Source organism: Frigoribacterium sp. CFBP 13707 (genome assembly GCF_014842245.1).
In the GTDB taxonomy this organism is placed as follows: Bacteria; Actinomycetota; Actinomycetes; order Actinomycetales; family Microbacteriaceae; genus Frigoribacterium; species Frigoribacterium endophyticum.
Map to the genome: position 1 here is coordinate 178,757 of NZ_JACYVL010000001.1, position 57,233 is coordinate 235,989.

At 71.4% G+C, this 57,233-nt stretch carries 53 protein-coding genes, 1 pseudogene and 1 riboswitch (2 of these 55 running past the window's edge); of the genes and pseudogenes, 21 read left to right on the forward strand and 33 right to left on the reverse strand.

Annotated elements, in window-relative coordinates; genetic code table 11:
- Positions 1-957, reverse strand: partial view of a UrvD/REP family ATP-dependent DNA helicase gene (locus IFT45_RS00825; protein WP_192126214.1) — the beginning only. Its footprint begins 2,208 nt before the window's first position; only the first 957 of its 3,165 coding nucleotides appear in the window; its start codon is at positions 955-957; its stop codon lies beyond the left edge, outside the window.
- Between the two features lie 105 nt (positions 958-1,062).
- On the opposite strand from IFT45_RS00825, the gene IFT45_RS00830 reads away from it, so the two are divergent.
- Both IFT45_RS00830 and IFT45_RS00835 read left to right on the forward strand, forming a co-directional pair.
- A complete protein-coding gene (locus IFT45_RS00830) occupies positions 1,063-1,287 on the forward strand; it encodes a DUF3107 domain-containing protein (RefSeq protein ID WP_056056541.1) in 225 nt (74 codons plus the stop codon).
- 4 nt (positions 1,288-1,291) lie between these two features.
- Positions 1,292-1,585: a hypothetical protein gene (locus IFT45_RS00835; protein WP_185233289.1), complete on the forward strand. Its 294-nt coding sequence runs from the start codon at positions 1,292-1,294 to the stop codon at positions 1,583-1,585.
- A 58-nt stretch (positions 1,586-1,643) separates the two neighbouring features.
- On the opposite strand, the gene IFT45_RS00840 is transcribed toward IFT45_RS00835, so the two are convergent.
- Positions 1,644-2,363 (reverse strand): ferritin-like fold-containing protein, encoded by a 720-nt coding sequence (locus IFT45_RS00840; RefSeq protein ID WP_082514527.1) that lies wholly within the window; start codon positions 2,361-2,363, stop codon positions 1,644-1,646.
- A gap of 84 nt (positions 2,364-2,447) precedes the next feature.
- Between IFT45_RS00840 and IFT45_RS00845 the strand changes: the two genes are divergently transcribed.
- Entirely contained in the window at positions 2,448-3,941 is a 1,494-nt protein-coding gene (locus IFT45_RS00845) for a DEAD/DEAH box helicase (RefSeq protein WP_185233291.1), read from the forward strand.
- A gap of 85 nt (positions 3,942-4,026) precedes the next feature.
- Here IFT45_RS00845 and IFT45_RS00850 read toward each other — a convergent pair whose 3' ends face one another.
- Positions 4,027-4,881: a PHP domain-containing protein gene (locus IFT45_RS00850; RefSeq protein WP_056058858.1), complete on the reverse strand. Its 855-nt coding sequence runs from the start codon at positions 4,879-4,881 to the stop codon at positions 4,027-4,029.
- Positions 4,882-4,949: 68 nt separating this feature from the next.
- Here IFT45_RS00850 and IFT45_RS00855 point away from each other — a divergent pair, with 68 nt between their 5' ends.
- Complete coding sequence (locus tag IFT45_RS00855; protein ID WP_244634312.1) at positions 4,950-5,978, forward strand: endonuclease/exonuclease/phosphatase family protein; 1,029 nt, start codon at positions 4,950-4,952, stop codon at positions 5,976-5,978.
- Positions 5,979-6,019: 41 nt separating this feature from the next.
- Positions 6,020-7,507 (forward strand): aminopeptidase P family protein, encoded by a 1,488-nt coding sequence (locus IFT45_RS00860; protein WP_192126216.1) that lies wholly within the window; start codon positions 6,020-6,022, stop codon positions 7,505-7,507.
- A gap of 97 nt (positions 7,508-7,604) precedes the next feature.
- Here the strand turns inward: IFT45_RS00860 and IFT45_RS00865 are convergent, their stop codons facing one another.
- The 4 genes from IFT45_RS00865 to IFT45_RS00875 form a co-directional block, all read right to left on the reverse strand.
- Positions 7,605-8,402: a copper resistance CopC family protein gene (locus tag IFT45_RS00865; protein ID WP_192126218.1), complete on the reverse strand. Its 798-nt coding sequence runs from the start codon at positions 8,400-8,402 to the stop codon at positions 7,605-7,607.
- The gene (locus IFT45_RS16840; protein WP_370543617.1) at positions 8,399-9,211 is read right to left on the reverse strand and encodes a YcnI family protein; all 813 of its coding nucleotides are present in this window, start codon (positions 9,209-9,211) and stop codon (positions 8,399-8,401) included. Before IFT45_RS16840 ends, IFT45_RS00865 begins: the two co-directional genes overlap by 4 nt.
- 116 nt (positions 9,212-9,327) lie before the next feature.
- Complete coding sequence (locus tag IFT45_RS16845; protein ID WP_056056547.1) at positions 9,328-9,957, reverse strand: hypothetical protein; 630 nt, start codon at positions 9,955-9,957, stop codon at positions 9,328-9,330.
- Between the two features lie 161 nt (positions 9,958-10,118).
- Positions 10,119-10,616, reverse strand: a complete 498-nt coding sequence (locus IFT45_RS00875) for a general stress protein (RefSeq protein ID WP_056056548.1) — start codon at positions 10,614-10,616, stop codon at positions 10,119-10,121.
- 48 nt (positions 10,617-10,664) lie between these two features.
- Between IFT45_RS00875 and IFT45_RS00880 the strand changes: the two genes are divergently transcribed.
- The 3 genes from IFT45_RS00880 to IFT45_RS00890 are packed head-to-tail and all read left to right on the forward strand — an operon-like array spanning position 10,665 to position 13,666.
- Positions 10,665-11,984, forward strand: a complete 1,320-nt coding sequence (locus tag IFT45_RS00880) for a magnesium transporter MgtE N-terminal domain-containing protein (RefSeq protein ID WP_056056549.1) — start codon at positions 10,665-10,667, stop codon at positions 11,982-11,984.
- On the forward strand, positions 11,971-12,522 hold the full coding sequence (locus IFT45_RS00885; RefSeq protein WP_056056550.1) for a DUF1003 domain-containing protein: 552 nt from the start codon (positions 11,971-11,973) through the stop codon (positions 12,520-12,522). Before IFT45_RS00880 ends, IFT45_RS00885 begins: the two co-directional genes overlap by 14 nt.
- Positions 12,515-13,666, forward strand: coding sequence for an Mrp/NBP35 family ATP-binding protein (locus tag IFT45_RS00890; RefSeq protein WP_056058867.1), 1,152 nt, complete (start codon positions 12,515-12,517; stop codon positions 13,664-13,666). The genes IFT45_RS00885 and IFT45_RS00890 overlap by 8 nt, the downstream gene beginning before the upstream one ends.
- Before the next feature lie 154 nt (positions 13,667-13,820).
- Here IFT45_RS00890 and IFT45_RS17395 read toward each other — a convergent pair whose 3' ends face one another.
- Positions 13,821-13,943 carry a hypothetical protein gene (locus tag IFT45_RS17395; RefSeq protein ID WP_255354162.1) on the reverse strand — a complete coding sequence of 41 codons (123 nt, stop codon included), beginning with the start codon at positions 13,941-13,943 and terminating at the stop codon, positions 13,821-13,823.
- A gap of 280 nt (positions 13,944-14,223) precedes the next feature.
- Here IFT45_RS17395 and IFT45_RS00895 point away from each other — a divergent pair, with 280 nt between their 5' ends.
- Complete coding sequence (locus tag IFT45_RS00895) at positions 14,224-15,138, forward strand: LysR family transcriptional regulator (RefSeq protein WP_056056551.1); 915 nt, start codon at positions 14,224-14,226, stop codon at positions 15,136-15,138.
- Positions 15,139-15,151: 13 nt separating this feature from the next.
- Here IFT45_RS00895 and IFT45_RS00900 read toward each other — a convergent pair whose 3' ends face one another.
- On the reverse strand, positions 15,152-15,556 hold the full coding sequence (locus tag IFT45_RS00900) for a hypothetical protein (protein WP_056056552.1): 405 nt from the start codon (positions 15,554-15,556) through the stop codon (positions 15,152-15,154).
- 70 nt (positions 15,557-15,626) lie between these two features.
- Here IFT45_RS00900 and IFT45_RS00905 point away from each other — a divergent pair, with 70 nt between their 5' ends.
- Positions 15,627-16,253: an O-methyltransferase gene (locus tag IFT45_RS00905; protein ID WP_056056553.1), complete on the forward strand. Its 627-nt coding sequence runs from the start codon at positions 15,627-15,629 to the stop codon at positions 16,251-16,253.
- 206 nt (positions 16,254-16,459) lie between these two features.
- Here IFT45_RS00905 and IFT45_RS00910 read toward each other — a convergent pair whose 3' ends face one another.
- The 3 genes from IFT45_RS00910 to dapE form a co-directional block, all read right to left on the reverse strand.
- Positions 16,460-16,630, reverse strand: coding sequence for a DUF3117 domain-containing protein (locus tag IFT45_RS00910; RefSeq protein WP_082514530.1), 171 nt, complete (start codon positions 16,628-16,630; stop codon positions 16,460-16,462).
- Between the two features lie 85 nt (positions 16,631-16,715).
- Positions 16,716-17,996: a hypothetical protein gene (locus IFT45_RS00915; RefSeq protein WP_371810816.1), complete on the reverse strand. Its 1,281-nt coding sequence runs from the start codon at positions 17,994-17,996 to the stop codon at positions 16,716-16,718.
- Positions 17,981-19,057 (reverse strand): succinyl-diaminopimelate desuccinylase, encoded by a 1,077-nt coding sequence (gene dapE, locus IFT45_RS00920; RefSeq protein WP_056056554.1) that lies wholly within the window; start codon positions 19,055-19,057, stop codon positions 17,981-17,983. The genes IFT45_RS00915 and dapE overlap by 16 nt, the downstream gene beginning before the upstream one ends.
- 49 nt (positions 19,058-19,106) lie before the next feature.
- On the opposite strand from dapE, the gene dapD reads away from it, so the two are divergent.
- The 3 genes and pseudogenes from dapD to IFT45_RS00935 all read left to right on the forward strand — a co-directional run bounded on the left by dapD (position 19,107) and on the right by IFT45_RS00935 (position 21,133).
- Positions 19,107-20,075: a 2,3,4,5-tetrahydropyridine-2,6-dicarboxylate N-succinyltransferase gene (dapD, locus tag IFT45_RS00925; RefSeq protein WP_192126222.1), complete on the forward strand. Its 969-nt coding sequence runs from the start codon at positions 19,107-19,109 to the stop codon at positions 20,073-20,075.
- Between the two features lie 38 nt (positions 20,076-20,113).
- A pseudogene (locus IFT45_RS17650) lies at positions 20,114-20,632 on the forward strand (SCO6880 family protein); the annotation flags it as partial.
- A gap of 54 nt (positions 20,633-20,686) precedes the next feature.
- Positions 20,687-21,133: a DUF4913 domain-containing protein gene (locus tag IFT45_RS00935; RefSeq protein WP_192046093.1), complete on the forward strand. Its 447-nt coding sequence runs from the start codon at positions 20,687-20,689 to the stop codon at positions 21,131-21,133.
- 180 nt (positions 21,134-21,313) lie between these two features.
- On the opposite strand, the gene IFT45_RS00940 is transcribed toward IFT45_RS00935, so the two are convergent.
- The 4 genes from IFT45_RS00940 to IFT45_RS00955 form a co-directional block, all read right to left on the reverse strand.
- Positions 21,314-24,238, reverse strand: a complete 2,925-nt coding sequence (locus tag IFT45_RS00940; protein ID WP_192126224.1) for a cutinase family protein — start codon at positions 24,236-24,238, stop codon at positions 21,314-21,316.
- A gap of 489 nt (positions 24,239-24,727) precedes the next feature.
- Entirely contained in the window at positions 24,728-24,958 is a 231-nt protein-coding gene (locus tag IFT45_RS00945) for a hypothetical protein (RefSeq protein ID WP_192126226.1), read from the reverse strand.
- A 152-nt stretch (positions 24,959-25,110) separates the two neighbouring features.
- Positions 25,111-27,267, reverse strand: a complete 2,157-nt coding sequence (locus IFT45_RS00950) for an NACHT domain-containing protein (protein ID WP_192126228.1) — start codon at positions 27,265-27,267, stop codon at positions 25,111-25,113.
- A 308-nt stretch (positions 27,268-27,575) separates the two neighbouring features.
- Positions 27,576-27,980 carry a hypothetical protein gene (locus tag IFT45_RS00955; RefSeq protein ID WP_192046097.1) on the reverse strand — a complete coding sequence of 135 codons (405 nt, stop codon included), beginning with the start codon at positions 27,978-27,980 and terminating at the stop codon, positions 27,576-27,578.
- A 469-nt stretch (positions 27,981-28,449) separates the two neighbouring features.
- On the opposite strand from IFT45_RS00955, the gene IFT45_RS00960 reads away from it, so the two are divergent.
- Positions 28,450-28,776 (forward strand): hypothetical protein, encoded by a 327-nt coding sequence (locus IFT45_RS00960; RefSeq protein ID WP_192126230.1) that lies wholly within the window; start codon positions 28,450-28,452, stop codon positions 28,774-28,776.
- 392 nt (positions 28,777-29,168) lie between these two features.
- Here IFT45_RS00960 and IFT45_RS00965 read toward each other — a convergent pair whose 3' ends face one another.
- From IFT45_RS00965 to IFT45_RS00980, 4 genes are all read right to left on the reverse strand, one after another.
- Positions 29,169-30,461 (reverse strand): citrate synthase, encoded by a 1,293-nt coding sequence (locus IFT45_RS00965; protein ID WP_192046098.1) that lies wholly within the window; start codon positions 30,459-30,461, stop codon positions 29,169-29,171.
- Between the two features lie 73 nt (positions 30,462-30,534).
- Positions 30,535-31,635 (reverse strand): succinyldiaminopimelate transaminase, encoded by a 1,101-nt coding sequence (gene dapC, locus IFT45_RS00970; protein ID WP_192046099.1) that lies wholly within the window; start codon positions 31,633-31,635, stop codon positions 30,535-30,537.
- A gap of 10 nt (positions 31,636-31,645) precedes the next feature.
- On the reverse strand, positions 31,646-31,972 hold the full coding sequence (gene fdxA, locus IFT45_RS00975; protein ID WP_056056561.1) for a ferredoxin: 327 nt from the start codon (positions 31,970-31,972) through the stop codon (positions 31,646-31,648).
- On the reverse strand, positions 31,969-33,342 hold the full coding sequence (locus tag IFT45_RS00980; RefSeq protein WP_244637610.1) for a PIG-L family deacetylase: 1,374 nt from the start codon (positions 33,340-33,342) through the stop codon (positions 31,969-31,971). Before IFT45_RS00980 ends, fdxA begins: the two co-directional genes overlap by 4 nt.
- A 166-nt stretch (positions 33,343-33,508) precedes the next feature.
- Here IFT45_RS00980 and efeU point away from each other — a divergent pair, with 166 nt between their 5' ends.
- From efeU to efeB, 3 genes are read left to right on the forward strand one after another with little or no spacing between them, the layout of a single operon-like run.
- A complete protein-coding gene (gene efeU, locus IFT45_RS00985) occupies positions 33,509-34,414 on the forward strand; it encodes an iron uptake transporter permease EfeU (RefSeq protein WP_192046101.1) in 906 nt (301 codons plus the stop codon).
- Entirely contained in the window at positions 34,411-35,604 is a 1,194-nt protein-coding gene (gene efeO / locus IFT45_RS00990; RefSeq protein ID WP_192126234.1) for an iron uptake system protein EfeO, read from the forward strand. Before efeU ends, efeO begins: the two co-directional genes overlap by 4 nt.
- Positions 35,605-35,617: 13 nt before the next feature.
- Positions 35,618-36,964 (forward strand): iron uptake transporter deferrochelatase/peroxidase subunit, encoded by a 1,347-nt coding sequence (gene efeB / locus IFT45_RS00995; RefSeq protein WP_192046103.1) that lies wholly within the window; start codon positions 35,618-35,620, stop codon positions 36,962-36,964.
- A 68-nt stretch (positions 36,965-37,032) separates the two neighbouring features.
- On the opposite strand, the gene IFT45_RS01000 is transcribed toward efeB, so the two are convergent.
- From IFT45_RS01000 to IFT45_RS01025, 6 genes are all read right to left on the reverse strand, one after another.
- Positions 37,033-37,557, reverse strand: coding sequence for a hypothetical protein (locus IFT45_RS01000; RefSeq protein WP_056056570.1), 525 nt, complete (start codon positions 37,555-37,557; stop codon positions 37,033-37,035).
- 131 nt (positions 37,558-37,688) lie between these two features.
- Positions 37,689-39,599 (reverse strand): translational GTPase TypA, encoded by a 1,911-nt coding sequence (gene typA, locus IFT45_RS01005; protein ID WP_056056572.1) that lies wholly within the window; start codon positions 39,597-39,599, stop codon positions 37,689-37,691.
- Positions 39,600-39,745: 146 nt separating this feature from the next.
- On the reverse strand, positions 39,746-41,506 hold the full coding sequence (locus IFT45_RS01010) for an ABC transporter ATP-binding protein (RefSeq protein WP_192126236.1): 1,761 nt from the start codon (positions 41,504-41,506) through the stop codon (positions 39,746-39,748).
- Positions 41,503-42,459: an ABC transporter permease gene (locus IFT45_RS01015; protein ID WP_056056576.1), complete on the reverse strand. Its 957-nt coding sequence runs from the start codon at positions 42,457-42,459 to the stop codon at positions 41,503-41,505. Before IFT45_RS01015 ends, IFT45_RS01010 begins: the two co-directional genes overlap by 4 nt.
- Entirely contained in the window at positions 42,449-43,378 is a 930-nt protein-coding gene (locus IFT45_RS01020) for an ABC transporter permease (protein ID WP_056056578.1), read from the reverse strand. The genes IFT45_RS01015 and IFT45_RS01020 overlap by 11 nt, the downstream gene beginning before the upstream one ends.
- Before the next feature lie 133 nt (positions 43,379-43,511).
- The gene (locus IFT45_RS01025; RefSeq protein WP_056056580.1) at positions 43,512-45,137 is read right to left on the reverse strand and encodes an ABC transporter substrate-binding protein; all 1,626 of its coding nucleotides are present in this window, start codon (positions 45,135-45,137) and stop codon (positions 43,512-43,514) included.
- Positions 45,138-45,419: 282 nt separating this feature from the next.
- Between IFT45_RS01025 and IFT45_RS01030 the strand changes: the two genes are divergently transcribed.
- Positions 45,420-46,214 carry a CPBP family intramembrane glutamic endopeptidase gene (locus IFT45_RS01030; protein ID WP_235491319.1) on the forward strand — a complete coding sequence of 265 codons (795 nt, stop codon included), beginning with the start codon at positions 45,420-45,422 and terminating at the stop codon, positions 46,212-46,214.
- Positions 46,215-46,282: 68 nt separating this feature from the next.
- On the opposite strand, the gene gcvP is transcribed toward IFT45_RS01030, so the two are convergent.
- The 7 genes from gcvP to IFT45_RS01065 form a co-directional block, all read right to left on the reverse strand.
- Complete coding sequence (gcvP, locus tag IFT45_RS01035; RefSeq protein WP_244637612.1) at positions 46,283-49,111, reverse strand: aminomethyl-transferring glycine dehydrogenase; 2,829 nt, start codon at positions 49,109-49,111, stop codon at positions 46,283-46,285.
- Between the two features lie 101 nt (positions 49,112-49,212).
- Positions 49,213-49,590 (reverse strand): glycine cleavage system protein GcvH, encoded by a 378-nt coding sequence (gene gcvH, locus IFT45_RS01040; protein WP_167259769.1) that lies wholly within the window; start codon positions 49,588-49,590, stop codon positions 49,213-49,215.
- A gap of 134 nt (positions 49,591-49,724) precedes the next feature.
- Positions 49,725-51,044: a glycine cleavage system aminomethyltransferase GcvT gene (gene gcvT / locus IFT45_RS01045; protein WP_192126242.1), complete on the reverse strand. Its 1,320-nt coding sequence runs from the start codon at positions 51,042-51,044 to the stop codon at positions 49,725-49,727.
- Between the two features lie 221 nt (positions 51,045-51,265).
- Positions 51,266-51,369, reverse strand: a riboswitch (glycine riboswitch).
- Between the two features lie 74 nt (positions 51,370-51,443).
- Entirely contained in the window at positions 51,444-52,835 is a 1,392-nt protein-coding gene (locus IFT45_RS01050) for an HD domain-containing protein (protein ID WP_192126244.1), read from the reverse strand.
- Positions 52,832-53,323 carry a hypothetical protein gene (locus IFT45_RS01055; protein WP_192126246.1) on the reverse strand — a complete coding sequence of 164 codons (492 nt, stop codon included), beginning with the start codon at positions 53,321-53,323 and terminating at the stop codon, positions 52,832-52,834. Before IFT45_RS01055 ends, IFT45_RS01050 begins: the two co-directional genes overlap by 4 nt.
- Positions 53,324-53,400: 77 nt before the next feature.
- Positions 53,401-53,859 (reverse strand): SseB family protein, encoded by a 459-nt coding sequence (locus IFT45_RS01060; protein ID WP_082514536.1) that lies wholly within the window; start codon positions 53,857-53,859, stop codon positions 53,401-53,403.
- 51 nt (positions 53,860-53,910) lie between these two features.
- Entirely contained in the window at positions 53,911-54,759 is an 849-nt protein-coding gene (locus IFT45_RS01065) for a putative protein N(5)-glutamine methyltransferase (protein ID WP_192126249.1), read from the reverse strand.
- Positions 54,760-55,182: 423 nt separating this feature from the next.
- Between IFT45_RS01065 and IFT45_RS01070 the strand changes: the two genes are divergently transcribed.
- The 3 genes from IFT45_RS01070 to IFT45_RS01080 form a co-directional block, all read left to right on the forward strand.
- Entirely contained in the window at positions 55,183-55,665 is a 483-nt protein-coding gene (locus tag IFT45_RS01070; RefSeq protein WP_056056592.1) for an FBP domain-containing protein, read from the forward strand.
- A gap of 71 nt (positions 55,666-55,736) precedes the next feature.
- The gene (locus IFT45_RS01075) at positions 55,737-56,051 is read left to right on the forward strand and encodes an antibiotic biosynthesis monooxygenase (RefSeq protein WP_192126251.1); all 315 of its coding nucleotides are present in this window, start codon (positions 55,737-55,739) and stop codon (positions 56,049-56,051) included.
- Positions 56,052-56,284: 233 nt separating this feature from the next.
- On the forward strand, positions 56,285-57,233 hold the 5' portion of the coding sequence (locus tag IFT45_RS01080) for a DUF2092 domain-containing protein (protein ID WP_192126253.1). 167 nt of this gene lie beyond the right edge of the window; only the first 949 of its 1,116 coding nucleotides appear in the window; the start codon lies at positions 56,285-56,287; the stop codon falls past the right edge of the window.

Sequence of the window (57,233 nt, forward strand, 5' to 3'; positions counted from 1 at the left end):
GTCGTCGTGCCGGTGCACCCGGGCCAGCCAGAGGGTCTCGACCCGGTCGAGGCCGAGCCGCGGCGCGAGACGGCCGAGCACGTCGGGGCTGCCGCCGCGGAACGCCGTCGTGGCGAGGTCGGGGTCGCCGAGGGCGACGACCGCGACGCCGCGCCGCACCAGGGCGCGGAGGAGGACGACGGTCGACCGGGTGGCCTCCTGGGCGTCGTCGACGAGCACGACGCGGAGGCCGTCGACGGCGGGGGCCGTCTCGCCGCGGTCGAGGGCCGCCACGGCGAAGTCGACGAGCTCGGCCGAGTCGAGGCGGCGGCCGGCCAGGCCGTCGACGACCGCGTGGTACTCGTCGGCGAAGTCGGCGACGGCCCGCCAGGCGGGCCGGTCGAGCCGGTCGCCCAGCAGGCGGAGGTCGTCGCCCGACAGTCCCTGCTCGGTGGTGCGCATCAGGACCTCGCGCAGCTCGGTGCGGAAGCCGCGGAGCGCTCGCACGCGCGGGCCGAGCTCGTCGGGCCAGGCCGGCCCGCCGCCGTCGGCGAGGTGCCCCTCCAGCACGGCACGGACGATGCTGTCCTGGTCGCCGCCGGTGAGCAGCGTCGGCGGCACCTGCCCCGCGAGGCGCGCGGAGTGGCCGACGACGTCGAAGGCGAGGGAGGCGACGGTGCGCGCCAGGGGGCCCGGCGTCGGCACCTCGACGCGCGCGGCCAGGACGTCGCGGAGGCGCGTGGCCGTCGTGCGGGTCGGCGACAGCGCCAGCACGGAGCCGGGGGCCCAGCCCCGCCGCTGCAGGCGATCGACGACGAACTCGACGAGCGTGGTCGTCTTGCCGCTGCCCGGGGCGCCGATGACCGCGGCGGACGCCCCGTCGGCTAGCTCGAGCACGGCGCGCTGGGACGCGTCGAGCTCGACGACGCGCGCTGCGCGCTCGTCGTCGGTCACCGGTCGGAACGCCGTCGCCACCATGGGGTCGACGCTACCGGCCGCCACCGACGGAGCGCGCCGGCCGGGCTGCTTGCGCCCTCAGTGAACGGGCACGCCCGACCCGGCGCCGTCGGATATCGTGACGTCGTGGACATCAGAATCGGCATCGCCAACAGCCCCCGTGAGATCAGCTTCGAGACGTCGCAGAGCGCCTCCGACGTCGAGGCCGTGGTCGCCCAGGCCCTCGACGGCGGCAAGTCGTACGTCACCCTCTCCGACTCGAAGGGCAAGACCTACCTCGTCCCGACCGCGTCGCTCGCGTACGTCGAGGTCGGCTCGGAGGAGAGCCGTCGGGTCGGCTTCGTCGGCTGACCCCGTGGAGCTCCTCTTCGTCTGCCTCGGCGGCGCCCTGATCGGCTTCGTGCTGCACGCCGCCCTGCCCGCGCGCGACACGCGCGGCGTGCTGCTCGTGCCCGGCGTCGCGACGGTGGTCGCCGCCGTGGCGTGGGAGCTCCTCCTGCAGCTGGGCTGGCGGGCCGACGGCGGCTGGATCTGGGTCGTCTCGCTCGCCCTCCCGGCGGTGGCCGGCGCCCTCGTCGCCCGGGGCCTCGTCGCCCGGCGGCGCCGGGCCGATGCCGAGCTCTACCAGCGGGTGGTCGCGGGCGCCTGACCGGTGTGCGCCGGTCGCGGCCGTCCGCAGCCCACGGGCTCCGCTCGGCGGGAGACGGTCAGGCCGTGAGGCCGAGCGCGTCCATCCGGCGCGTGTGCGCGGCGATGAGCTCGGTGAAGACCGGCTCGAGGCGCTCGTCGTCGGCCGAGACGTGCGCGGCGTCGATCGCGGCGCGGGCCACGAGCAGGGTGTCGCCGACCAACCGTCGGCCCCAGAGCGCCAGCCGCGAGGCCAGGGCAGGGTCGTCGCCGATCGCCCGGGAGAGCTCCTCGACGATGACGGCCTGGTCGTCGCCGGCCTCCAGCACGCGGACGATGCGGTCGCGGGGGTCGCCGTCGAGCCCTGCCGCGAGCCGGACGAAGACGTCGTTGAGCAGGCCGGCTCCGACGTACGCGCCGAGCACGGCCTCCGACCAGTCGGTGCCCTCGATGCGTCGGCCGAAGTCGTCGACGGCCGCGACGTGCGGCTCCATCAGCTCGGTCGGGTCGTCGCCGCGACGACGGATCTCGGCCACGAGCCCGCGGTGACGGTCGAGGGTGCTGCCGGCGACGTGGCCCGTGACCTCCCGGGCGCGGACGCTCGGGGCGACGGCGGAGGCCCGGGCCAGCGACTCGAAGAGCGCCAGCTGGAGGTACGCGGCCTGCCCCAGGTAGACGGCGAGGTCGGGCGTGAAGTCGCCGAGCTCGACCCGGTTGACGGCGACCGGACGCGACGCGGGTCGCGGCCACTGGAGGGTCGGGACGCCGCGCTGTGACCTACGGCCCATCCATGACACCACGCCGTCATCCTACGGGGTCCGGAGGGGCGCTCGCCCCGACCGGCTAAACTCCTCGCATCCCCCTATATGAGACAGGGCAACACTTTGACATTCACAGACCTCGCGATCGACCCCGACATGGTCGACGCTCTGGCGTCGAAGGGGATCCTCGAACCTTTCCCCATCCAGACCCAGACGATCCCCCTCGCCCTCAGCGGCCAGGACATCATCGGCCAGGCCAAGACCGGCACCGGCAAGACCTTCGGCTTCGGCCTCCCCATCATCCAGCGCATCGGGCTCGACCCGGCCCCCGGCGTGAAGGTCCTCGTGGTCGTCCCGACCCGTGAGCTGTGCGTCCAGGTGGCCGACGACCTCGAGGTCGCCACCGCCAACCGCGCCACCAAGGTCGTGAGCATCTACGGCGGCAAGGCCTATGAGGGCCAGGTCGAGCAGCTCAAGGCCGGCGCGCAGATCGTGGTGGGCACCCCCGGGCGCCTCCTCGACCTGGCTGGCCAGCGCCTCCTCGACCTGAAGAACGTGCAGGAGGTCGTCCTCGACGAGGCCGACAAGATGCTCGACCTCGGGTTCCTCAGCGACATCGAGAAGATCTTCCAGCAGGTCCCGGCGACGCGCCACACGATGCTGTTCTCGGCGACGATGCCCGGGCCGATCGTGGCGCTCGCCCGTCGCTTCATGACGAAGCCGATCCACATCCGGGCGACCGACCCCGACGAGGGGCTGACGCAGGCGAACATCAAGCACGTCGTCTACCGGGCGCACTCGCTCGACAAGGACGAGGTCATCGCCCGCATCCTCCAGGCCGAGGGCCGCGGCAAGACCGTCGTCTTCACCCGCACGAAGCGCGCCGCCGCCAAGCTCGTCGAGGAGCTCACCGACCGCGGCTTCAACGCCGCCGCCGTGCACGGCGACCTCAACCAGGAGCAGCGCGAGCGCGCCATGGCCGCGTTCAAGGCCGGCAAGAAGGACATCCTGATCGCCACCGACGTCGCCGCCCGCGGCATCGACGTCAACGACGTCACGCACGTCATCAACCACACCGTGCCCGACGACCACGACACCTACCTGCACCGCGCCGGCCGCACCGGCCGCGCGGGCAAGACCGGCATCGCGGTGACCTTCGTCGACTGGGCCGACATGCACAAGTGGGCGCTCATCAACCGCGCGCTCGACATGGGCCAGCCCGAGCCGGTCGAGACGTACTCGTCGAGCCCGCACCTGTTCACCGACCTCGACATCCCGGCCGGCACCAAGGGTCGGCTCGCGTCCGCCCCGAAGGCGGCCGTCGACGGGGGCTCCACCGCTCCCCGCGAGCGTGCCGCCGGGGCGTCGCGCTCCCGCGGTCGCGGCGGCGACTCGGCCCGTGCCTCCGACGGCCAGGGCCGTGACGGCCAGGGGCGCTCCGGCGGCCGGGGCGGCCAGGCCCGTGACGGCCAGGCCCGCACCGAGGCCCCCCGCGAACAGGCTCCCGTCGACGGCGGCTCGGCCTCCACGACGGCCGAGGGCGACGCCCCTCGTCGTCGCAGCCGCGCTCGTCGTCGTCGCCCCGCGGGCGACGGCTCGGCGCCCGCCGCGCAGTAACGCTCCGCACATCGCCGAGAGCCCCCGTCGAGTTCGACGGGGGCTCTCGGTGCACCGGGGGGGAGTGCGGGAGTCGCGGGCCGGGTCAGCCCCGGACGGGCGCCCAGCCGGTGGCCGCCTCGACGATCCGCTCCAGCTGCTCGGGCGCCGTGCTGTTCTCGCCGAGCCGGTTGGGCTTCCCCTCGCCGTGGTAGTCGCTGGAGCCGGTGACGATGAGGTCGTGCCGGCGGGCCAGGGCGCGGAGGCGCTCTGCCCCCGCGTCGGTGTTCTCGCGGTGCGCGATCTCGACGCCCATCAGCCCGGCCTCGACGAGCTCGTCGAACGCCCGCTCGGGGATGTTCGTGCCGCGGCCGCGGGTCGCGGGGTGCGCGATGACGGGCACTCCCCCGGCCTCGCGGACGAGGCGCACGCCGAGCAGGGGGCTCGGCGCCTCGTGCGGCTCGTAGTAGCCCGAGCGCCAGTGCAGGATCCCGGCGAAGGCCGCGCTGCGGTCGGGGGCGAACCCCTTCGCCACGAGGGCGTCCGCGATGTGGGGCCGGCCGAGCGTCGCGCCGCTCGTCGACTGGGCGAGCACGTCGCCCCACGAGATGTCGTAGTCGGCGGCGATGCGCTCGACGATGCGCTCGGCCCGGTGGAGGCGGCTGTCGCGGAGCCTCGCCGTCTCGGCCACCAGGGCCGGGTCGGTCGGGTCGAAGAGGTAGGCGAGCATGTGCACGCTGTCGAGCCCCAGGCGGGTGCTGAGCTCCATGCCGGGGACGAGCGTGAGGCCGGTGCCCGCGACGGCCCGGGTCGCCTCCGACCAGCCGGCCGTGGAGTCGTGGTCGGTGAGGGCCACGGTGCCGAGCCCGGCCCGCACGGCGGCCGCGACGAGCTCGGCGGGGGTCTCGGTGCCGTCGGAGACGCTGCTGTGGGTGTGCAGGTCGATCGGACGGGAGGGCATCCTCCCATCGTAGGCGTCGCCCCCGGGCGTCGCCGTGGAGGGCCCCGTCACCTATGCTCGGCAGGGCCATGATCCGTCGTCTCGTCGCCCTCCTCCTCGTCCTCGCGGTCGCCGCCGCGCTGCTCCTCGCGCTCTGGCCCCAGGTGCTCGACCTGCAGCGCACCTGGCCGACCGCGCAGCTCGTGTCCTTCCGCGGCGCCGCCGCGGTCGTGGCCGCCGGCGCCGCCGTCGTGCTCTTCGTCGTGGCCCTGGTGGCCCGCCCGGTGCGCTCGCTCGCCTCGTCCGTCGCGGTGCTGCTGCTGGTCTTCGGGGCCGTCTCCGCCGGCTTCGTCGGTGCCCGGGGCCTCGGCCGTGACGACTTCGTCGAGGCGCAGCCGACCGACGTCACCGTGCTCGCCTGGAACACCCTGGGCGGGGCCCCGGGCGCCGACCGGATCGCCGCCCTGGCGGTCGAGGAGGGCGCCGAGGTCGTCAGCCTGCCCGAGACCGACGCCGAGACCGCGGCCGCCGTGGCGGCGGCCATGGAGGCGGCGGGCCTGCCCATGAGCGTGCTGACCGTCGCCTACGACGACGTGGCGAGCTCGAAGCCCACGTCGCTGCTCATCTCGACCGCCCTCGGGCAGTACGCGGTCGCCGTCGACGAGGCGGGCGTCGCCGTCGAGACGACTCCCCTGATGCCGTCCGTCGTCGCGACCCCCGTGTCGGGCACCGGCCCGACGATCGTGGCCGCGCACCCGCAGGCACCGACGCGCGACGACGTGCCGGCCTGGCGCGACGGCCTCACCGCCCTCGCCGACGCCTGCCGCACCGGCGACGTCATCATGGCGGGCGACTTCAACGCGACGGTCGACCACATGGCGGGCCTCGGCCGGGCCGGCGGCGCCCTGGGGCGGTGCCGCGACGCCGCGGTCTCGACCGCGAACGGCGGCCTGGGCACCTGGCCCGCCGACGTGGCTCCCCTGCTGGGCACCCCGATCGACCACGTCATGGCCACGCGCCAGTGGTACACCACCGGCTTCAAGGTCGTCACCGACCTCGACGACGCCGGCAGCGACCACCGCCCGGTCGTCGCACAGCTGAGCTCGACGGGCGCCTGAGGGGCTGACGGCGCCGGGCCCGATCGGGGAGAATGGCGGGCATGGCTGACGACACGGCGCCCCGCGCGACCACCAACCGATCCACCACCCCCGGGTCGGACCTCTTCCGCGACTACATCTCGTCGCAGTGGGCCGAGCACCCCGAGGTCCTCCCCGAGCCCCGCGAGGAGGCGCCGTGGGCCGCCGCCCGCCGGGCCCGGCTCTCCGCCCTGCACCCCGGGCAGCGGCTCGTCGTGCCGGCCGGGCAGGCGAAGGTCCGGTCGAACGACTGCGACTACCCCTTCCGCGCCCACTCGGGGTTCTCGCACCTGACCGGCTGGGGCGCCGACACCGTCCCCGGCTCGGTGCTCGTGCTCGAGCCCGTCGGCGACGGCCACGACGCGACCCTGTACTTCCGGGCCAGCGCCGGTCGCGACTCCGACGAGTTCTACGCGAACCCGGAGATCGGCGAGTTCTGGATCGGCCCGCGCCCGACCCTCGCCCAGGTCGGGGCCGACCTCGGCCTCGCCACCCGCGACCTGGCCGACTTCGAGGCCGTCGTCGGGCAGGTCGACGCCGACACGCTGCTCGTGCGCGAGGCCGACCCCGACCTCACGCGCCGCGTCGACGCCGTCCGCGACGAGGCCGACCTCGAGGCCCCCGCCTCCGAGCTGGCCGAGCGCGTCGAGCGCACCGACGACCTCGCCCGCGACCTCAGCGAGCTGCGGCTCGTCAAGGACGAGTGGGAGATCGCCCAGATGCGCCGGGCCGTCGCCGTGACCGGCGCCGGGTTCACCGACGTGATCGCCGACCTCGACGAGATCGTCGCACACCCGCGCGGCGAGCGCCTGGTCGAGGGCACCTTCAACCGCCGGGCCCGCGCCGACGGCAACACGGTCGGCTACGACACGATCGCCGCCTCCGGCGAGCACGCGTGCGTGCTGCACTGGACGCGCAACGACGGCGTCGTGCGCCCCGGCGACCTCATCCTGATCGACGCCGGCATCGAGCTCGAGAGCCTCTACACGGCCGACATCACCCGCACCCTCCCGGTCAGCGGCCGCTTCACCGACGTGCAGCGCCTGGTCTACGAGGCGGTGCTCGAGGCCGCCGACGCGGCGTTCGCGATCGTCCGCCCCGGCATCCGGTTCCGCGAGATCCACCAGGCCGCGATGCGGGTCATCGCCGAGCGGACGGCGGAGTGGGGCTTCCTGCCCGTCACCGCCGAGGAGGCGCTCGAGCCCGACGCCCAGCACCACCGTCGCTACATGGTGCACGGCACGAGCCACCACCTCGGCTTCGACGTGCACGACTGCGCCGCCGCCCGCCGGGAGCTCTACCTCGACGGCGTGCTGGAGCCCGGCATGGTCTTCACGATCGAGCCCGGACTGTACTTCCAGTCCGACGACCTGACCGTCCCGGCGGAGTTCCGCGGCGTCGGCGTGCGCATCGAGGACGACATCGTGGTCACGGCCGACGGCGCCGAGAACCTCTCGGTCGGCATCCCGCGCACGGTCGCCGAGGTCGAGGCCTGGGTCGCGCGCAGCTGACGACGCCCTGACGCTCCGCCCCGCCCACCGGGTCGGAGCACGACGGCCCCGGCCCCGAGAGGGACCGGGGCCGTCATGCGTCGGGGCGCGGCGGAGGCTACTCCTCGCCGTCCCTGTCGCCGTCGCGCGCGGTGCCGGTGCCCGTCGCCGCGCCTCCGGCCGGTCGTCGGCGCGCGGTGACCAGCACGACCGCGACGGCGACGAGCGCCAGCACGACGATGCCCACGGCGATGCCGATGACGACGCCGAGGTTCGCCGGGTCGTCGTCGGCGGCGGCACCGTCGGAGCTGCCCCCGTCGACGGCCGACGCCGACGCGTCGGAGTCGGGCTCGCCGGCCGTCGTGGTCTGCTCCGCGGTCGGGGTGCCGGCCACCTCGGGAGCGTCGGTCGCTCCGGTCGCCTCCCCCGCGCCTCCCGACGCGTCACAGACGGGCCGCTCGGCGGCCCCCGGCGCGGCCGTCGACCCGTCGGCCGGCTCGTAGCGGAACGGCACCGTGTCGGAGACCGTGTGGCCGTCCGCCGAGACGGCCTGGTACGTCAGCGTGTAGTCGCCCGCCCCGCCGAGGGCGACCCCGGTCGAGAGGACGGGGCCCGCCGTCGTCGAGCAGCCGTCCTCGTAGTGCAGGCCGGAGGCGTCGGTCACCTCGAGGACGTTCGACGAGCCCGTGCCCGAGAGGTCGAGCACGACGTCGCTGAAGGTGATCGACGCCGTGTCGATCGACGTCGTCAGGGTGGACCCGGCGGCGGGGTCGCTGGTCAGGACGTAGTCGTGCGCCTGCGCCGCGGCGGGGGCCAGGGCGAGCGCGGCCACCGCGCCGGCGGCGGCCACGAGCGCACCACGGCGGACGAGCCTCGAGGAGGCGCGGGGCGCGGTCGGCGCGGTGGCCCGGGTCATCGTCCGGTCACCGTGCCCTCGGCCGAGGTGCGCGGACGACGCGTGAGCGCGACCACGCTCAGCACCAGGGCGACCGCCCCGAGGGCGAGCCCTCCGATGCCGAGCGCCAGCGCGACGGTGCCGCTGTCGCCGGAGGACGACGTCGTGGTCACGGCCGCCTCGTCGGACGCCGTGTCGGCGCCCGCGTCGTGCGACGAGCCGTGTGCGTCGGCGGGCGGCGCGTCGTTCACGTACAGGACGGGGGCGGGGTGCTCCGGCTCCTCGCCCGACGCGGGCGTCTCGTCGGCCCAGTCGACGACCGTGCCGTCGGAGTAGTGCTGGTGCGCCGGCAGCAGCACCGAGCCGGTGTCGGGCACGGCGCCCGCCGAGATCACGAAGCGCTCGAACTGGCCGGGCGCGACCTGGACGCCGGGGTCGGCCGTCCAGGTCACCGAGGTGGGCGCCTCGGTGACGGTCGCGTCGCCGACCTCCACCGGCGAGGGCAGCGTCGACGTGGTGACCTCGGTCGTCCAGCCGGGCAGCGGCTCGTACGAGACCGAGGTGAACGGGGTGTCGGTCGGGAGGTCGACCACGAGCTGGACGGTGCCGGCCGTCGCCGACTCGTTCGGCACCTTGAAGGTGAGCGTGGCGTACGAGCCGGCGTCGGCCTGGCCGGGGTCGACGCGGACGTGGGCGGAGGCCGACAGCGGGGCGGCGAGGGCCAGCAGCGCGGCCGCTCCGAGCGCGGCGGCTCCGCGGGCGGCGACGGCGCCGCGGCGCGAGGTGCGGGCGGTGCGGGACGAGGTGCGGGTGGTGGTGCGGTGGGTCACGAGGGTGTCCTGTCTCGGTGCGCGGTGCGCGACCGGGTCGTCGAGGTGCACGAGGGGCCCCGCCGCGAGCGGGGGCGTCGTGCGGCTCCGTCGACGGGCGTCGAGGGAGCGCGGGCTCAGGCGACGACGGGCGGACCGCGGCGGGGACGCGCGGTGAGGAAGACCAGGGGCGCGGGGCGCCGGGTGGCGACCTCCGTGACCGGCACGACCCGCGACTCCGGCACGGAGGCCGTGCCCGCGAGCAGGAGCCTCACGACGGTGAGACGACGCGCGGCGAGGCGCACGAGGCGGTCCGCGCACCGGGCCCCGTGGCGGAGGCCGAGGACGGTGAGGAGGGCAGCGAGGCCGTGCGCGAGCCACATCGTCGACGACGACATCGCCATGACGTGGTCGGCGCCGGCCGACGTCGCGACGCGGGAGGCGCCGTCGACGGCGGCCGTGAGCACGAGCGGGCCGTGGTGGCCCCCGGAGGCCGTCGGCCCCTGGCCCGCCGCCGGGGCGCCGACGGTGAAGAGCAGGTGGAAGGCGAGCTGGCTGAGGGCGACGGCCGGCAGGAGGCGCGTGGTCGACACCCGCCCGCGGGCCAGCGCGACGCAGAGGGGCACGCTGAAGGCCAGCGCGAGCACGACGCCGAGCAGCCCGGGTCGTTCGCCGCCGCCGGCGACGTGCGAGAAGGCGGCGACCACGACGGAGAAGCCGGCGGTGAGCCAGCCGCGGAGGAACCGCGTCCATCGGGTCGTCGTCACGTCGGTCTCTCGCTCGGGGGGGGGGGGCGTGCAGAGGCGCGCCGGGGCGGGTGCCCGCGCGGCGCAGGGTCAAGGATACAGAGCCCCGCCGGGAGCGGAGCCGCGGGAGGCCGGAGGAGGATGCCGGCGCCGGGGGCGGGAGGCCGGAGGCCCGGCCCGCCTCAGCGCCCGGCGTCGGGCCGGGAGAGGATCTCGCGGGCGCGGTGGCTGACGCCCGGGTCGACGACGATCTGGTAGCTGCGGGCGAGCACCTGGTGGGTGGAGGTGAAGTCGCGGCGCCGACGGCTCACCGCGAAGCTGGCGAGGCCGTAGAGCATGCCGAAGCCGGCGCCGATCAGGGCGGCGGCCACGACGGTGGTCACGGTCGCCGTCTCGGGCGAGAAGAGCAGCATCACGAGGCCGAAGAACACCCCGAGCCAGAGCCCGGTCACCGCGCCGGCGAGCGCCGCGCGGCCGTAGCTCATGCGACCCGTCACCCGCTCGACGGTCGTGAGCTCGTTGCCGATGATCGCGAGCTGCTTGATCGGGAACTCGGCGTGCGACAGCTTCTCGACGACCGCCTGGGCCTCGGGGTAGCTGTCGTAGGTGCCGAGCACGTCGCCCCGGGGGACGGTCGGCGGACCGGCCGAGCGGCGGGCCAGGGGGCTCTGGTTCGTCATGCCTGGATTACATCACGGGCCCGACCGGCGAGCGGCTAACGTGGACGGGTGAGCGCCACCAGAGTCTTCGTCGCCCGTCTCGCCGGGTGCTCCGTCTTCGACCCCGCCGGCGACAAGGTGGGCAAGGTCCGCGACGTGCTCGTCGTCTACCGCGGCTCGGGCGCGCCCCGCGTCGTCGGCCTGATCGTCGAGGTGCCCGGCAAGCGGCGCGTCTTCGTCAGCATCGGCCGGGTGACGAGCATCGGGTCGGGCCAGATCATCACGAACGGCGTGATCACGCTGCGCCGGTTCGAGCAGCGCGGCGGCGAGACGCGCGTCATCGCCGAGATGCTCGGCCGCAAGGTCACGCTGCTCCGCGACGGCGGCCACGCCACCGTCGAGGACGTCGCGATCGACGAGGTCTCCGAGGGCGACTGGGAGATCGGCCAGCTCTTCCTCCGCAAGCCCAAGGCGACGCCGTCGCCCTTCGGCAAGGGCCCCACCGTCTTCGCCGCGTGGGACGAGGTGTCGGAGGACGCCGAGACCGGCGAGGCCCAGAGCGCCGAGCACCTCATCGCCGCGTACTCCGACCTGCTGCCCGCCGACCTCGCGAACACCCTGCTCGACCTCACGGCCGAGCGGCGCCTCGAGGTGGCCTCCGAGCTCTCCGACGACCGTCTGGCCGACGTACTGGAGGAGCTGCCCGAGAACGAGCAGGTCGAGATCTTCGCGCAGCTCGACGACCAGCGCGCGGCCGGCGTGCTCGACCACATGCAGCCCGACGACGCCGCCGACCTCATGTCGCAGCTCGGCGAGCAGCGCAAGGAGCACCTGCTCGGGCTGATGGAGCCCGACGAGGCCGACGACGTCCGCATGCTGCTGAGCTACGACGCCGACACGGCCGGCGGTCTGATGACCACCGAGCCGGTGATCGTCTCCGCCGACGCGACGGTGGCCGAGGGGCTCGCCCTCATCCGCCGCCACGAGCTCGCCCCCGCGCTCGGCGCGGCGGTCTGCGTCACCCTGCCGCCCTACGAGCCGCCCACCGGCAGGTTCCTCGGCATGGTGCACTTCCAGCGCATGCTCCGCTACCCGCCGAACGAACGGCTCGGCACGCTGCTCGACCAGCAGCTCGAGCCGGTCAGGGTCGACGCGACCGCCCTCGAGGTGACGCGCGTCATGGCGACGTACAACCTCGTCTCCGTGCCCGTCGTCGACGCCGCCCACCGTCTGGTCGGGGTGGTGACCATCGACGACGTCCTCGACCACGTGCTGCCCGACGACTGGCGCAGCCAGGATCCCGACCAGCCCCTGGGCAGGTCGCGCCCCCGCGCCCGACGAGCACCGCTGACCACGACCACGAGGAGGACACCCGGTGGCACGCGATAACCGCAGCACGGTCCGCCTCGACTCCCCCAAGGGCCTCCGCACCCGGGTGCTGCCCGGTCGCCAGCGCGTCAGCCGCGACCGGTTCGGCCGCGCCACCGAGGCGATCGCCCGCGCGATGGGCACGCCGCAGTTCCTGATCGCGCTCACGCTCTTCTGCGTGGCGTGGATGGGCTACAACGTGCTGGCCCCCGAGAGCTGGCGCTTCGACAGCGCCGCGATCGGCTTCACGGCGCTCACCCTCATCCTGTCGCTGCAGGCCTCGTACGCGGCGCCGCTCATCCTGCTCGCGCAGAACCGGCAGGACGACCGCGACCGCGTGCAGTTCGAGCAGGACCGCCAGCGGGCCGAGCGCAACCTCGCCGACACCGAGTACCTCGCCCGCGAGGTGGTCGCGCTCCGCATCGCGATCCGCGACATGGCCAGCAAGGACTTCATCCGCGCCGAGCTGCGCTCGCTGCTCGAGGAGCTCGACCGTCGCGACGCCGACGAGCACGCGGTCGACCGTGCCGGCGACCACGCGGCCGACGCCCGTGGCTGACGCCGCCGGCCTCGTCGAGCGCGTGCACGGCGCGCTCGGCCGGGTGCTCGACCCCGAGATCCGTCGCCCCGTGACGGAGCTCGACATGATCGGCGACGTCGTGGTCGACGAGGGAGGCGCGGCGACGGTCTCCGTGAAGCTCACGATCGTGGGCTGCCCGGCCGCCGACACCATCGAGCGCGACGTCCGCGAGGCGACCGCCTCCGTCGAGGGCGTCACCGCGGTGACGGTCGACGTGACGGTGATGACCGCGACCGAGCGCCACGCCCTCACCGAGAAGCTCCGGGCGGGCCGCGCCGCGAGGGGCATGCAGTTCGGCCCCGAGACCCTCACGCGCGTCTACGCCGTCACGAGCGGCAAGGGCGGCGTCGGCAAGTCGACCCTGACCGCCAACCTCGCCGTCGCCCTCGCCGCGCGCGGCCTGGCGGTCGGCATCGTCGACGCCGACGTCTACGGCTTCAGCATCCCGGGCCTGCTCGGCCTCGTCGACGCGGACGGCGCCTCCGTGAAGCCCACGCGCGTCGACGACATGATCCTGCCTCCCGTGGCCCACGGGGTGAAGGTGATCTCGATCGGCATGTTCGTCGACGACACCTCGACGGCCGTCGCCTGGCGCGGGCCGATGCTGCACCGCACCATCCAGCAGTTCCTCACCGACGTCTTCTTCGGCGACCTCGACGTCCTGCTGCTCGACCTCCCGCCGGGCACCGGCGACGTCGCCATCTCGGTCGGCCAGCTGCTGCCGCACGCCGAGGTGCTCGTCGTGACGACGCCGCAGCCTGCGGCGGCCGACGTCGCCGAGCGCAGCGGCCTCGTGGCCCGGCAGACCGGCCAGCGCCTCCTCGGGGTCGTCGAGAACATGGCGGGCCTGCCCCAGCCCGACGGATCGGTGCTCGAGCTCTTCGGCTCGGGCGGCGGCGCGGAGACGGCCCGGCGCCTGTCGGCCGGTCAGGAGGCCGAGGTGCCGCTGCTCGTCAGCGTGCCCCTCAGCCTCGAGCTGCGGCAGGGCGGCGACGACGGACGGCCGGTGGTGCTGTCGAGCCCCGGTGACCCCGCGGCACGGGCCGTCGACGCCCTGGCGGCTCAGCTGGCCGTGCGCGGCCGGGGGCTCGCGGGCCGCAAGCTCGGCCTCAGCGTCAGCTGACGACGCCCGGACGGCGTGCGCTCACGGAGCCTGGCCGGCGTCAGCTGACCGGGCCCGGACGCACGACAGGGGCGCCCCGCTCGTGCGGGACGCCCCTGCAGGGCGGTGGGTGTCGACGCGCCCCTCGGGGCGGCGCGTCGGCGCCCGGCGCGGGCTAGGACCAGCGCTGGTACGTCTTGGTGGGGATGGCGCGGAAGCCGTCGCGGGCGACCGAGACGACCGACCCGACGATGCCGACGAGGGCGGCGGCGGCGAGGACGATGATTCCGATGAACATGACTACTTCTTTCTCGGCGCGGTTCGTCGCGCGGTTCTGGGGAGGTGCGGGCCGACGACGGCAGGGCCGTCGTCGGGTGCTGACGCAGGCTGGACACCCACGGGCCCGGACCGTTCTTGCGCGGCTCGGGAGCGGGTGGCCCACCTGCGTCGATGCCGGCACTCGGGACCAGGTCGACCGAGTGGGGAGCGCATGGGGTCGCTCCGGACTCTTCTATGATGCGCCCGGAGATGCCTAAGCACAATCACTCTTTGCTACCGGAACAGCGTAGTCTAGCTACATGGACGTCAAGCGCCTCGAACTGCTCCGCGAGCTCGCCGAGCGCGGCAGCATCGCCGCCGTCGCCAAGGCGACCCACCGCACCCCCTCGGCCGTCTCGCAGCAGCTCAAGGTGCTCGAGAAGGAGGCGGGCGTCGCCCTGACCGAGCGGGTGGGCCGCGGCGTCGTGCTGACCGGCTCCGGCCGGGTGCTGGCGCAGACGGCCACCGACGTCGCCGTCGCCCTCGAGCGGGCCCAGGCGGTCTGGACCGACTTCGTCGCGACCCCCCAGGGCGAGGTCACCCTCGCGACCTTCCCCACGGGGGGCCAGATGCTGCTGCCCGGCCTGCTCCGCACCGTCGCCGAGACCCCCGGCCTCGTCGTGGTGGCCACCGACCACGACCCGTCCATCCTCGAGTTCGCCGACCTCGCGGCCGACCACGACGTCGTCGTCGCGCACTCCCCCGACGGGCGCGCCTGGCGAGGCCGCGGCCTCGTGACGGTGCCGCTGCTCACCGAGCCCCTCGACATCGCGCTGCCGGCCGACCACCGGCTCGCGCAGCGCGCCTCCCTCTCGCCCGGCGACCTCGAGGGCGAGGCCTGGATCGGCGTGCCCACCGACTTCCCGTTCGAGTGGGTCTACCGCGAGATCGAGCGCGTCACGGGCAGCCCCGTCCGCGTCACGCAGCGCTTCAGCGACACGAAGGTGACCGAGGCCCTGGTCGGCGCGGGCCTCGGCATCGCCGTCCTGCCCCGGTTCACCGCGAAGGAGGCGCGGGACGACATGGTCCTGCTGCCCCTGGAGAGCATCCGCGCCGTCCGCTACGTCTCGGTGCTGATGCGCCGGGACCGCGCCGAGCGCCCGTCCGTCCGTCGGGTCGTGGACGCCCTGCGCGCGGAGGCGTCACGGGTCGCGGCGCTGCACGGCGGCGTCTAGCGACACCCGGGGCCTAGGTGGCCTCGGAGTCGTACGGCGGCGCCTCGCCGACGGCGAGCGGCACCACCGGGGCCCGGGTGCCGCCGGGCAGGCCCACCGACACCGCCGCCGCGGTCGCGCCGGCCATGGCCGCCGAGACGGGCTTGGTCGAGCTCCCGCCCGCCGGCGGGTCGAGCAGGGCGTCGCGGATGATGCGGCGCGGGTCGTACTGGCGCGGGTCGAGCTTCTGCCACTCGACGTCGTCGAACTCGGGGCCCATCTCGCTGCGCATGCGGTCCTTCGCGCCGTCGGCCATGGTGCGGACCGTGCGGACGAGCTGGGCGAGCTTGGAGGCGTAGTGCGGCAGCCGCTCCGGGCCCAGCAGGAAGACCGCGAGCACCCCGATGACGAGGAGCTTGTCGAAGGTCAGACCGAACATGGACATGCATGCACGATAACGTCATCGCCCCGAGGGCCAGCCCCTAGACTCGTCAGTCGAAGGAGGCGGTGTGTCGCAGATCGAGTCGAGCTGGAAGTTCGCGGAGGAGCTCGTCTCCGAGAGCGACCCCGTCGCCGCCGCACGACAGCACTCCCTCGAGCTCGGGGTCGAGCCCGTCTCCCCCGCCGTCGGCGCGCAGCTCGCCGTCGCCGCCGCGAGCTCGTCGGCGACGAGCATCATCGAGATCGGCACCGGCGTCGGCGTCAGCGGCCTCTGGCTGCTCGAGGGGGCCCCGCGCGCGACCCTGACGTCCATCGACCGCGAGGTCGACCACCAGCAGGCCGCCCGCGACGCCTACCTCTCCGCCGGCGTGCCCGCGGCGCGCTTCCGCCTGATCACGGGGCGGACGGCCGACGTGCTGCCCCGGATGAACGAGAACTCGTACGACATCGTCTTCGTCGACGCCGACCCCGCGGCCGTCATCGAGAACGTCGAGCACGGCCTCCGGCTCGCCCGGCCCGGCGGCCTCGTGCTCGTGGCGCACGCGCTCTGGCACGGCGCCGTGGCGAACCCGGCACGGCGCGACCCCGTGACCACGGGCTTCCGCACGCTGCTCACCGAGGTCTCCACCTCCCCCGCGGTGATCAGCTCGCTGTCGACCGCGGGCGACGGCCTGCTGCAGCTCGTCAAGCGCTGACGCGACCCGCGTCGTCGACCCGGCCCGCGCCTCCCCGGGGTCGGCGGCACCGCCGACGGCTTCACCCTGCGCGTCGCCCGCTCGCCGGGAGCCGGGTCAGGGGCGGGAGGGCTGCCGGGGCCCGGGCGCACGACGACGCCCCGGTGGTCGGGTGACCACCGGGGCGTCGTACGCGGCGCAGCCCTCAGGCTGCAGGACGTCGCTGACTAGGCGTCCACGACGCTGGCGAGGGCGTCGTGCAGCTCTTTGGCTTCGTCGTCGTTGACCGACACCACGAGACGGCCGCCACCTTCGAGCGGAACCCGCACGATGATGAGACGGCCCTCTTTCACAGCTTCCATAGGGCCGTCGCCGGTCCTCGGCTTCATGGCTGCCATCAGATAGTCCCCTTTCGCAAAGATGCAACTGCCATTATCCGTGTTTTCGCGGCCCAGACCTAAACAGCCCTGCCGGAGGCGCGGATCACGGCGGCGTCCAGTCGTAGCCGTCCACCCACCAGCAGAGGTCGAGCCACACCCACTGGCCCACCACGCAGGCGACCACGAGGGCGATCCGGTACGCCCGGGAGCGCGGCAGGGCGAGGGCGCCCACCAGCGGGAAGAGCGGCATCAGCAGGCGGAACGTGCTCGACTGCGGGAAGAACACCGCCAGCAGGTAGAGCGCGTAGGCCACCGACCAGAGGCGCAGGTCGACCCCCAGCCGTCGGCCGGCCGGGCTCAGCAGCAGCACGGCGAGGGCGACCACGGAGATCACCAGCACGGCCACCCCCGCACCGCCCGGCAGCCACCAGTTCGCGCCCTCGATCCACGGGGCGAACGGCACGAGCGGGCCGTAGCCGACGTAGGGCGCGCGCCAGGCCAGCTCGGTCTCGGCGTAGGCGTTCGGCACGCCGGTGACGAGCCCGGCGACGACCGGCCAGGCCACGCCGAGCAGCGCCGTGACGACGGCCGTGACCGAGGCCTCGACCGCCTCCCGGCGGGGGAACGGCTCGCGTCGACGCACCCACCAGCGGTGCACGACGTGCAGGCCCACCGCGAAGGCCAGGGCGAGGGCACCCGGCCGGGTGAACGACAGGACGGCGACGACCGGGAGCATCGCGAGGTAGCGCCGCTCGACGAGCAGCAGCAGCGACGCACAGAGCAGCAGGAGGAAGAGCGGCTCGGCGTACGCGACCTGGAGCAGCGGCGACAGCGGCGCGACGCAGAAGAGCACGACGCCGAAGAGCGCGGTGCCCTCGGGCAGGACGTGGCGCAGCAGCCGGTGCAGCAGGAGGGCGGTGCCGGCCGCGGCGAGCACCGAGACCACGACGGCCGTCGGCGCGAAGCCCGCGCCGGTCAGCTCCGTGAGCCCCCGCACGAGCAGCGGGTAGACGGGCATGAACGCCCACGCGCTCTCGCCCACGTGGCCGTCGGCCGTGACGGGCACCGTCGACGGGTAGCCGACGGCCGAGATGATGTAGTACCAGTGGCCGTCCCAGATGGAGGCGAAGCTCGCGTAGTCGGGGCTCGCCAGCGTCCACGCGTTGGCGCCCTGGCGGGCCGCGAACGAGAGCAGCAGCGCCGTGCTGACGACGCGGGAGAGCGCGAAGACCACCAGGACCTTCGCCCACCAGGGCAGCAGCCGCCAGCGCACGAGCACCTGCCGGGGCGTCGTGGGGAGGCGACCGCGGGGCGCGCGACGGGCCGCGGCGGCCACCGCGGCCGAGCCGTGGGCCCGGCCCGAGGTCGTCAGGCCGTCAGCCACGCCCGCAGTCCGCGCTCGTTGTCGAGGATCTGCTGGACGGGCACGCGCTCGTCGTCGTGGTGGGCGAGGAGGGGGTCGCCCGGGCCGTAGTTCACGGCGGGGACGCCGAGGGCCGAGAACCGCGCGACGTCCGTCCAGCCGAACTTCGGCGTCGCCTCGCCGCCGACCGCGGCGAGGAACTGCTGGGCGAGGGGCGCGTCGAGGCCGGGGCGCGCGCCGGGGGCGAGGTCGACGATCGTCACGTCGAACCCGGCGAAGAGCTCGGTGACGTGGGCGACGGCCTCGTCGGTGCTGCGGCTCGGCGCGAAGCGGTAGTTGACGTGCACCATGCACTCGTCGGGGATGACGTTGCCGGCCACCCCGCCGGTGATGCCGACGGCGTTGAGGCCCTCGCGGTAGACGAGCCCGTCGACCTCGACCTCGCGCGGCTCGTAGGCCGCGAGCAGGTCGAGGACGGGAGCGGCGGCGTGGATGGCGTTCGAGCCGACCCACGACCGGGCGCTGTGCGACCGCCGCCCGAAGGTACGGACCTCCGCCCGGAGGTTGCCGTTGCAGCCGCCCTCGACCTTGCTCGCGGTCGGCTCGCCGAGCACGGCGAAGTCGGCCTCGAGCAGCTCGGGGCGCCGTCGGGCCAGCCGGCCGAGGCCGTTCAGGGCGTCCGAGACCTCTTCGTGGTCGTACCAGACCCAGGTCACGTCGACCGAGGGCTCGGTGAGCTCGACGGCGAGCCGGAGGTGCACGGCGCTGCCGGCCTTCATGTCGACGGTGCCGCGGCCCCAGAGGTGCTCGACGCCGTCGTCGTCGGTCTCGTAGCGCGTGGGCAGGTTGTCGTTGAGGGGCACGGTGTCGATGTGGCCGGCGATCACGACCCGGTGCTCGCGCCCCAGGGTCGTCCTGGCGACGATCGCGTCGCCGTCGCGGGTCAGCTCGAGGTGGTCGAGCCCCTCGAGGGTGGCCCAGATCGCGTCGACGACGGCCTTCTCGTCGCCCGAGACGGACTCGATGTCGCAGAGCTGACGGGTGACGTCCACGGGCGAGACGCTGAGGTCGATCTTCGGCATGACGCCGAGTGTACGGGGCCCGCCCTGCGGCTCGTCCTACGATCGGTGCATGACCAACGACGCCTCCGCGCCCACGCACGCCCACGGCTACGGGCTGGCCACCGTCTCGTCCGACGGCACCACCCTCGACACGTGGTTCCCCGCCCCCTCGCTCGGGCGCCTGCCCGCCGACCGCGACCCTGAGATCGTGCCCGCCGAGATCTCGGCCGCCGCCGGGCCGGACGCCCGCCGGGCCGTCGACCTCGTGCCGGCGACCGTCGAGATCGACCTGAGCGCGCCTCCCGCGTCGACCCCCGACGCGTACCTCCGCCTCCACCTGCTCAGCCACCTGCTCGTCGAGCCGAACACCATCTCGCTCGAGGGGCTCTTCGCGCACCTGCCCATCGTCGTCTGGACGAACGCGGGCCCCGTGCACCCCGACGACTTCTCGCGCCTGCGGGCGACGCTGCAGCGGGCCGGCATCGGCACGACGGGCATCGACAAGTTCCCGCGCATGCTCGACTACGTGATGCCCGACCGCGTGCGCATCGCCGACGCCTCGCGCGTGCGCCTCGGCGCGCACCTCGCCCCGGGCACGACCGTCATGCACGAGGGCTTCGTCAACTTCAACGCGGGCACGCTCGGGGCCTCGATGGTCGAGGGCCGCATCTCGCAGGGCGTCGTCGTCGGCGACGGGTCCGACATCGGAGGCGGCGCCTCCATCATGGGGACGCTCTCGGGCGGCGGCACCCAGCGCGTCACCATCGGCCAGCGCGCGCTGCTCGGCGCGAACGCCGGCATCGGCATCGCCATCGGCGACGACACCGTCGTCGAGGCGGGCCTCTACGTCACGGCCGGCACGAAGGTGGTCGTCGTCGGCGGCACGCCGACGTCGGACGGCCGCCCGCAGACGGTCAAGGCCGTCGAGCTCTCGGGCCGGCCCGGGCTGCTCTTCCGCCGCAACTCGGTCACGGGCGCGGTCGAGGTGCTGGCGCGCAAGGGCCACGGCGTGACCCTCAACTCGCAGCTGCACGCGTAGCACCGGCCGGCGGCTTGGCACCGGGGCGCCGCCGGGCNTTTCCTGGCCGCTGCTGTTCCGGCTCCGCCCTGTCGGTGTCGTGGATGATGTCTCAGGCGCCGCGCGGCAACGTCGGTGAGTCGATCCTTGCTCGCCTGCTCGCCCCGCACCGCGACATTGCTCGCAAGCGCGTGACCATGCTCTACCGCCCGATCGACCCGGCCCGGGCCGCGGCGATCGTCGAGGCCGACAAGCGTGACGCCGAGTTCATCGTCGGCTCGTCCCGCCGGCCGACCGGCCGCTCGCGGAAGGACGCCCTGGCGGCGTTCGCGAACGAGTCGGAGGAGTCCGGCGGCGCGGGACTTGTGAACTTCGGCATGGTCGTCACGGCGACCGTCGAAGACCCGGCAACGATCGAAGACGCGCGCGCCGCGATCGACAGCCTCTCCGCTCAGGCTCGCATCCGGCTGCGGCCGGTATATGGGTCCCAGGACTTCACCTTCGTGGCAGGCCTGCCCCTCGGCGTGGTGCTCCCTCGGCACCTGGCCATCCCGCACGACATCCGCGACCAGCTTTAATGCGCGACCAGCTCTGATGAGCGACCACACGGAAGGGACTACCGATGCCCGCGCTTGACCAGGGGACCCGTCGGGTCACCAGGAAGCGAGCCAAGACGCTCACCCCCGCCGAGGCCGAGGCGAAGTCCGAGTCGAACCTTCGAGAGGCCGGAGACGTTCTACGGCTCGGCCGACGAATTCGTACGAGAGTTTCTGATCGTCACCTACCGCCGCGAGGTCAGCCCCAAGGGAGAATTCCGCTGGGACCCCCAGTGGTGGATGCACCCTGAAGCTGTGGCCAGGCTCGACTCTCTCTGGCGCTCCTGGGAGCACTTCCGAGGCGACCCCGCAACCGGGATGAGCGTCTGGTGGCGCGACCACGCAGATCACCACATGGGCGTCCTCCTGAGCCCCGTCGGACCTTTCGCGAAGTCGTCCGCGACGTCGGAGCCGGGGGATCCCCTGCCGTACACAGCCCCGCCCCCCGGCCTATTCGTCCGTGTAAGCGACCTCAGTGACTAATTCCACGATGGCCACAGAGCGTCTTCCTGAGACGCTGAGGTTCCTGCCTGATACCGGGTTAGCGCTGGCGTTGGCATGTGGCCTCCTCTTGGACCAGCTCGCAGGACACCAGAGACGAGAAACAACGATTCCAAGAGTGGCTTGCTTCCACCGGGCGTTGTAGTCCCTGTCAATAGAGACTTAGCCCCCTGCTTTCGCTGGGTGGCGCACTACTCCGTAGCCATTAAGTGCAACAGTTCCTCCGTGCGCGGTACCCACAAAGTCCGATCCGATTCCGATCGTGATGACTCCTCCCGTGATGAGGCTAAATACTCCCCCCTTTATGCCCTTATTGAGATTTAGAGCTCCAGCAACGCTCAAAATGGAGAGCTTTCTAGGAGCCGCATCCACAGACACTGCTGTGAGCGGACGGGTCCCGTGCGCCTGACTAGCGGCCGTTGTGTAAATGGTCAGGTCAGCAGCAAGCTCGAACGACGCGGCGCCGAGATCTACGGATGCACAACCGCTACTTGCTTGCGTGGCGTTTACAACCGTCTTGGTAGTAATACGTACCGGCGCGCTGGCATCAATGAAAGGAAGGGCACAGGCACTCATGGTGTCGACAAATGCCGGATTGGCACTCTTTAGGGCCGTCACAATCTGCGCTCGGAAGTCCTTCCAAGACATTGTCGAGGTCGGCACAACGACGCTTGGCTTAGTAGGAGCCGCCGGGGTAACGACAGTCGTGTCGTTGACTGTGAGGGTTCCACCAACCAGCGTGGCAAAAGATGTTGACGAATTTGCGATCGAGGCCGTGGTCCTTGAATTGGCATCGCCGTCAACTCGAGCCGTTGTGTCTTGGGCTGTGACGACTCCTACGGATCGCACGTCCCCCTCGACTGCCGAGTATCGAGCCAACGTGACAGAGCCTCCTGCGATTACATTTCCTGCAACTGCGCAGTCCGTGCCCACGCTGACATTTCCGGTGGCGATGATGCTGCCGGAGTATCTGTCACCCGACGCGCAAGTGAAACTGCCCTTGACCCAAACGTCCCCCGCAACGGACTCATAGCCAGAGGAAGTGACACGTGAGTCGGCGGAAAGGACTGCTGCTGGGGCTGTCGTGGTGGAAACAGCCGTACCTAGCGGAGACATCCCGAACGCATTGCCGGCACGGACACTAAAGGTTGACTTCGTTCCAAGTGGTAGCTGCCTTTGGACCCAAGTGAGTACAGGCCCAACGTTTGCCGAAGCACCGAAGCTGTCGACGATGACACCATTCGCGTCCAGGACCTGGTAAATCGTGGCTGTCGGGTCTGACGGCCAGCTGAGGGACACAGAATCCGCAGTGGGCACCGCGGTCAAGGCAGTCACCCTCGACGGCACGGCGCCGGTAGATGCAACGACCGTTACCTTCTCCGATAAAATGTGACCGACACCTTCCGCCGTCACCGCCTTCATCTGGACGTCATATGTACCAGCCGCGGGAAAGACTGTCTGCACCTCGGGAGTTGCCGTCGTCAAGTCCCACTGCCCCACCGGCGTTCCCGTGCCGAAGTTCCACACGTACTCAGTTGCCGTATTTTGGAGGTCCGGATACGAGTCAACAGCGGAAAATTGCACAGGCTGGCCAGCCGTTGCCCCAGGACTTCTCGACATGGTGACCTGTGGTCGTGCCGCCGCCGCTGCTCCAGCCCGGGTAATGGCGTCAGAGCCCGTAAAGACGGCGCCACCTGTGGCCTCTGTCAAGGCGGACATATCTGATTCAGCCGAAGAAGTATCCTGCGCGCTGGGTGCGGATTGGCGCGATTGCCTACCGACAGGGTCCAAAATGCCTGTCTTGAGGTCGGCCTGAAATACGGAAACACCCGCTTCTTTGGCATCAGATATCAGTTCAGGCATATATTCACTCTTTGGCGCCGTGCTTGATACAAAGACAAGGGTTTTAGGTTCCTGCCAACCCCTCAACCAATGGATACCGTTCGTGACCATGTTGCGCACGTCAGTATCAGTGGATGTAACCAGGGTGTATTGCGTCACGTCACTGCGAACACTCAGGAAAAGTTCTTTGTAACCTTCCTTACTTGCATAGCCGGTACCGTATCCAGCGACAGTATTGCCTCGCTCGTCCGTACTTTCCGGATTCATGACAATGTCAAGCTGGAAAATTGCGTTCGCATTCTTGGTAGAAATTGCATCAGCCGCTGCGATAACCGAGTCCACGGCCTGCCCAATGTCGGCGATAAAATCTCCGGCATTTATGACAAAGGAATAAACGTCTGCAGTGCCCAGTTCGGGTGTATCGATACCTGTTAGGCCCATTTGTTGCGCAAGAAGGGCCGTGTCTCGCTGTACATTCTGAATACCAGTGGTGTGTGGCTCAAATGGATCTGTTATGCCATGCGCAAGGTAGTAATCACGAAGGTACTGAACATCTCGGTACGGTTTCCCATCTGGTCCAATGGCCGTGGAATTACAGACAGGGTCTGCACCATTGCAAATGGACACAGCATTATTGAATCCATCCTGCTCCCATATGCCGCGACGATTAAACAAACCGTGATGATACGGATCGTATGTGCCAACATTAGCAATCTTATCGTCTGCATTAAACCATGGATCGCCGTAAATAAACACGCCTCCGATGGAGGCCTTGTCGCTCGGGCTCAACTTGTATGAAGCGATATTCAGCGCTTCTCCGCCCTGCGAGTAACCAGCGAGTATGATTCTCGAGTTGGGGCAGGAAGTTCTATTTGTAGATATTTGCTGCTGAAAAGCGGCCGCTCCCTCCGCTACTGACTTCCTATACTTTTTTCCGATAGGGAGAAGTGCGGTGATGGCCGTGGCAATGGCCGAGAGACTGCCAGAAATGGGGACGGCAGGGTAAACAACCCCCTCTGCTCTCATCGTCAAGCCTTCTTCTTCGACCCGTTGCTTGATTCCCTGATAAAGGCCATCGAGCTTGGTGCCAACACCGCTTGCCGGCGCATTCGCGGGCTCTCCTGAGCCCCTCGCGCCGAGAAAGACCCAGTCTGTACAGTCGGCAGCTTGTGCAGGACCGGCAACCAGGAGCGACGAGAATACGACTGCAGCCACAGCTGCAGCTACCGCTTTGTAGAACTTCAACTATTCCTCGTTCCGCGCCGCTGACCGGCACTATTCGACATAGAAAGCGATGAGCAGGCCCCCGCTTGACGGCACCCGAGTCTCTGCACCGTCAACCGTCTTGAAGGTTGCATTGGGCTCGAACTCTTCGAACCGAGCCCAGGCAGTAAGTCCGTCTTTCTGGGGCATTGACCAGTAGCTCGGACTCGATAAAACAAATCCCTCTGAGGTTAGGTGCCTCTCGAGGTCGGACCGCAGGTTTGGCGAGGACGCAAACAGATATGCCTGCGTCGGTGGCGGCCCAGTTGTGTTGCGCTCCTGCCCGTAGCTGTCAGAAGCCACGATGGTGGAGAAAGATTCGACATCTAGATCATCCGTGACGGTCCTAAGCCGCGACGTCGCGCCCGTGGAGCATCCCGAAAGTACAAGCGAAAGCCCTAGAACTATGACAACCGCTGCTTGCTTTCTACTTTTCCGCACCCATCCCCCAAACTTGGAGCAAGCTTGGCATCAGCTGAGGTCGTCGAGGTACCCCCCAAACGAGAACTCAGCCCAGGGCGGGACTATACGACCCTCGAACGCCGTGCACAGGCATCTCTCTTGGTCGTCGTGGCTCTTCTGAGTCACGTCCGTTGGTGCGATCCCCAGCGTGCGGACCTTCTCCAGGGCCTTGAGCGCGACGGCTGGAGGGTCTTGCTGGGCGACCGCGTTGCGGCACGCCTTGGTCACCGCTCCGGTCATTACCGATCGACCTGGCGGGACATGTTCCGAACCGGCAAACCGCCGATAATATCTATTGTGTCCGATTGGTTGAAGCAGCTGCCGCCAAGTTCGCTAGGCAGACTGACCACGCACACGCACACGCACAGGCACAGGCACAGGCACAGGCACCACTAGACCCCCGACATGACGGCGTCTTGAGTGGTGGAGGGAGACTCAAGCATCGACCGGACACGGTTTCTGTTACCTCGAACCGGAACGTAAATCGTTCTGCCGCTTGAGCGGGTTTCGATAAGAAGCTGATGCGATATCAGGTGCGTGATCACGGCACTCACCAGTGATTTGTACTCAGGCGCCAGTCCTCTCACCAGGGCACTTTCTTTTCGGCCACCTCCTGACTGGATGTAGACCTTTTTCAGAATTGTCAGCAGGACCTTCTGGGCAGGACGTAGACCCGGCATCCCCAAGATCCCACGCGTTGTTTTCGATGAGGGGTCGAAGGCTTCGAAGTCACAACTGGTGAACCGACCGGCCGGTAGGGCGGTAGCCGATGCGGCTCCTAGCACTGTCCCAATCATGCATCGATCGAAGTGAGGGACGGGAAGCTCGCCGTCATACTCAGTCAGGTCCAAGGTGCCAATAATGCACTCGTGAAATGTCAGCGATCCAAAATCGGTATCAGCTTCCGCAAGGGTGAAAACTGGGATCTCGAGCATTGCGAAATCGAGTACACCAAGCTTGGACACTCCAAGCTCCGCGCTCAGGGTTACAAGGTCCAACACGAGCGCATCCGCGCCCCCGCGAGCCTGGAGTCGCTTGGCGGCCGCATTGCATTGCGAACCAGTTAGACCGAGCGCATTGGCTTGTGTAGTGGCCACCTGGACGCCAAGGCGACCGAGTGGCACGAATGCGGTTGCATTGGATTCCAACGTGTCATCTTGACCATGGGCATAACGAACGATGTCGCCAGCCCTGGCCGCGTCAAGGAGCGATCCGTCAATGAAGAATCGGGAGCCGTCAGTCGCATCTTCGATGCCAAGACCCGGAAGGCGCTGGAGCACCTGATATGACCCCTCGTCCGGAGGACTTCCGGCAACCCCCTCGAAGGCCAACGACAGATCAGCCGGCCTAATCGGCCCCTGACCGCTACCTCGACTACGAGCGAGGCTCGCAAGTCTCTCGAGAACTCGACGGATGGTTAGCCCGTCCATCCCATGCTCGATGCGCGCTTCTCGTTCACATATTTTTTCGAGAAGGAACTCCCACCCCCGAGCAGCTTCTGGCACGCCACCGTCGGCCAAGACCGCAAGTGCACCTGCACTCGCCAAGTGCCCGAGCAAGAGCGGATGATTTGGCAGCCAGTCGGGCAATTGACCGTCCCAATCCTGCTGCGAGAGGTACGTCTGCATCTGCTCGTCGGTGAACTCGTCGGTGTAAAGCAGCTCATGCCGACGGTCACGAAGGCCCAGCGACGTGGACATCTCGGCCTCTGAGTCGAAGAAATGACGGCGGCCAGTGATCATCAGACCCGCACTGGCCGGAGTCTCTTCTACGAAGCGACGGACCAGCTCCACAGATCCCCGCCTGATCTCTTTGAGGTCGGGTGTGCGGCCTCGCCAACCGCTGGCTGCAATCTCGTCAAATCCGTCGAGTAGAAGGTGGACCCGCCCTGCGCGCCAGGCGCGAACGAGCTTCGTTGGGGACTCGAAACCAAGCTTGGAAGCATGGCGGCGAATTGCTTCGTCGGTTTCTGTTTGCCCCTGATGATCACGGAGGTTAAGTGAGACAGGGAAGGGTGCCAGAGAGTCCCTGAAGTGTGCCTTCCTCAGACTGTTGTGCACCTCGCGAAGCGACATGCTTTTGCCCGCTCCGAAGTCACCCATTACAACGACAGTTTTGCCGGCCGAGACTTGCTCGACGATGTGCCCGATTGATTGGGTACTGCCAGTAGCCGTTCGCGAACTAGCTGAAATAAACCCTAGAGGGACGTACCGCTCGAGTTCAGTGGTGCTGTTTGTCTCCGGATTTCGTGCGCTGCCAAACGGGTACTGGGAACGCGCCTCAAGGTAGTCGCGAGAATCAATGAGCTGCGATCGCAGCTGAGCAAGGCTGCAGGAAACTATGGGGCCATGCAATGCGTTGATCGCATCGCGCTGCTGAGCGGTGGGATCGTCACGAGTAACAAAGTAGCCCTTGACCGCCTTGAATTTGTGCTGGGCGGCCAAGCGCTCGCACATCTCCTCAAGCTTCTTACCGTCCTTCTCAGCCTTCTCGAGGGTACGGCTGGTGGTCGCTTCGATCGCAACGACTACGTCATCGCCCTCAATCACCGCACCCTTTCTCTTCCAGCCACAAAGGTGGCACCCTGGTGGGGGCGATGTGGGGCGAAAATCATGCGGGCGCTGCGAAGCACCTCTTGTTCGAATGCTTCGTCTTCGGCGCGGCTCTCCGGGGAACGTCCCATGGATAGAAGCTATCGGCGAATACTCCCATTACGTGAAAGCAGTTCGCATTTCGGAGCACAGATGACGCCAGCCAGCTCCAACACGCCGGACCTCGTGTTCGCCTCTTGAGAAGGTGCCACACAAGAACGCCGCCCCGTAAGGCGGCGTTCTTCTTTCAAGACCCAGCGACCCGCTCAGGTCTTTGCTGGTCGTCTGCTCAAGAGTCCGCTGATCACCGCTGTGAGAACAAATCCGGCGAGCAATTTCTTCTGGAAGGCTCTCGCCATCTTCTTCGCTGAGGCCGCCTCTGCGGCCTTCGCGCTTACGGCCGCCGCTTTGGATGCAGTTGCTGCCTTTGCGTCCTTCGCAGCCTTGGCTGACTTCATTGCCAGCCAACCAAAGATGCTGATGAGTAGGAAGACCAGCAGGAACGCGGCTCCCGCTGCCGTATACGACATAGGACCCAACTTTCCAGTAAACCCGCCTTGCTCGAAGCGTGCCACCGCACCGGAACCACCCAAGACAGCGCCGGTCAAAGCAAGGCACTTTCCGACGAAGTCTGTCGTCTTGCCGCAGGTGGTCTCAGACGAGTGCGACACGGCCCGGAGGACAGAGCCCACTGCTACTACGAGACCAGCCACTGCGAGGTAAATGATGAGTGTGCGGTCGAATGCGGCCTGTGCGATCTGCGCCTCAATTTCTTTCCGAAGCGGAACATCCGTACCTGCTGCTGCAAGTCGTGCAGAGAAGTCGTTCTCGAGGCTGGTAACACCGCCTGTCCAATTTTTTTCCCGCCTGGGACGACGTGCAGGGCCGGCGCAATAGCGGCAAGAGCCACGCCTGCACCGCGCCAGAGCTTTAGAGCAGTTGGTCCACTTTCCCCTCTCATCGACCTCGCTCCCCACGCTCGCGCTGGGTCCCCATCGCACGGGTGCCAGCCTTGCGGGCTTTGGCGGCCCCGCGGGTCGTGGTCACAGCCGAGCGTGGGTGCTTGGCGTTGGACACGTCCGCGCCGTACTGGGCCTGCACGGCTGCCGGTGCGACGTTCTGCGCGGCCATCTCAGACGCGTGACTGTCACGGCGATTGGTGCTGTTCCAGGCGTTGAGGCTCGCGCCGCGATTCTCGGAGCCGACAGCGCGCTCCTCGGTGGCCTTCTCGAGCTTCAGCCCGACCCTCGTGTTGCGGTCGATCTTGGCCTCCGAACTGCGGAGGTGATCGAGGTCGGGGGCGTCTCCCTCAGTGCGGTCCTCGAGGCGGTCATTGCTGTCCTGGGTGGCGCGCTCGTGGCGGCCGAGGGCGTCGCGGACGATGCTGGCCTCGGCAGCAGCATCACGGCTCCCGAGGCGGAGGCCATGCCGGCGGGCTTGGGCTTCACCTGGTGCTTGCGGAGCTGACCACTGCGGGCAAGCACACGGGAGGCGTCCGCGAGCGGTCCCGGGATCTCTTCGACACCGAGCAACTGGACACGCTGCTGGCTACGATGACGCTCGAACTCTCGACCACCTGGATACGGAGTCAGCACGCAGCCCCGCCTAACTGAGGCTTACTAGATCCCCATCGGGTAGTGAACCGATGGGCGGCCAGTCCTGGCCGGCGTCAAGGTCACGGCGGCCAGCAGAACAAAGAAGCACCCGGAGGCCGCGGCCTCCGGGTGCTTCTTCTTCGCTTGGCTCATCTGCCGCCGGCATGCGACGACTCGCGCGAGAGCACGACTGGATGCCGCACCCACTGTGTCCGACCAAGAATCTGGGAAGGTCCCCGTCGTCGTGCGGGCGGGAGGCGCGGGCTAGCGGGCAGGCCAGTCGCGCTGGGTCTCGCCCAGGTACAGCTGCTGCGGGCGGCCGATCTTCGTCGTCGGGTCGCCGTTCATCTCGCGCCAGTGAGCGATCCAGCCCGGCAGGCGACCGATGGCGAAGAGCACCGTGAACATGCGGGGCGGGAAGCCCATGGCCTTGTAGATGACCCCGGTGTAGAAGTCGACGTTCGGGTAGAGCTTCCGCTCGACGAAGTAGTCGTCGGCGAGGGCGATCGCCTCGAGCTCCATCGCGATGTCGAGCAGGTCGTCCTTCACGCCGAGCGCCTCGAGCACCTCGGTGGCGCTCTCCTTCACGAGCTTGGCGCGCGGGTCGTAGTTCTTGTAGACCCGGTGGCCGAAGCCCATCAGCTTGACGCCCTCCTCCTTGTTCTTCACGCGCTCGACGAAGCGCTCGACGCCCTGGCCGCTGGCCTTGATCTCGGCGAGCATCGTCAGCACGGCCTCGTTGGCGCCGCCGTGCAGCGGCCCGTAGAGGGCGCTGATGCCGGCCGAGATCGACGAGAACATGTTCGCCTGCGTCGAGCCGACGAGGCGGACGGTCGACGTCGACGCGTTCTGCTCGTGGTCCTCGTGGAGGATGAGGAGGCGCTCGAGGGCCTTCGAGAGGACGGGGTTGACCTGGTACGGCTCGGCCATCGTGCCGAAGTTGAGCTTGAGGAAGTTGTCGACGAAGCTCAGCGAGTTGTCGGGGTAGAGGAACGCCTGGCCCAGGCTCTTCTTGTGCGCGTAGGCCGCGATGACCGGCAGCTTCGCGAGCAGCCGGACGGTCTGCAGCTCGATCTGCAGCGGGTCGGTCACGCTCATCGAGCCCTCGTAGAAGGTGCCGAGGGCGCCCACGGCGCTCGAGAGCACCGACATCGGGTGCGCGTTGTGCGGCAGGGCGTCGAAGAAGCGCCGCAGGTCTTCGTGCAGCAGCGTGTGGCGGCGGATACGAGCGTCGAAGTCGGCCAGCTCGTCGGGGGTGGGCAGCTCGCCGTAGATCAGCAGCCAGGCCGTCTCGAGGTAGGTCGAGTGCTCCGCGACCTGCTCGATCGGATAGCCCCGGTAGCGCAGGATGCCCTGGTCACCGTCGATGTAGGTGATCTTCGAGCGGGCGTTGCTGGTGTTCACGAAGCCCGTGTCGAGCGTCGTGTAGCCGGTCTGCTTGGTGAACGTCGAGATGTCGATCGACGAGGCACCCTCGGTGCTCGGCACGATCGGGAACTCGGCTGTTCCCCCCGGGAACTGCAGCGTGGCCTTCTGGGCGTCGTTGGCAGTAGTCACCCTGTCACCCTAGCGGTCGGGCCGTCGGGCGTCAGGTCGTCGGCGTCAGCTGTCGGGAGTCGGCCGTCGGGCGTCAGGCGGTGAGGCGCTCGACCGCGGCGTCGATGCGCTCGTCGGTCGTCGTCAGGGCCACGCGCACGTGCCGCCCGCCGTCGACGCCGTAGAACGTGCCCGGCGCGACGAGCACGCCCCGCTCGGCCAGCCAGGCGACGCTGGCCTCCGCCGGCTCGTCGCGGGTGGCCCAGAGGTAGAGGCCCGCCTCGCTGCGGTCGATGCGGAAGCCGGCCGCCCGGAGCGCGGGGGCGAGCCGGTCGCGGCGGGAGCGGTAGAGCTCCTTCTGTGCCGCGACGTGGGCCTCGTCGCCGAGCGCTGTGCGCATGGCCTCCTGCACGGGGGCCGGCGGCATCAGCCCGGCGTGCTTGCGCACGGAGAGCAGCTGCTGCACGACGGCGGCGTCGCCGGCCACGAACCCCGCGCGGTACCCCGCGAGGTTCGACTGCTTGCTGAGGCTGTAGACGCTGAGCACGCCCTCGCGGCTCTCGCCGACGACGCGGGGGTCGAGGATGCTCGGCGTGGGGCGGTCCGCCCACTCGCCCTCCCAGCCCAGCTCGGCGTAGCACTCGTCGCCGGCGATCACGGCGCCGAGCTCACGGGCGCGCTCGACCGCGGCGCGGAGCTGCTCGACGTCGAGCACGGCGCCGTCGGGGTTGCCGGGGCTATTCAGCCAGACGAGCCGCGTCGACCGGGGCCACTCGGCCGGGTCGTCGGAGGCGAGCACGTCGGCGCCGACGAGCGCGGCGCCGAGGGCGTAGGTCGGGTAGGCGGCCCGCGGGTGCACGATCGTGTCGCCGCGGCCGAGGCCCAGCCACAGGGCGAGGCCCGCGATGAGCTCCTTCGAGCCGATGGTCGGCAGCACCTCGGCGTCGGTGAGGCCGGGCACGCCCCGGCGACGCTCGTACCACTCCGCGATGGCGGCGCGGAGGGCGGGGGTGCCGGCCACCTGCGGGTACGCATGCGCGTCGGTGGCGGCGACCAGCGCCTCCCTCACGACCTCGGGGGTCGGGTCGACCGGCGAGCCGACGGAGAGGTCGACGATGCCGCCCTCGTGGGCCCGCGCCGTCGCGGCGTGCGCGGCGAGGGAGTCCCAGGGGAAGTCGGGCAGGTCGAGCGCCACGGCCGGGCGCCTACTCGGCGGAGCCCTGGGGCGGCAGCACGGCGATCACGGGGTGGTCCTTCGCGATGACGCCGACCTTGGCCGCGCCGCCGGGCGAGCCGATCTCGTCGAAGAACTCGACGTTGGCCTTGTAGTAGTCGGCCCACTTGTCGGGCAGGTCGTCTTCGTAGTAGATGGCCTCGACGGGGCACACCGGCTCGCAGGCACCGCAGTCGACGCACTCGTCGGGGTGGATGTAGAGCGAGCGTTCGCCCTCGTAGATGCAGTCGACGGGGCATTCGTCGATGCAGGCACGGTCCTTGACATCGACACAGGGGAGGGCGATCACGTACGTCACGTCTGGGGGGTTCCCTTCGCGTCGGGCAGAGGTTCCATCCTATCCCCGAGCGGGCTGGACGCCGGAGGCGCGGGCGGCGTCGGCGCGCCCGTCGCGTCGCGGGGCGGCAGGGTCGGCCACGCGATCACGACCATGGCGATCAGCAGGGGCCCGAACGACCAGACGAGGCCGGCGAGGTTCGCCGGCACGAGCGCGGAGCCGCCGGCCCCGGGCTGGGAGAAGACGCCCGCCGTCAGCAGCAGCCCGAGCGCGGTCATCGTCGTGACCAGGCGGGAGCGGAAGACGAGGCGGAAGCCCACGAGCAGGGCGGCGGCCATCACGAGCGACAGGACGAGGCCGACGGGCGCGTCGACCCCCGCGACCGAGGTCGTGCCCTGGTGGGCGACCGTGCCGATCGCCCCGAAGACCACGCCCGCCGCGAGGGCCAGGGCCAGCGTGCCGAGGCGGCCGCCGAGGGTCATCTCGGCGAGCTCGGAGGTGGTGGCGGCCGCGTCGACCGTGCGCACCGGCTCGGGCACGGCCCGGAACGACTCGGTGTCGGGCAGCGGGTCGACGGCGCCGTGCGGGTACCGCACGCCCGCCCGGCCGCCCGGCAGGTCGACGACCTCGAGCTGCGTGCGGTAGCGGCGCAGCGCGGCCACGCGGCGCGGCGTCGTCGCCCGCACGTCGACCGTCGTCACCGTCGCGTCGGCCGCGAGCGCCTCGGCCTCGGCGCCCGTGGCCTGGTCGGCCCCGGCGACGACGGCGAAGAAGGGCACCTCGGCGAGGCGCGCGACGCGGACGGCCGCGCGGTTGGCGCGCACGTGGTCGGGGTGGTGGTAGCCGCCGTCCTCGTCGTAGCTGACGATCGCGGTGGGCCGCACGCTGTCGACGACGGCCTGCAGGTCGGAGACGATCTCGCCGAACTCGGCGGCGCAGAACGCCTGCGGGTGCAGGTCGGGCGTCGGCCCCGCGACGCCGTCGGAGCGCCACACCATGCCGCTGTCGCGGTACGCCCGCGACGGCAGGCCCGCGGTGCGGGCGGCCGGGTCGCCGAGGAACCGGTGGTCGCGCACGCCCAGCTCGCGGAGGGCCTCCGCGATCTCGCCCTCGCGGTGCACGGCCAGCCCCGCCTCGTCGCCGCGGAGGCGGGCGAGGTCGTCGGGCAGGACCTCGCCGAGCTCGCCGCGCGTGCAGGTCACGACCGTCACCTGGGCGCCGGAGTCGAGCAGGGAGGCGATGGTGCCGCCGGTCGTGATCGTCTCGTCGTCGGGGTGGGCGTGCACGAGCAGCACGTGCTCGCGGGCCGCGGGGCCGCTCGCGGGCGCGGTCGAGGAGGAGGCGCCGGGAGCCGGGCGGGGGTCGGCCGAGGCCGTGCCGGGAGGAGTCATCACTGGACAGGATATGCCGAGCGACACTAGGGTCGGTTCGCGCTGAGGCTGACATTAGTTAGGCAAGCCTCACCATACCGGTTCGTCCGGTCGGACCCGCATCGACGCGACGGCCCCCGTCGCCCCGACGGACCGGCCCGCCGTCCCCCACCCGAAAGCCGCACCTGTGCTCGCGAACTACCTCATCGGACTCCGTGAGGGCCTCGAGGCCGCCCTCGTCGTCGGCATCCTCGTCGCCTACCTCGTCAAGGTCGACCGTCGTGACGTCCTCCCCCGGCTCTGGGCCGGAGTCGCCGCCGCCGTCGTCCTCTCGCTCGGGTTCGGCGCCCTCCTCACCTTCGGCGCCTACGGGCTGACCTTCCAGGCCCAGGAGATCATCGGAGGCGGCCTGTCGGTCGTCGCCGTGGCCTTCGTCACCTGGATGGTGTTCTGGATGGCGCGCACGGCCCGCAGCATGCGCGGCGAGCTGGAGTCCGGCCTCGACCGCGCACTCGCGGGCGGCGCCTGGGCCGTCGTCGTGCTCGGCGTCGTCTCGGTCGGCCGGGAGGGGCTCGAGACGGCCCTGTTCGTCTGGGCGACCGTCCAGTCGACCGGCGGCGGCGACGCCCCGGTGCTCGGCGCCCTCCTCGGCATCCTCACCGCCGTCGCGATCGAGGTGCTCATCTTCCGCGGGGTCGTCCGCGTCGACCTCCGCCGCTTCTTCGCCGTCACCGGCTACCTGCTCGTCGTCGTGGCGGCCGGGGTGCTCGCCTACGGCGTCGGCGACCTCCAGGAGGCCGGCGTGCTGCCCGGCCGCACGGCCCTCGCCTTCGACGTCAGCGCCGCCGTGCCGCCGACCAGCTGGTGGGGCACGCTGCTGCAGGGCCTCGTGAACTTCACCGCGACTCCCAGTTGGCTGCAGGTGGCCGCCTGGCTCGCCTACCTCGCCGTGGTGCTGCCGCTCTTCACCGCCGCCACCCGCGGGCCCCGCCGCGCGCCCCGCGCCTCCGGCACCGCCGACGCCGTCGACCCCGACGCCGCGGCCACCGACCCCTCGACCACCGCCCCCACCACCGCAGGAGCCCCCCGATGACCGCTCGCCCCCTCGCCCTCGGAGCCGGAGCGCTGCTCACCGCCCTCGCCCTCACCGGCTGCGTCGCCAACTCCCCCGGCGGGTCGGCCACGGCCGGCGCCACGACCGTCTCCGTCCAGGGCGACGGCGACCGCTGCGAGGTCTCGGCGACCTCGGTGCCGAGCGGCCCCGTGACCTTCACCATGACCAACGCGGGCAGCGACGAGACCGAGTTCGAGCTGCTCGGCGACGACGGCCTCCGCATCGTCAGCGAGAAGGAGAACATCGGGCCGGGCACGACGGCCTCGATCACCGTCGCCGTGCAGCCGGGCGACTACTACACCGCCTGCATCCCCGGCCTCGTCGGCGAGGGCGTCCGTGCGCCGTTCACCGTCACCGACTCCGGCACGGCCGTGACGCCGGTCGGCACGGAGAAGGAGCAGGTCGACGCGGCCGCCGCCGCGTACGTCGCGTACGTCGACGACCAGGTCGGCCAGCTCGTGCCGGCGACCCAGGCCTTCCTCGACGCGTACCGCGCCGGCGACGACGCGACGGCCCGGTCGCTCTACCCCTCCGCGCGCGCCCACTACGAGCGCATCGAGCCCGTGGCCGAGTCGTTCGGCGACCTCGACCCGAAGATCGACTTCCGCGAGGCGGACGTCGAGCCGGGCACCGAGTGGACGGGCTGGCACCGCATCGAGAAGGACCTCTGGCAGCCGACGGCAGACGACAACGGCGGCGAGGCGTACGTGCCCCTGACGCCCGAGGAGCGAGGACGCTTCGCCGACCTGCTCACCGCCGACACGGCGGACCTGCAGGCCGCCGTCACCGCCCCGGACTTCACCGTCGGCATCGACACGATCAGCAACGGCGCCGTCGGCCTCATGGACGAGGTGGCGACCGGCAAGATCACCGGCGAGGAGGAGATCTGGTCGCACACCGACCTCTACGACTTCCAGGCGAACCTCGAGGGCGCCCGCGTCGCGTACGAGGGCGTCCGCGACATCGTCGCCGAGAAGGACCCTGAGCTCACCGACCGGATCGACGCGAAGCTCGCCGCGCTCGAGGAATTGCTCGCCTCGTACGGCAGCCTGGACGCCGGCTTCCCGGCCTACACGGAGCTCACCACGGCCGACACCAAGTCGCTCAGCGACGCCGTCAACGCGCTCAGCGAGCCCCTCAGCGAGCTCACCGCCGCGCTGGTGAGCTGACGGGCGGCCGGGCGTGACGGACGACGAGCGGCACGACGAGCAGCACGAGGGCACGGCCCCGGGCTCGGGCGAGGCACGCGCCCCCCGCGGCGGCATCTCCCGACGGGGCCTGCTCGGCCTGCTGGGCACGGGCGTGGGCGCGGGGGTCCTCGGCGCCGGGGTCGGGGTCGGGGCCGACCGCGCCGTCCAGGCCCACGCGACGGGCGCCTCCGGCGCGTCCGCCCGCTACCCCTTCGCCGGCCGGCACCAGTCGGGCATCGTCACCGCCGCCCAGGACCGCCTGCACTTCGCCTCGTTCGACATGGCCGGGGGCACGACGCGTGACGACCTCGTCTCGCTGCTCCGCGACTGGAGCGCGGCGGCGGCCCGCCTGACCCAGGGCCTCGACGTGAGCGAGGCCGGCTCCGTCGGCGGGTCGCCGCTCGCTCCCCCGGACGACACCGGGGAGGCGCTGGGCCTGCCCGCGGCCGGGCTCACCGTGACCATCGGGTTCGGCCCGACCCTCTTCACCGACGCGACCGGCGCCGACCGCTACGGCATCGCCTCCCGACGGCCCGCCGCCCTCGTCGACCTGCCGCACTTCTCGGGCGACCAGCTCGTCGAGGCCCTGACCGGCGGCGACCTCTGCGTGCAGGCGTGCAGCGACGACCCGCAGGTCGCGGTGCACGCCATCCGCAACCTCTCGCGCATCGCCTTCGGCCGCGCCTCCCTCCGGTGGTCGCAGCTCGGCTTCGGCCGCACGTCGTCGACGACCCGCGGCCAGAGCACGCCCCGCAACCTGTTCGGCTTCAAGGACGGCACGGCCAACCTCAAGGCCGAGGACACCGCGGCGGTCGAGGAGGGCGTCTGGGCCGCGGGCTCGGACGGCAGCGCGTGGATGGACGGCGGCTCGTACCTCGTCGCCCGCAAGATCCGCATGACGATCGAGACGTGGGACCACGCGTCGCTCGCCGAGCAGCAGACCGTGGTCGGCCGCGACAAGCGCGACGGAGCGCCGCTCTCCGGCGGCGACGAGTTCACCGCGCCCGACTTCTCGGCCGCGGCGACGGACGGCTCGGGGCCCGCCATCGCGCGGGACTCGCACGTCGCCCTCGCCCACCCCGACCAGAACGGCGGAGCGACCCTGCTGCGCCGCGGCTACAACTTCGTCGACGGCAACGACCAGCTCGGGCGGCTCGACGCCGGGCTGTTCTTCCTGTGCTTCCAGCGCGACCCGCGGCGGCAGTTCGTGCCGATCCAGACCGCCCTGGCCAGGAACGACCGGATGAACGAGTACCTCAAGCACGTCGGCTCGGCCATCTTCGCGGTGCCGCCGGGCGCGTCGGAGGGCGGCTGGGTCGGCGAGACCCTGCTCGGCTGAGCGGCGCGGTCGCCCGGGGCGACCGTGACCGCGCCGGCTGCGGCGCTCTTTTCGCCCGGCCGCTGCGCCTAGACGGGCGTGACGACGTAGGTCGCGAGCACCGCGCCGTCGGAGGCCTGCGTCGTGATCGTGAGCACGACGCGGTACGTCGGGCCGGTGAACGTGCCGAGCGCGGTGTCGGCGTCGACGTTCACCCCCGCGGCGGAGTACCCGGCCGCCTCGAGCGCCGCCTGGGCCGTCGCGAAGTCGTCGAGGCTCGCCACGGCGAGCTGGGCGACCCAGCCCGAGCCGTCGGGCCCCGCGCCTCCCCCGCGCACCGTGCCGTCGAGCAGCGGCACCTCGGCCGGGAACGACTCGGGCAGGGTGCCGTCGGTCGAGACGCTGGCGCCGCCGAGGGCCTCGCTGACGGCGTCGCCGACCGCGCCCTCGACCGTGCCGCGCACGCTCTCGACGCCCTGGTCGACGGCGCTGCCCACGACGTTGTCGAGCGAGCTGCAGGCGGTGAGCCCGCCGACGAGCCCGGCAGCGAGCAACAGGCCGGTGGCGGAGCGGACGAGGCGGGTGCGGGCGGGGCGGGCCGGTGTCGAGGTCACGCGACGACCGTAGCGGCCGCGACTGGGCGACGTCGTAGAACGTGCGGCGGGTGCACCCACCGGGCCCCCGGACGACGGGAGGCGCCCCACCGGCCGGTGGGGCGCCTCCTGAGGGCGTTCGGTGAGGAGCGCTACGCGTTCTGCTTCTTCAGGCGAGCGGTGCTGCGCTGGCGGGCGCTGGCGTCGAGCTCGACCTTGCGGATGCGGATCGCGTCGGGGGTGACCTCGACGCACTCGTCGTCACCGGCGAACTCGAGGGCCTCCTCGAGCGAGAGCACCTTGGAGGGCGTCATCGACTCGAAGTTGTCGGCCGTCGACTGACGCATGTTGGTCAGCTTCTTCTCCTTGGTGATGTTGACGTCCATGTCGTCGGCGCGCGAGTTCTCGCCCACGACCATGCCCTCGTAGACCTCTTCGGTCGGCTGCACGAAGAACGACATGCGCTCCTGCAGGTTGATGATCGCGAAGGGGGTGACGACGCCGGAGCGATCGGCGATGATCGAGCCGTTGGTGCGGGTCGAGATCTCGCCGGCCCAGGGGCCGTAGCCGTGGCTGATGCCGTTGGCGATGCCGGTGCCGCGCGTGTCGGTGAGGAACTGCGTGCGGAAGCCGATCAGGCCGCGCGAGGGGACGATGAACTCCATGCGGACCCAGCCCGAGCCGTGGTTCGCCATGTTCTCCATGCGGCCCTTGCGGGCGGCCATCAGCTGCGTGACGGCGCCGAGGTACTCGTCGGGCACGTCGATGGTCATGTGCTCGAAGGGCTCCTGCAGCTTGCCGTTCTCGTCACGACGGGTGACGACCTGCGGCTTGCCGACGGTGAGCTCGAAGCCCTCGCGGCGCATCTGCTCGACGAGGATGGCCAGCGCGAGCTCGCCGCGGCCCTGGACCTCCCACGCGTCGGGGCGTCCGATGTCGACGACCTTGAGCGAGACGTTGCCGACCAGCTCGCGGTCGAGGCGGTCCTTGACCATGCGGGCGGTCAGCTTGTGGCCCTTGACCTTGCCGATGATCGGCGAGGTGTTCGTGCCGATGGTCATCGAGATGGCCGGGTCGTCGACCGTGATGGTCGGCAGCGGGCGGACGTCTTCAGGGTCGGAGAGGGTCTCGCCGATGGTGATCGTGTCGAAGCCGGCGACGGCGACGATGTCGCCGGGGCCCGCGCTCTCGGCCGGGTAGCGGCTGAGGGCCTTCGTCACCAGGAGCTCGGTGATGCGCGCGTTCTGCACGGTGCCGTCGGACTTGACCCAGGCGACGGTCTGGCCCTTCTGCAGGGTGCCGTGAAAGACGCGGAGGAGCGCGAGGCGGCCGAGGAACGGCGAGGCGTCGAGGTTGGTGACGTGCGCCTGCAGCGGGTGCTCGTCGTCGTAGCGCGGCGCCGGCACGTGGGTGAGGATCGCGTCGAAGAGCGGCTCGAGGTCGTCGTTGTCGGGCAGCGAGCCGTCGGCGGGCTTGTTCGTCGACGCGGCGCCGTTGCGGCCCGAGGCGTAGACGACGGGCACGTTGAGGATGGCGTCGAGGTCGAGGTCCTCCACCTCTTCGCTCAGGTCGCTGGCGAGGCCGAGGAGGAGGTCCTGGCTCTCGGCCACGACCTCGTCGATGCGCGCGTCGGGGCGGTCGGTCTTGTTGACCAGCAGGATGACGGGCAGCTTGGCCGCGAGGGCCTTGCGGAGCACGAAGCGCGTCTGGGGCAGCGGGCCCTCTGACGCGTCGACGAGCAGCACGACGCCGTCGACCATCGAGAGGCCGCGCTCGACCTCGCCACCGAAGTCGGCGTGGCCGGGGGTGTCGATGACGTTGATCGTGATCGGGCCGTCGGTCGCGTGGGCACCGTTGTAGAGCACCGAGGTGTTCTTCGCGAGGATCGTGATGCCCTTCTCGCGCTCGAGCTCGTTGCCGTCCATCATGCGGTCTTCGGTGTCGAAGTGCGCGTCGAACGAGTTGGTCTGCTTGAGCATGGCGTCGACGAGGGTCGTCTTGCCGTGGTCGACGTGGGCCACGATCGCCACGTTGCGCAGGTCGCTGCGGATGGCAGTCGCCATGGATGTATTCCTTACGAAAGAGTGAGGGGGGAAGTGGTCGGGACGAAGCCCGGCCCGATCAGTCTACGGCACGTGGTAAAGGGCCCCTCTCGCCGTGCGCGAACACGGCGGGAGGGGCCCTCTCCCGGTGGGGCGGGAGGACCGGCTCAGCGCCCGAAGGCGAAGTTCGCGCCGGGGATCGCCTCGAGGAGCTCCTGGGTGTACTGCTTCGTCGGCGCCGCGAAGATCTCGTCGGTGGTGCCCGACTCGACGATGCGGCCCTTCTGCATGACCGCCACGTTGTCGGCGATGAGCCGGACGACGGCGAGGTCGTGCGTGATGAAGAGGTACGTCAGGCCCAGCTCGGTCTGCAGGTCGGTCAGCAGGTCGAGGATCTGGCCCTGGACGAGCACGTCGAGGGCCGAGACGGCCTCGTCGAGCACGATGACGTCGGGCTTCAGGGCGAGCGCCCGCGCGACGGCGATGCGCTGGCGCTGACCTCCCGAGAGCTCGTTCGGGTAGCGGTTGACCGTCGACGCCGGGAGCGACACCTGCTCGAGCAGCTCGCGCACGCGGGCCTGGCGGCTCGCACGGTCGCCGATGCCGTGGGTCACCAGCGGCTCGGCGATCGTGTTGCCGACGCTGTACATCGGGTCGAGCGAACCGTACGGGTCCTGGAAGACCGGCTGGACCCGGCGACGGAAGTCGAAGAGCGCCTTGCCCTTCAACGCACCGACGCTCTGGCCGTCGATCTCGACGGTGCCCGACGAGATCGACTCGAGCTGCAGCACGAGCTTCGCCACGGTCGACTTGCCGGAGCCCGACTCGCCGACGAGCGCCATCGTCGTGCCGCGCGGGATCGCGAACGACACGTCGTCGACGGCCTTGAGCTCGGTCGTCTTGAAGCCGCCCTGGCGGATCTGGTAGATCTTCGACAGGTTCTGCACCGAGATGTAGCGCTGGTCGGCCTTGCCGACCTCCTCGCGGGCGTGGGCCCGGGCGATCAGCTCGGCGTCGTCCGCGCCCTCGGCCGACACGTCGGCGTCGTGCACGGTGTTCGGCGTGAGGGCCGACTGGATCCGGCGGCTCGCGAGGCTCGGTGCCGCGGCGACCAGGCGCTTCGTGTACGGGTGCTGCGGGTTGGCCAGGATCTCCTTCGAGGGCCCGGACTCGACGACGCGGCCCTTGTACATCACGACCAGCTTCTCGGCACGCTCGGCGGCGAGGCCGAGGTCGTGCGTGATGAAGAGCACGGAGGTGCCGTAGTCGCGGGTCAGGCTCTCGAGGTGGTCGAGGATGCGTCGCTGCACGGTCACGTCGAGGGCCGAGGTCGGCTCGTCGGCGATGAGCAGCTTCGGGCGCGACGACAGGCCGATGCCGATCAGCACGCGCTGGCGCATGCCGCCCGAGAACTGGTGCGGGAACTGCTTGAGGCGCTGGTCGGCGTCACCGAGCCCGGCCTCCTTCAGCACCTCGATCGCCCGCTCGCGGACGGCCTGCTTGCCGGTCGCGACGCCGTTGGCCCGGATGGCCTCCTCGACCTGGAAGCCGATGCTCCAGACCGGGTTGAGGTTCGACATCGGGTCCTGCGGGACGTAGCCGATCTCTCGGCCGCGCAGCGCCTGCATCTCGGCCTTGCTGACCTTCGTGAGGTCACGGCCCTCGAACAGGATCTGGCCGCCCGTGACGGTGCCCGTGCCGGGCAGGAGGTCGATGATCGAGGTGGCGGTGGTCGACTTACCGGAGCCCGACTCGCCGACGATCGCGAGGCTCTCGCCCTGACGGAGGGTCAGGTCGACGCCCCGCACGGCGTCGACGTAGCCCGCCTGCGTCTTGAAGCCGATCTTGAGGCCCTTGATCTCGAGCAGCGGAGCCGCCGAGGTGGAGGCGCCGGACGCGCCCTCGGGGCGGGTGGAGGTGGACGTCATCGACGGGCCCTCGCCTTCGGGTCGAGGGCGTCGCGCACGACGTCGCCCATCATGAGGAACGACAGCACCGTGATCGACAGCGCGGCCGCGGGCCAGAACAGGGTCATCGGAGCCGTGCGGATGGAGACGCTCGCCTGGCTGATGTCGTTGCCCCACGACATGGTGCCGCTGGGCAGGCCGATGCCGAGGAAGCTCAGCGTCGCCTCGGCGACGATGAACGTGCCGAGCGAGACGGTGGCGACGACGATGACCGGGGTGATCGCGTTGGGCACGACGTGGCGGAGCAGGATGCGGAACCGCGAGACGCCGAGCGCGAGGCTCGCCGTCACGTAGTCGCTGCTCTTCGCGCCGAGCACGGAACCGCGCATGATGCGCGCGATCTGGGGCCAGGCGAAGAGCGACAGCACCAGGGCCACCGTGAGGGGGGTGCGGGAGGGCAGCACCGACATGAGGACGATGGCGCCGAGCACCGTGGGGATGGCGAAGAAGATGTCGCCGATGCGCGAGACGACCGCGTCGAGCCAGCCGCCGTAGAAGCCGGCCAGCGAACCCACGATGATGCCGATGATCGTGACGATGACCGTCGCGAGGAGGCCCACCGTGAGGGAGGCGCGGGTGCCGTAGACGACGCGGGCGAAGACGTCGAGGCCCTGACGGGTGAAGCCCATCGGGTGGCCGGCCTCCGGGCCCTCGTTGCTCGACTGCAGGTCGGCGCCGCTGGTCGGGGAGGTGTGGGTGAACAGCCCGGGGAAGACCGCGACGACGACCACGAGCAGGATGAGAGCCGCGGAGATCCAGAACAGCGGGCGGGACTTCATGCTGTCCCACGCGTCGTCCCAGCTGCTGCGGGGCTTCTCGGACTCGTCGACGGCGTCGACGGCCTTGACGGGCGTCTCCTCGAGGTCGGCGACGAAGTGGTCGGCCGACAGGGGCGATGAGGCGTTACTTGGCATAGCGGATCCTCGGGTCGAGAACGGCGTAGAGCAGGTCGACGAGCAGGTTGGCCAGCATGAAGATGATGACCATCACGGCCACGAACGACACGACGGTGGGGCCCTCGCCGAGCTGGATGGCCTTGTAGACGGTGCCGCCGACGCCCTGGATGTTGAAGATGCCCTCGGTGACGATGGCACCGACCATCAGCGATCCGATGTCGACGCCGAGGTAGGTGATGACCGGCACGAGCGAGTTGCGGAGGATGTGCACGCCGACGACGCGGCGACGGGTGAGGCCCTTCGCCGTGGCGGTGCGCACGAAGTCGGCGCTCATGTTCTCCGAGACGGAGGCGCGGGTCAGGCGGACGATGTACGCGAACGACACGGAGGCCAGCACCAGGGCCGGCAGCACCAGCTCGTTCCACGGGGCCTGAGAGCTGACCGTGGTGCGGAAGATGCCGAGGTTGATGGCGAAGACGTACTGCAGCACGAAGCCGACGACGAAGATCGGCACGGAGATGAGCAGCAGGCTCACGACGAGCGCGCTCGTGTCGAAGATCTTGCCCTTGCGGAGACCGGCGACCAGACCGACGATGATGCCGGCGACGGCCTCGAAGACGAGGGCCAGCATCGCGAGGCGGAAGGTGATGGGGAAGGCGCGCGTCAGCTCGGACAGCACGGGACGACCGGAGAAGGTCGTGCCGAGGTCGCCCGTGAACAGTCCGCCGATGTAGAGCAGGTACTGGACGATGAAGGGCTTGTCGAGGTTGTACTGAGCCCTGATCTGCTCGAGGACCTGGGGGCTCGGCTGCTTGTCGCCGAAGAGAGCCGCCACGGGGTCGCCCGGCACGGCGAAGACCATGAAGTAGATGAGGAACGTCGCCCCGAAGAAGACGGGGATCAATTGGAGGAGCCGTCGACCGGTGTACCAGAGCATCAGGCCTCCTCGGTGTCGTGCGTGAGCATAGGTCGCAATCGTGTGGGTGGTGGACGCCCGCGGAGGGGGTCCGCAGCAGATCGCTCTGCTCCGGACCCCCTCGTGGACGGTGAGGCTGGTCGCCTCTCCGCTGCTAGTTCTTGGTGACCTCGTAGTACAGGGGCACCGAGTTCCAGCCGAACTGGACGTTGCTCACCGTGTCGGCGTAGACGCCGGTCACGTTGGAGTACCACAGCGGGACGACGGGGAGGTCCTTGAAGAGGACCTCCTGAGCGTCCTGGAACTTGGCGTTCGCGTCGTCGACGCTCGTGGCCTGGCTGCCCTCCTTGAGGAGGCTGTCGAACTCGTCGCTGGTGTAGCGGCCGTAGTTCGAGCCCGCACCGGACTGGTACAGCGGGGCGAGGAAGTTGTAGAGCGACGGGTAGTCGGCCTGCCATCCGGAACGGAAGGCACCGGTCATCGCGTCGTTCTCTTCTTCGTCGAGCAGGCCCTTGAAGTCGGGGTACGACTTGCCCTCGGCCTTGATGCCGAGCGTGTCGGCGATGCTGTTCGCCGCCGCGTCGACCCAGGCCTGGTGGCCACCGTCAGCGTTGTAGGCGATGGAGAAGACGGTGTCGCCGTAGGGCGCGATCGCGTCGGCTTCCTTCCAGAGCTTCTGGGCCTCGTCCTCGTTGTACGAGAGGACGTCCGAGCCGTCGAGGTCGTCCGAGTAGCCGTCGATGACGGGCGACGTGAAGTCCTTGGCGGGGGTGCGGGTGTCCTGGAAGATCACCTTGGTGATGTCGTCGCGGTTGATCGCCATCGAGATGGCCTGGCGGCGGAGCTTGCCCTCCTCCGTCGTGCCGTCGAAGTGCTCGAGGTACTGGGGGATGGTGAACGACTGGAAGATCGCGGCCGCCTGGTTGACGTTGCGGTCCGGGAAGTCGTCCTTGTAGGTCTCGAAGGCGCTGTCGGGGACGGCGTCGAGGATGTCCAGCACACCCGACTGGGCGTCGGCGTAGGCCGCGTCCTGCGTCGTGTAGAACGTGATGGTCAGGCCGCCGTTCTTGGGCGTGCGCGGGCCGTCGTAGTCCTCGTTGGTGACGAGCTTGATGTCCTGGTTGTGCGTCCAGGCGCCCTCGCCGTCGAGCTTGTACGGGCCGTTGCCGATCGGGTTCTCGCCGAAGGCCGCCGTGTCGGCGTAGAACGCCTCGGGCAGCGGGACGAACGCCGAGTAGCCGAGGCGCAGGGGCCAGTCGGCCTCGGGCGCGCTGAGCTGGACGGTGAACTCGGTGGGGCTGACGACCTCGAGCGCGAGCTCGCTGTCGGCGTCGTAGCTGAAGCCCTCGATGTCGTCGAAGAAGTAGCTGCCGCCCTGGGCGTTGCTGAGCTGCGCCGCCCAGTTCCAGGCCTTCGTGAACGACTCGGCCGTCACGTCGGTGCCGTCGGTGAACGTCAGGCCCTCGCGGATCTTGACGTCCCACTTCTGGTTGTCGTCGGAGGTGATGCTCTCGGCCACGTCGTTGACGGGCTCGCCCTTGGCGTCGTACGAGACGAGGCCCGCGAACACGGAGTCGATGATCTTGCCGCCGCCGACCTCGGTGGTGTTCGAAGGGATCAGCGGGTTCTGCGGCTCGTTGCCGTTCGTCGTGATGACGGCCGACGAGTCGCCCGAGGCGCTGTCGCCCGAGTCGTCGCTGCCGCTGGCGCAGCCCGTGAGGACGAGTGCTGCCGTCCCCACGACGGCGATGGCCCCGAGGCCCGTGCGCGTCTTCTTCAATGTTCCTCCTGATGCAAGAAAGGACGCAGCACAGCCCCCATGAGCCGTGCCGCGTTGGATGCAAGTACCCTAAGCACCGCCCGGAGGCATCACCAAACCTCACGGAGAACGGTTACACGACGGAAACCAACTCGCCGATTCGTTGCGTCGACGCACGGTTCGTTGCGCGTGGGGCCTGCATCTCGCATGGATCTGCTGCGAGGAATCCCCGAGACTGCCGCTATCATCCCTGGCCCCGCACGACAGGTGTGGCCGTCCCGTACGATCAGCCGCGTGAGCGACGTGACGAGGGCCCGGCTGGCGGACGACGGCGGGGTGCCCTCCCGAGGGCGCGTGCGGGCGGAGATCGCGATCGTCCTCGCCCTGTCGCTCGGCGCCTCCGCGGTGTACTCGCTCCTGTCCCTGGCGAACCGGCTGACCCGCGACGTCGCCCTCTCGCAGCAGACCGCGACGCTCAACTCGTCGCTCAGCGACCGGCCGGTCTTCGACCTGCTCTACCAGCTGATGGGCATCGCCGTCGACCTCGTGCCGGTGCTGCTGGTGGCCTTCCTGCTCTGGCGGGAGGCCCGGCCGCACCTCGGCCGTCTCGGGGTCGACTTCTCGCGCGCGGGCCGCGACGTCGCGGGCGGAGCGGGCATCGCCCTCGCGATCGGCGTGCCGGGCATCGGCCTCTACCTCGTCGGGAAGGCCCTCGACCTCACGGTGACCGTGGTGCCCACCGACCTCGCGCAGCACTGGTGGACGGTGCCGGTGCTGCTGCTCTCGGCCCTGCGCGCCGGCGTCACCGAGGAGGTCATCGTCGTCGCCTACCTCTTCGCGCGCCTCCGCGACCTCGGCTGGCGGACCTGGCCCATCATCGTCACGGCGGCCCTGCTCCGGGGCACGTACCACCTGTATCAGGGGTTCGGCGCGTTCGTCGGCAACCTCGTGATGGGGCTGGCCTTCGGCTGGCTGTACGCGCGCACCGGGCGCGTGCTGCCGCTCGTCGTCGCGCACGTGCTGATGGACGCCGCGGTCTTCGTGGGCTACCCGTGGGCCGCCGCGACCTTCCCCTCGTTCTTCGGCCTGCCGAGCTGACGACGGCGCCCCGGCCGCTCCGCTCTCGCGGGGCGGCCGGGGCGCCGTCGGGCGGGGACGGACGCCGCCTAGGCGAACGCCTCCACCGGCGGGCAGGCGCAGAACAGGTTGCGGTCGCCCCAGGCCTGGTCGATGCGGCGCACCGGCGGCCAGTACTTGCCGCGCACGAGCGACCGGACGGGGTAGACGGCCTCGTCGCGGGTGTAGTCACGCGACCACTCCCCCGAGATGACCGACTCCGCCGTGTGCGGCGCGCCGCGCAGCGGGCTCTCCTCCACCGACCAGCGACCGGCGGCGACCTGGTCGGCCTCCGCCTTGATGGCGATCATCGCGTCGACGAAGCGGTCGATCTCGGCGAGGTCCTCGCTCTCGGTCGGCTCGACCATCAGCGTGCCGGCGACCGGGAACGACATCGTCGGCGAGTGGAAGCCGTAGTCGACCAGGCGCTTCGCGACGTCGTCGACCGTCACGCCGGTGGCGTCGCGGAGCGGGCGCAGGTCGAGGATGCACTCGTGCGCCACGAGGCCGTTCTCGCCCGAGTACAGCACCGGGTAGTGCTCGCGCAGGCGGGCGGCGACGTAGTTCGCGGCGAGCACGGCGGCGCCGGTCGCGGCGGTGAGGCCCTCCGTGCCCATCATCCGGACGTAGGTCCAGCTGATCGGCAGGATGCTCGGCGACCCGTAGGGGGCGCTCGAGACGGGGACGCCCCCGTGTGCGAGGCGCTCGCCCGCACCGGCGGCGGAGGCGCCGGTTCGGCGGTCGGCCTGCTGCGCGAGCGGGTGGCCGGGCAGGAACGGCGCGAGGTGCGCCTTCGCCGCGACCGGCCCGACCCCGGGGCCGCCTCCGCCGTGGGGGATGCAGAACGTCTTGTGGAGGTTGAGGTGCGAGACGTCGCCCCCGAACTCGCCGAAGCGCGCGACGCCGAGCAGGGCGTTGAGGTTCGCGCCGTCGACGTAGACCTGGCCGCCGGCCGCGTGGACGGCGTCGGTGACCTCGCGGATGTCGTGCTCGTAGACGCCGTGCGTCGACGGGTACGTGATCATCAGCGCGGCGAGGTCGTCGGCGTGCTCGGCGACCTTGGCCCGCAGGTCGGCGAGGTCGACGTCGCCCTGTTCGTTGCAGGCGACGACGACGACGCGGAGGCCCGCGAGGACGGCGCTGGCGGCGTTCGTGCCGTGCGCGCTCTGCGGGATGAGGCAGACCGTGCGGGCGAGGTCGCCGTTCGCGCGGTGGTACCCGCGGATCGCGAGGAGGCCGGCGAGCTCGCCCTGGCTGCCCGCGTTCGGCTGCAGCGAGACGGTGTCGTAGCCGGTGACCTCCGCGAGCCAGCCCTCGAGCTGACCGATCATCTCGAGGTAGCCCTCGACGTCGGAGGCCGGGGCGAACGGGTGGACCCCGGCGAACTCGGGCCAGGTCACCGCGGCCATCTCGGTCGCGGCGTTGAGCTTCATCGTGCAGCTGCCGAGGGGGATCATTCCGCGGTCGAGCGCGTAGTCCTTGTCGGCGAGGTGCTTGAGGTAGCGCATCATGCTGGTCTCGCTGCGGTGGGTGCGGAAGACCGGGTGCGTCAGGTAGTCGGAGGTGCGGAGGGCCGCCTCGGGCAGGACCTCGACCCGCGCCGCCGCGTCGAGCGGGGGCAGCGTGACGCCGAGCACGTCGGCCACCACCGCGACGTCGTCGCGGGTGGTCGTCTCGTCGAACGAGAAGCGCACGCAGTCGTCGTCGACGGCCCAGAGCAGGTAGCCGCGCTCGTGGGCGCTGGCCACGACCTCCCGGGCCCGGCCGGGCACGAAGACCTGCAGGGTGTCGAAGAACGAGTCGCGCTCGAGCTCGAGGTCGCTGGCCGTGATCGCCGCGGCGAGGTCGACGGCGTGGTCGTGCACGCGCCCGGCGACGTGCCGGAGGCCCCACGGGCCGTGGTAGACCGCGTACATCGAGGCCATCACGGCGAGCAGCACCTGGGCGGTGCAGATGTTCGAGGTCGCCTTCTCGCGGCGGATGTGCTGCTCGCGCGTCTGGAGGCTGAGCCGGTAGGCGGGGTGCCCCTCGGCGTCCTGCGAGACGCCGACGAGGCGCCCGGGCAGCTGACGCTCGAGCCCGGTGCGGACGGCCATGTAGCCCGCGTGCGGCCCCCCGAAGCCCATCGGCACGCCGAAGCGCTGGCTCGTGCCGACGGCGACGTCGGCGCCGAACTCGCCGGGCGCCCGCAGCAGGGTCATCGCGAGCAGGTCGGCGGCGACGACCGCGAGGCCACCGGCCGCGTGCGCGGCCTCGACGACGGGCTCAGGGTCCCACACGGCGCCCGAGGCGCCCGGGTACTGCACGAAGACGCCGAAGGCGGCCGGCAGGTCGGCGGGCGCGGTCGTCGCGAGGTCGAGCTCGACGATCTCGACGCCGACGGCCTCGGCGCGGCCGGCCAGCAGCGCCTTCGTCTGCGGCAGCGCGTCCGCGTCGACGACGAAGACGTCGCTCGGCGCCTTCGACGCGCGGCGGGCGAGCAGCATGCCCTCGACGACGGCCGTGCCCTCGTCGAGCATCGACGCGTTGGCGGTCGTCAGGCCGGTCAGCTCGGAGACCATGGTCTGGAAGTTGATCAGGGCCTCGAGGCGGCCCTGCGAGATCTCGGGCTGGTACGGCGTGTAGGCCGTGTACCAGCTCGGGTTCTCGAGCACGTTGCGGCGGATCACGGCCGGGGTCACGGTGTCGTGGTACCCGAGGCCGATCATGCTGCGGGAGGCGCGGTTGCGGTCGGCGAGCCCGCGGAGCTCGGCCAGCGCCTCCTCCTCGCCGATCGGGGCGGGCAGCACCGAGCCCTCGACGGCGGACGCGTGGATGCTGTCGGGCACCGCGGCGCTCACGAGCGAGGCGACGCTGTCGTGCCCCAGCACGTCGAGCATGGCGCGCTGCTCGGCCGTGGTCGTGCCGACGTGGCGGTCGACGAAGCCGGTCGCGGCGCGGTCGGACCAGTCGCCGAACACGCTGCCCTCGGTCACGGCGCTCATTCGGCGGTCAGGGCGACGTACTCGTCGCGAGAGAGGAGGCCGACCTGGTCGCTCGACGACAGGGTGATCTTGATCAGCCAGCCCTCGCCGAACGGGTCGCTGTTGACGAGGTCGGGGCTGTCGACGACGGCCTGGTTCGCCTCGAGCACGGTGCCGAGCGCGGGGGCGAAGAGCTCGCCGACCGACTTGGTCGACTCGATCTCGCCGACGACCTTGCCGGTCTCGACCTCGGTGCCCTCGGCGGGCAGGTCGACGTAGACGACGTCGCCGAGCTTGTCGGCCGCGTAGTCGGTGATGCCGACGGTGGCGGTGTCGCCGTCGATGAGCAGCCACTCGTGCTCGGAGGTGTACTTCAGGGCGGTGAGGTCGGTCATGGCCGGGCCTTTCGTGGGGGCCGTCGTGCGACGGAGGCGGGGGCTGGGGTCGTGGGGGCGGTGCGGGAGGGCGGTGCGGGAGGCGCGGTGCCGGCCGGGCGGGCCGGCCGCGGGCGAGCGAGCGAGCGGCCGGGCTAGGAGCGCTTGTAGAACGGCAGCGGGACGACCGCCGCCGGGATCGCCGTGCCGCGCACGTCGACGGCGAGGCCGGGGCCCCGCTCGACGACCTCGGGGTCGACGAACGCCATGGCGACGGGGTGACCGAGGGTCGGCGACAGCGCCCCCGAGGTGACCTCGCCGACGACCGTGCCGTCGTCGGTGACCACCGGGTAGCCGGCGCGGGCGGCGCGGCGGCCCTCGAGCGCGAGGCCGACGAGCACGCGGGCGTCGGGCGCGGGCTCGACGCCGGCCTTGCCGACGAACTCCTTCGAGGTGTCGACGACGCGGCCGAGCCCGGCCTGGGCGGGTCGCACGTCGAGGCCGAGCTCGTGCCCGTAGAGCGGCATGCCGGCCTCGAGGCGGAGGGTGTCGCGGCTGGCGAGGCCCGCGGGGACGACGCCGCGGGGCGCGCCGGCCTCGGCGAGCGCCGCCCACAGCTCAGGTGCGGTCTCGGGGTCGAGGTAGAGCTCGAAGCCGTCCTCGCCGGTGTAGCCGGTGCGGGCGATCAGCACGGGGGCGTCGTCGAACGTGCCCTGCAGCACGCGGTAGTAGCGGAGGGTCGACAGCGGCGCGTCGGGCTGGAGGCGGTCGCTCGTGACCAGCTCGTCGAGGACGCCCTCGGCCTCGGGCCCCTGGATCGCGATCAGCGCGGTGTCGTCGCTCTCGTCGTCGACCGTGACGTCGAAGCCGGAGGCGCGGGTCGCGAGGGCGGAGAAGGCCGCGTCGCGGTTCGACGCGTTCGCCACGACGAGGAAGTCGTCGTCGTCGAGCCGGTACACGACCAGGTCGTCGACGATGCCGCCCTCGGCGCTGAGCAGCAGCGAGTACTTCGCGCGGCCGACCGCGATGGTCGAGAGGGTGCCGGCCAGCGCCCGGTCGAGGAAGGCCCCGGCCTCGGGGCCGGCGACGGCGATCTCGGCCATGTGGGAGAGGTCGAAGAGGCCGGCGGCGGTGCGCACGGCGTGGTGCTCGGCGAGGTCGGAGCTGTAGCGGACGGGCATCTGCCAGCCGGCGAAGTCGGTGAAGCTCGCGCCCGCCGCGACGTGGACGTCGTGCAGCGGGCTCAGCCGCTCGTCGGGCTCGTCGGCGGCGAGCGCCTCGGCCTCCGCGCCGTCGACGACCTCGAGGTCGCCGGCGCCCGGGCCGGTCGCGACCCCCTCGGTGCCGTCGTCGCCGGTGACGACGTCACCGACGGCCTCGGCGCCGACGGGGGCCTCGGGCTCGAGCTCGTCGTCGACGAGGTCGGCGTCGGTGGGGCCGGGGGCGGCGGGCAGGTTCGAGGACGCGTCGGACATCGGACTCCTGGAGGGACGGCCCGGCCGCGGGTGTCGCCGGCCGGGAGCGATGCCGTGCAGCACCTGCACGACGGGGTGGGCAGCGGCCAGCGTCGCTGGTCGCGGCTCCCCCTCTGTCATGGGCCTGAGAGCTTCACCGACCGAGGTCGGCTTTCACCGTGGGCGAGGAGGACGTCGGCCGACCTGACGACGGCGCGGTGCCTCCTGCTTTTCAGAGTGGCCAGTCCGTCGCGGTACGCGTACCTGAGAGATTGGCGGGGAGCTTGCTCCTTCGGTGCCCGGTCGGCGCAGCTTCTGCGCACCGGAGCTCTCCCGCGACGTGTTCGTGGCCCGATGTTCGGTTGTGGGGGGCAGCCTACAGGCGGCGTGTGACGAGCAGGTTTCGTGAGGCCGAGCGACTCAGCCGAGCCGGGCGGCCAGCCAGCGCACCGCGCCGGCCTCGTCGACGTAGGCCTCGTCGTCCTCCGCCGCCGCCGCGGCCCGGAGCGTCTCGCGGAACACCGGCCCGGGCGTCAGCCCCGCGTCGATGAGGTGGCGCCCCGTGAGCAGGCCGCGCCCCGGCGTCCGCGGCGTCGCCGCGGAGACCTCGCGCCAGGCGTCGGCGGCCCCCTGACGGGACGCCCCGGCCCGCCCGGCCGCGTCGGCGTCGACCACCCGCGCCCAGTCGTCGAGCCCGGCCGGCGCGAGCCGTCGGCGCAGCCGCCGCACGGCGGGGCCGGAGGGACGCCCCGGCACCGAGACGTGGGTCATGTGCTCGCGGACGACCGGCAGCACCCGCTCCACGACGGCGCGGGGCGCGCCCATCGCGGCGAGGGTGCGCCGGGCGGGGTCGACCCCGGCCTCGGCGTGCCCGAGCGACCGCACGCGCCCGTCGTCGCCGAGCTGCGTGTGCGTGGCCTTGCCGAGGTCGTGCAGCAGGGCCCCGAGCACGGCCACCTCCCGGTCGGCCGGGGCGGTGCCCTCCTGCTCGGCGGCCGTGGCGGCGGCACGGGCCGCCAGCCCGAGGTGCGTCCACACGTCGCCCTCGGGGTGCCAGGCCGGGTCCTGCGGCACGTCGCGCACGGCCGCGAGGTCGGGCCACCGCGCGAGCCAGCCGGTCTGCTCCAGGGCGACCAGCGCCTCCGGCCAGTGGACCGCCCGGCGGGCGAGCTTCCGCCACTCGGCCCAGATCCGCTCGACGGGCAGGTCGGCCGCGGCGGGCAGCAGCTCGCGGCAGAGGGCGGCGGTCTCCGCGGCGACCGCGAAGCCGAGCCGGCCGGCCAGCTGCACGACGCGGAGGCCGCGCAGCGGGTCGTCGCCGAAGTGCTCGGAGACGTGCCTCAGCACGCCGCGCGCGAGGTCGGCCTCGCCGCCGTGCGGGTCGACGAGCTCGTGCGAGACCGGGTCCCAGGCGATGGCGCCGACGGTGAGGTCGCGACGGGCGGCGGCGGCTCGGTCGGCCTCGGCGACGCTCCGACCCGGCACGAGCGGCTCGACCGACACCTCGACCTCCTCGCCGTCGACGACGACCGAGACGACGAGGAAGGCCGCGCCGCGGACGGCGACGGGGCCGAGCGGGGCGAGCGCGGCCCCGAGCACCTCGGTCGACACGTCGCCGTGCGCCTCGAGGTCGAGGTCGCGGGGAGGCTCGGGCGGCAGGCCGCGCCGCTCGGCGAGCAGCGCGTCGCGCACGGTGCCGCCCACCACGAGGGGGCGGAGGCCGAGGTCCGTCAGCACGCCGACGACGGCCGAGGAGGCGCGGGTCGGCACGACGAGGCCCGGTGCGGCCCGGCGGCCGCCCGCGTCGGTCACGCCAGGGGGCCGGTGAAGCGGCCGGGGAACGGCACCGGCACGTCGTCGCGCTCGTCGGCCGCGAGCACCGCGTCGCGCACGTGCGCCATGAGCACGGCGATGTCGGGCGGGAGCTGGGCCTGCGAGGCGCCCCCGTCGTCGACGACCTCGTCGAACACGAGCACGCGCACCCCGGCGAGCAGCTCGGGCGGCGAGGGCACGGCCACGTACGTCGTGCCCGGCAGCAGCAGCCACTCACGCTGCCAGGGCTGCGACGAGAGCGCCGAGAGGTCGCGGCCCGTGCGCGTGACGACGGCGACGAGCGTCGGCCAGCCGAGGTTGTCGGAGGCCACCAGCGGGTCGAGGCTCGCGGGCGTCGGCACCGTGACGCGGAACGGCGTCGCGGGCAGCGCCTCCTCCGCGCTCGAGCGGAAGACGACCGCGGGCGACGGGGGCATCGCGAGGGCGGCGGAGACGACGTCGGTGGGCTGCGGCGTGGCGGAGGTCATGGTGCGCCGATCCTGCCACGGACGACGCCCCGGCCGCGGGGTCGCGGTCGGGGCGTCGGGGAGGTCGAGCCGGGGCGTCAGGCCTGGGCGGGCGTGCCGGGCTGCCCGGGCTCGGGCGAGCCGGCGGCCTGGTGGGCCGCCACCAGCGCGCGGACGTCGCCGGCGAGCTGGGCCACGCCCTCGGGCAGCATCTCGAAGCCCTCGGCGTTGCCGGGGTTCACGACGAGGCCGGTCTGGGCCGGGATGGCCTGCACGAGCTCGGCGGCGGGCAGCACGGCCGTGTACTGCGCCACGCCCTTCACCTGCTCGCCGACCATGTCGACGTGGGTGAAGGCGGCGAGCATCGGCGTGCCCTCGCGGTCGAACAGCACGGGCTGCAGGTCGTTGAGGGACTCCTGGGCGTCGGTCGCGGTGGGCACCACGACCTGCGAGTTGACGAACTCGGCGAGGACGGAGTTCATGTCTCCCTCCCCTGCCTGGCCCTTGCTGATGGCCTGCTCGAGGGCGGTCGGTTCGCGGTTCTCCGTAGCGGTCATCCGTCGATCCTGCCCGGTCGACCTCCGAGTCGGCTCCGTGAGATCGGCGCGTCAGCCGACCCGCGCCTCCGCCCGGCCCGCGACGACCGTCGCGTCGCGGTCGTCGTCGCGGTGCACGCGGGTGACGAGTCCGGCCGCGGCCAGCAGGGCCTCCGTGGCGTCGGCCTGCGCCTCGCTCGTCTCGACCAGGAGGCTGCCGCCGGGGGCGAGCCAGGCCCGCGCCTCCCCCGCGATCCTCCGGTGCAGGTCGAGCCCGTCGGCGCCGCCGTCGAGGGCGAGCACGGACTCGTGGAGGCGCGCCTCGGGCGGCATCGTCGCGATCGCGCCCGTCGGGACGTACGGCGCGTTGGCGACCAGCACGTCGACCCGGCCGAGGAGGCGCGGGGGCAGCGGCCGGAACAGGTCGCCCTCGAGCACGGACGCGCGGTCGCCGAGGGTGCGCCGGGCACGGCCGACCGCGGCGGGGTCGAGGTCGGCCGCCACGAGGTCGAGGCCGGGGCGGCGGTGCAGCAGGGCCGCGGAGACGGCGGCGACGCCGCAGCAGAGCTCGACGACGACGGGGCGGGCGGGGGCGCCGCGGCGGACGGGGGCTCCGGCGCCCGTGCCGTCGAGGAGGGCGTCGGCGACGTCGACGAGCAGCTCCGTGCGGCGACGCGGGACGAACACCCCCGGCACGACGGGGACGCGCAGGCCGTCGAAGGACGCCCAGCCGAGCACCTGCTCGAGGGGCTCGCCGGCGACGCGTCGACGGACCATCGCCTCGCGCTCGCCGCCGGTCGCGGCCTCGACGAGCAGCCGGGCCTCGTCCTCCGCGAAGACGCAGCCGGCGGCGCGCAGGCGGTCGACGACGTGCTGCTCGTCGCCCTGCTCGGCTCGCTGCCCCGCCCGCTGCTCGACCACGCCGCCAGCGTAGGCCCCGGGGTGCGGCGGGTCGCTGTCCTCCCCGGCAGTGGTGCGGCGGGTCGCCCTCCTCCCCGGCGGGCCATCGTGGGCCCGCCCACGAGGACGCGGACCCGCCGCACCCCCTGTTCCTCCTGCACCGAGCCCGCACGGGACGGGCCCCGGATCCGCTGATCCACTCCAGAGTGGATCAGCGGATCCAGACCGCCAGGTCCGGACCTCCCCCGGCACCGTGCCCGGCCAGGAGCCCGGGGACGGTCGGCGGGTCGCCGTCCTCCCCGGCGGGCCGGCGCGGGCCCGCCCACGAGGACAGGGACCCGCCGCATCGGCACGGCACGCGCACACGCACCGCACCAGGCCCACGCCCGGCGGCGGCGCGGCCGGGCCGCGTAGGCTCGCAGCACCGACGGCACGAGGGAGAACATGAAGCCGCTGACCGAGTCCGACATCCGCGAGTCGTTCGTCAACGCCCTGCCGGGCGACCTGGACCGCCTGCCCATCCCCGGTCTGCACGAGATGCTCTGGAGCGAGCGCGAGTTCCTCGGCTGGCGCGACCCGCAGGCCCACCAGCGCGGCTACATCGTGCACTGGGTGGACGACCGCCCGGTGGGCCTCGTCGTGCGCTCCTCCGGCGCCTCGCTCCGCCCCGGCATCGCGGCGATGTGCTCGCTCTGCCACTCCCCCCAGCCGGCCACGCAGGTGCGGCTCTTCACGGCGCCGAAGGCGGGCGAGGCGGGAGCCAACGGCGACACCGTCGGCACCTACATCTGCGAGGACCTCGCGTGCTCGCTGCTGATCCGGGTCGCGCCGCCGCACCTCAACCCGCCCGAGCAGATCGACCGCCGGGCCGCGGGTCTCACCGAGCGCGTCCGAGGATTCACGGCGAACGTCATGAAGACGGCCTGACCACCGCCCTATCGTCGAGGAGGCGCGGTGCCGGTCGGCACCGCGCCCCACGAACCGCAGAGGGAGACCCCGTGTCCGTCGTCAAGATCAACGCCATCCACGTGCCCGAGGGGGCCGGCTCCGAGCTGGAGTCGCGCTTCGCCGCCCGCAAGCACTCGGTCGACGGGGCCCCCGGCTTCGAGGGGTTCCAGCTGCTCCGCCCCGTCGCGGGCGAGTCGCGCTACTTCGTCGTCACGACCTGGGCCGACGAGGAGTCGTTCCGCGCGTGGTCCGAGACGGGCGCGAAGGCGGCCCACTCCGGGCCTCCCGCGGACGGTGCCGAGGCCCCACGCCGGCCCGTCGCCTCGGGCGCCGACCTGCTCGAGTTCGAGGTCGTCGACCTCTAGCCCGCCCCGACCGACCCGCCGAGGCACCACGTCCTCGCACCGGAACCAGGCCGCGGCGTGGTTCCCGTGCGAGGACGTGGTTCGTCGGCACCGTGCGATGCACGAGGGCGCAGGGGCCGGGTGCCTCGACGTCGAACTGCCGTGCCCCGCGTCCCCAGTGGACTCCAGGCTTCCCGCGTACCCTGCTGCCCAGTCGCCGACCCGTCCGGGTCGACCCGAGAGGTGCCGTCACCATGAAGAAGTCCGCCCGCTGGATCACCGCCGCGGCCGTCCCGGTCGCCGTCGTCGCCGCCGGGGTTGTCGTGCCCGCCGTCTCGGCGAACGCCGAGGTCTCGTTGCCCGACAAGTCGGCGTCGCAGATCCTCCAGATGATCGCGGGCAGCTCCGACGCCGCGTTCTCCGGCACCGTCGAGCAGACCAGCGACCTGGGCCTGCCCGAGCTGCCGGGCTCGGCCTCGCGCGGGGGCTCGGGCGACTCCGTCTCGCAGGCCCTCGAGCTGCTGACCGGCAGCCACACCGCCCAGGTCTTCGTCGACGGGCCGTCGAAGCAGCGCGTCCAGGTCGTGGAGGACCTCGCCGAGCGCGACGTCGTGCGCGACGGCGACAGCGTCTGGGCCTGGGACAGCAGCACCAAGGAGGCGACGCACGCCACCCTGCCGGAGCACGAGGCCCGCGAGCTGCCGAGCACGCTGCCCGACGGCACCGCGGTGCCGCAGACGCCCGCCGAGCTGGCCGACGCCCTCGTGGCCGCCGTCGAGCCCAGCACGACCGTGACCACGAGCGACGACGTCTCCGTCGCCGGCCGTGACGCGTACCAGGTCGTCCTCACCCCCGACGACGCCTCGACGCTCGTCGGCAGCGCCACGCTCACCGTCGACGCCGAGACCGGCGTGCCCCTCAAGGTCGTCGTGGCCGCGAAGGGCCAGGCCGACCCGGCCTTCTCGGTGGGCTTCACCGACGTCGACTTCCGGGCCCCCGACTCCGACGTGTTCGACTTCACGGCGCCCGCCGGGGCCGACGTCACCGAGGTGACGCCGCCCGCCGAGGGCACCGGCCACGACGGCCACGGCTCCGACGCCCAGGGCGAGCGCCCGACCGTCGTGGGGTCGGGCTGGAGCACCGTCGTCGGCCTGCCGGCCTCGACGTCGACGGACGCAGCGATGGGCGGCCAGCCGGCTGACC

Coding starts and splice junctions, on each gene's coding strand:
- IFT45_RS00850 (WP_056058858.1), bottom strand. CDS start 4,881: ATGCCCTCCCGTCCGATCGACCTGCACACCCACAGCAGCGTCTCCGAC.
- IFT45_RS00855 (WP_244634312.1), top strand. CDS start 4,950: ATGATCCGTCGTCTCGTCGCCCTCCTCCTCGTCCTCGCGGTCGCCGCC.
- IFT45_RS00860 (WP_192126216.1), top strand. CDS start 6,020: ATGGCTGACGACACGGCGCCCCGCGCGACCACCAACCGATCCACCACC.
- IFT45_RS00865 (WP_192126218.1), bottom strand. CDS start 8,402: ATGACCCGGGCCACCGCGCCGACCGCGCCCCGCGCCTCCTCGAGGCTC.
- IFT45_RS00875 (WP_056056548.1), bottom strand. CDS start 10,616: ATGACGAACCAGAGCCCCCTGGCCCGCCGCTCGGCCGGTCCGCCGACC.
- IFT45_RS17395 (WP_255354162.1), bottom strand. CDS start 13,943: ATGTTCATCGGAATCATCGTCCTCGCCGCCGCCGCCCTCGTCGGCATC.
- IFT45_RS00895 (WP_056056551.1), top strand. CDS start 14,224: ATGGACGTCAAGCGCCTCGAACTGCTCCGCGAGCTCGCCGAGCGCGGC.
- IFT45_RS00900 (WP_056056552.1), bottom strand. CDS start 15,556: ATGTTCGGTCTGACCTTCGACAAGCTCCTCGTCATCGGGGTGCTCGCG.
- IFT45_RS00910 (WP_082514530.1), bottom strand. CDS start 16,630: ATGGCAGCCATGAAGCCGAGGACCGGCGACGGCCCTATGGAAGCTGTG.
- dapE (WP_056056554.1), bottom strand. CDS start 19,057: ATGCCGAAGATCGACCTCAGCGTCTCGCCCGTGGACGTCACCCGTCAG.
- dapD (WP_192126222.1), top strand. CDS start 19,107: ATGACCAACGACGCCTCCGCGCCCACGCACGCCCACGGCTACGGGCTG.
- IFT45_RS00945 (WP_192126226.1), bottom strand. CDS start 24,958: ATGACCGGAGCGGTGACCAAGGCGTGCCGCAACGCGGTCGCCCAGCAA.
- IFT45_RS00980 (WP_244637610.1), bottom strand. CDS start 33,342: ATGACTCCTCCCGGCACGGCCTCGGCCGACCCCCGCCCGGCTCCCGGC.
- efeO (WP_192126234.1), top strand. CDS start 34,411: ATGACCGCTCGCCCCCTCGCCCTCGGAGCCGGAGCGCTGCTCACCGCC.
- typA (WP_056056572.1), bottom strand. CDS start 39,599: ATGGCGACTGCCATCCGCAGCGACCTGCGCAACGTGGCGATCGTGGCC.
- IFT45_RS01010 (WP_192126236.1), bottom strand. CDS start 41,506: ATGACGTCCACCTCCACCCGCCCCGAGGGCGCGTCCGGCGCCTCCACC.
- IFT45_RS01015 (WP_056056576.1), bottom strand. CDS start 42,459: ATGCCAAGTAACGCCTCATCGCCCCTGTCGGCCGACCACTTCGTCGCC.
- IFT45_RS01020 (WP_056056578.1), bottom strand. CDS start 43,378: ATGCTCTGGTACACCGGTCGACGGCTCCTCCAATTGATCCCCGTCTTC.
- gcvP (WP_244637612.1), bottom strand. CDS start 49,111: ATGCTCGACGTGCTGGGGCACGACAGCGTCGCCTCGCTCGTGAGCGCC.
- gcvH (WP_167259769.1), bottom strand. CDS start 49,590: ATGACCGACCTCACCGCCCTGAAGTACACCTCCGAGCACGAGTGGCTG.
- gcvT (WP_192126242.1), bottom strand. CDS start 51,044: ATGTCCGACGCGTCCTCGAACCTGCCCGCCGCCCCCGGCCCCACCGAC.
- IFT45_RS01055 (WP_192126246.1), bottom strand. CDS start 53,323: ATGACCTCCGCCACGCCGCAGCCCACCGACGTCGTCTCCGCCGCCCTC.
- IFT45_RS01060 (WP_082514536.1), bottom strand. CDS start 53,859: ATGACCGCTACGGAGAACCGCGAACCGACCGCCCTCGAGCAGGCCATC.
- IFT45_RS01070 (WP_056056592.1), top strand. CDS start 55,183: ATGAAGCCGCTGACCGAGTCCGACATCCGCGAGTCGTTCGTCAACGCC.